At 43.9% G+C, this 56574-nt stretch carries 58 protein-coding genes, 2 tRNA genes and 1 pseudogene; 57 read left to right on the forward strand and 4 right to left on the reverse strand.

Features of this window, described 5'->3' with window-relative positions; translation table 11 throughout:
- Positions 1–167: 167 nt before the first annotated feature.
- The 11 genes from QNI08_RS20940 (at position 168) to rsmI (ending at position 7881) form a co-directional block, all read left to right on the forward strand.
- Positions 168–386: a sigma factor G inhibitor Gin gene (locus QNI08_RS20940; protein ID WP_285769294.1), complete on the forward strand. Its 219-nt coding sequence runs from the start codon at positions 168–170 to the stop codon at positions 384–386.
- A 168-nt stretch (positions 387–554) separates the two neighbouring features.
- Positions 555–2009 (forward strand): aminotransferase class I/II-fold pyridoxal phosphate-dependent enzyme, encoded by a 1455-nt coding sequence (locus tag QNI08_RS20945; protein ID WP_285769295.1) that lies wholly within the window; start codon positions 555–557, stop codon positions 2007–2009.
- A gap of 39 nt (positions 2010–2048) precedes the next feature.
- Positions 2049–2690: a dTMP kinase gene (gene tmk, locus QNI08_RS20950; protein ID WP_285769296.1), complete on the forward strand. Its 642-nt coding sequence runs from the start codon at positions 2049–2051 to the stop codon at positions 2688–2690.
- A 102-nt stretch (positions 2691–2792) separates the two neighbouring features.
- The gene (locus QNI08_RS20955) at positions 2793–3122 is read left to right on the forward strand and encodes a cyclic-di-AMP receptor (RefSeq protein ID WP_061144049.1); all 330 of its coding nucleotides are present in this window, start codon (positions 2793–2795) and stop codon (positions 3120–3122) included.
- Between the two features lie 24 nt (positions 3123–3146).
- The gene (locus QNI08_RS20960; protein ID WP_285769297.1) at positions 3147–3587 is read left to right on the forward strand and encodes a YaaR family protein; all 441 of its coding nucleotides are present in this window, start codon (positions 3147–3149) and stop codon (positions 3585–3587) included.
- 14 nt (positions 3588–3601) lie between these two features.
- Entirely contained in the window at positions 3602–4600 is a 999-nt protein-coding gene (holB, locus tag QNI08_RS20965; RefSeq protein WP_285769298.1) for a DNA polymerase III subunit delta', read from the forward strand.
- 1 nt (position 4601) lies between these two features.
- Positions 4602–5432, forward strand: a complete 831-nt coding sequence (gene ricT, locus QNI08_RS20970) for a competence/sporulation regulator complex protein RicT (RefSeq protein ID WP_285769299.1) — start codon at positions 4602–4604, stop codon at positions 5430–5432.
- A gap of 14 nt (positions 5433–5446) precedes the next feature.
- Positions 5447–5821, forward strand: a complete 375-nt coding sequence (yabA, locus tag QNI08_RS20975; RefSeq protein ID WP_285769300.1) for a DNA replication initiation control protein YabA — start codon at positions 5447–5449, stop codon at positions 5819–5821.
- Between the two features lie 180 nt (positions 5822–6001).
- The gene (locus tag QNI08_RS20980; protein WP_285769301.1) at positions 6002–6745 is read left to right on the forward strand and encodes a tRNA1(Val) (adenine(37)-N6)-methyltransferase; all 744 of its coding nucleotides are present in this window, start codon (positions 6002–6004) and stop codon (positions 6743–6745) included.
- Complete coding sequence (locus QNI08_RS20985; protein ID WP_285769302.1) at positions 6732–6992, forward strand: GIY-YIG nuclease family protein; 261 nt, start codon at positions 6732–6734, stop codon at positions 6990–6992. The genes QNI08_RS20980 and QNI08_RS20985 overlap by 14 nt, the downstream gene beginning before the upstream one ends.
- A 1-nt stretch (position 6993) precedes the next feature.
- A complete protein-coding gene (gene rsmI, locus QNI08_RS20990) occupies positions 6994–7881 on the forward strand; it encodes a 16S rRNA (cytidine(1402)-2'-O)-methyltransferase (protein WP_285769303.1) in 888 nt (295 codons plus the stop codon).
- A gap of 44 nt (positions 7882–7925) precedes the next feature.
- Here rsmI and QNI08_RS20995 read toward each other — a convergent pair whose 3' ends face one another.
- On the reverse strand, positions 7926–8210 hold the full coding sequence (locus QNI08_RS20995) for a transition state genes transcriptional regulator AbrB (RefSeq protein ID WP_057915383.1): 285 nt from the start codon (positions 8208–8210) through the stop codon (positions 7926–7928).
- A gap of 591 nt (positions 8211–8801) precedes the next feature.
- Here QNI08_RS20995 and metG point away from each other — a divergent pair.
- The 30 genes from metG to QNI08_RS21145 all read left to right on the forward strand — a co-directional run bounded on the left by metG (position 8802) and on the right by QNI08_RS21145 (position 38370).
- Entirely contained in the window at positions 8802–10763 is a 1962-nt protein-coding gene (metG, locus tag QNI08_RS21000) for a methionine--tRNA ligase (protein WP_285769304.1), read from the forward strand.
- A gap of 172 nt (positions 10764–10935) precedes the next feature.
- Complete coding sequence (locus tag QNI08_RS21005; RefSeq protein ID WP_285769305.1) at positions 10936–11703, forward strand: TatD family hydrolase; 768 nt, start codon at positions 10936–10938, stop codon at positions 11701–11703.
- Positions 11704–11942: 239 nt separating this feature from the next.
- Entirely contained in the window at positions 11943–13136 is a 1194-nt protein-coding gene (locus QNI08_RS21010) for a ubiquitin-like domain-containing protein (RefSeq protein WP_483313804.1), read from the forward strand.
- Between the two features lie 207 nt (positions 13137–13343).
- Positions 13344–13907: a ribonuclease M5 gene (gene rnmV / locus QNI08_RS21015; protein ID WP_285769307.1), complete on the forward strand. Its 564-nt coding sequence runs from the start codon at positions 13344–13346 to the stop codon at positions 13905–13907.
- Positions 13900–14778, forward strand: coding sequence for a 16S rRNA (adenine(1518)-N(6)/adenine(1519)-N(6))-dimethyltransferase RsmA (gene rsmA, locus QNI08_RS21020; RefSeq protein ID WP_285769308.1), 879 nt, complete (start codon positions 13900–13902; stop codon positions 14776–14778). Before rnmV ends, rsmA begins: the two co-directional genes overlap by 8 nt.
- A 192-nt stretch (positions 14779–14970) precedes the next feature.
- Entirely contained in the window at positions 14971–15849 is an 879-nt protein-coding gene (yabG, locus tag QNI08_RS21025; RefSeq protein WP_285769309.1) for a sporulation peptidase YabG, read from the forward strand.
- Positions 15850–16163: 314 nt separating this feature from the next.
- Positions 16164–16415 carry a biofilm formation stimulator Veg gene (gene veg / locus QNI08_RS21030; RefSeq protein WP_061144036.1) on the forward strand — a complete coding sequence of 84 codons (252 nt, stop codon included), beginning with the start codon at positions 16164–16166 and terminating at the stop codon, positions 16413–16415.
- A 130-nt stretch (positions 16416–16545) separates the two neighbouring features.
- The gene (locus QNI08_RS21035) at positions 16546–16722 is read left to right on the forward strand and encodes a protein sspF (protein ID WP_285769310.1); all 177 of its coding nucleotides are present in this window, start codon (positions 16546–16548) and stop codon (positions 16720–16722) included.
- 312 nt (positions 16723–17034) lie between these two features.
- The gene (gene ispE / locus QNI08_RS21040) at positions 17035–17904 is read left to right on the forward strand and encodes a 4-(cytidine 5'-diphospho)-2-C-methyl-D-erythritol kinase (protein ID WP_285769311.1); all 870 of its coding nucleotides are present in this window, start codon (positions 17035–17037) and stop codon (positions 17902–17904) included.
- Between the two features lie 61 nt (positions 17905–17965).
- The gene (gene purR / locus QNI08_RS21045; RefSeq protein ID WP_285769312.1) at positions 17966–18808 is read left to right on the forward strand and encodes a pur operon repressor; all 843 of its coding nucleotides are present in this window, start codon (positions 17966–17968) and stop codon (positions 18806–18808) included.
- Complete coding sequence (locus QNI08_RS21050; protein ID WP_285769313.1) at positions 18805–19179, forward strand: RidA family protein; 375 nt, start codon at positions 18805–18807, stop codon at positions 19177–19179. The genes purR and QNI08_RS21050 overlap by 4 nt, the downstream gene beginning before the upstream one ends.
- Positions 19180–19367: 188 nt before the next feature.
- A complete protein-coding gene (gene spoVG, locus QNI08_RS21055) occupies positions 19368–19664 on the forward strand; it encodes a septation regulator SpoVG (RefSeq protein WP_034316332.1) in 297 nt (98 codons plus the stop codon).
- Positions 19665–20168: 504 nt separating this feature from the next.
- Entirely contained in the window at positions 20169–21542 is a 1374-nt protein-coding gene (gene glmU, locus QNI08_RS21060) for a bifunctional UDP-N-acetylglucosamine diphosphorylase/glucosamine-1-phosphate N-acetyltransferase GlmU (protein WP_285769314.1), read from the forward strand.
- Between the two features lie 15 nt (positions 21543–21557).
- Complete coding sequence (locus QNI08_RS21065) at positions 21558–22511, forward strand: ribose-phosphate diphosphokinase (protein ID WP_285769315.1); 954 nt, start codon at positions 21558–21560, stop codon at positions 22509–22511.
- A 298-nt stretch (positions 22512–22809) separates the two neighbouring features.
- A complete protein-coding gene (locus QNI08_RS21070) occupies positions 22810–23799 on the forward strand; it encodes a sulfonate ABC transporter substrate-binding protein (protein WP_285769316.1) in 990 nt (329 codons plus the stop codon).
- Positions 23796–24968, forward strand: coding sequence for an FMNH2-dependent alkanesulfonate monooxygenase (gene ssuD, locus QNI08_RS21075; protein WP_285769317.1), 1173 nt, complete (start codon positions 23796–23798; stop codon positions 24966–24968). Before QNI08_RS21070 ends, ssuD begins: the two co-directional genes overlap by 4 nt.
- The gene (gene ssuC / locus QNI08_RS21080) at positions 24937–25716 is read left to right on the forward strand and encodes an aliphatic sulfonate ABC transporter permease SsuC (RefSeq protein ID WP_285769341.1); all 780 of its coding nucleotides are present in this window, start codon (positions 24937–24939) and stop codon (positions 25714–25716) included. The genes ssuD and ssuC overlap by 32 nt, the downstream gene beginning before the upstream one ends.
- 13 nt (positions 25717–25729) lie before the next feature.
- Entirely contained in the window at positions 25730–26482 is a 753-nt protein-coding gene (locus QNI08_RS21085) for an ATP-binding cassette domain-containing protein (RefSeq protein WP_285769342.1), read from the forward strand.
- A gap of 175 nt (positions 26483–26657) precedes the next feature.
- The gene (locus QNI08_RS21090; RefSeq protein ID WP_285769318.1) at positions 26658–27296 is read left to right on the forward strand and encodes a 50S ribosomal protein L25/general stress protein Ctc; all 639 of its coding nucleotides are present in this window, start codon (positions 26658–26660) and stop codon (positions 27294–27296) included.
- A gap of 249 nt (positions 27297–27545) precedes the next feature.
- Positions 27546–28106 carry an aminoacyl-tRNA hydrolase gene (gene pth / locus QNI08_RS21095; RefSeq protein ID WP_285769319.1) on the forward strand — a complete coding sequence of 187 codons (561 nt, stop codon included), beginning with the start codon at positions 27546–27548 and terminating at the stop codon, positions 28104–28106.
- A gap of 104 nt (positions 28107–28210) precedes the next feature.
- The gene (gene fin, locus QNI08_RS21100) at positions 28211–28441 is read left to right on the forward strand and encodes an anti-sigma-F factor Fin (RefSeq protein ID WP_285769320.1); all 231 of its coding nucleotides are present in this window, start codon (positions 28211–28213) and stop codon (positions 28439–28441) included.
- A gap of 132 nt (positions 28442–28573) precedes the next feature.
- A complete protein-coding gene (gene mfd, locus QNI08_RS21105; protein ID WP_285769321.1) occupies positions 28574–32110 on the forward strand; it encodes a transcription-repair coupling factor in 3537 nt (1178 codons plus the stop codon).
- Between the two features lie 191 nt (positions 32111–32301).
- A complete protein-coding gene (gene spoVT, locus QNI08_RS21110; protein WP_285769322.1) occupies positions 32302–32838 on the forward strand; it encodes a stage V sporulation protein T in 537 nt (178 codons plus the stop codon).
- A gap of 200 nt (positions 32839–33038) precedes the next feature.
- Entirely contained in the window at positions 33039–34646 is a 1608-nt protein-coding gene (locus QNI08_RS21115) for a putative polysaccharide biosynthesis protein (RefSeq protein ID WP_285769323.1), read from the forward strand.
- 6 nt (positions 34647–34652) lie between these two features.
- Positions 34653–36125, forward strand: coding sequence for a bifunctional methyltransferase/pyrophosphohydrolase YabN (gene yabN / locus QNI08_RS21120; RefSeq protein WP_285769324.1), 1473 nt, complete (start codon positions 34653–34655; stop codon positions 36123–36125).
- Between the two features lie 23 nt (positions 36126–36148).
- Complete coding sequence (locus QNI08_RS21125; RefSeq protein ID WP_285769343.1) at positions 36149–36412, forward strand: RNA-binding S4 domain-containing protein; 264 nt, start codon at positions 36149–36151, stop codon at positions 36410–36412.
- A 76-nt stretch (positions 36413–36488) separates the two neighbouring features.
- Positions 36489–36797 (forward strand): sporulation protein YabP, encoded by a 309-nt coding sequence (gene yabP / locus QNI08_RS21130; RefSeq protein WP_285769325.1) that lies wholly within the window; start codon positions 36489–36491, stop codon positions 36795–36797.
- On the forward strand, positions 36794–37426 hold the full coding sequence (gene yabQ / locus QNI08_RS21135; protein ID WP_285769326.1) for a spore cortex biosynthesis protein YabQ: 633 nt from the start codon (positions 36794–36796) through the stop codon (positions 37424–37426). Before yabP ends, yabQ begins: the two co-directional genes overlap by 4 nt.
- 18 nt (positions 37427–37444) lie before the next feature.
- Positions 37445–37831, forward strand: a complete 387-nt coding sequence (locus QNI08_RS21140; protein ID WP_285769327.1) for an FtsB family cell division protein — start codon at positions 37445–37447, stop codon at positions 37829–37831.
- 80 nt (positions 37832–37911) lie between these two features.
- Complete coding sequence (locus QNI08_RS21145) at positions 37912–38370, forward strand: S1 domain-containing RNA-binding protein (protein WP_061144015.1); 459 nt, start codon at positions 37912–37914, stop codon at positions 38368–38370.
- Between the two features lie 163 nt (positions 38371–38533).
- Here the strand turns inward: QNI08_RS21145 and QNI08_RS21150 are convergent.
- Both QNI08_RS21150 and QNI08_RS21155 read right to left on the reverse strand, forming a co-directional pair.
- A tRNA-Glu gene (locus QNI08_RS21150) sits at positions 38534–38605 on the reverse strand.
- Positions 38606–38622: 17 nt separating this feature from the next.
- Positions 38623–38696, reverse strand: a tRNA-Met gene (locus QNI08_RS21155).
- A 328-nt stretch (positions 38697–39024) separates the two neighbouring features.
- Between QNI08_RS21155 and spoIIE the strand changes: the two genes are divergently transcribed.
- The 16 genes and pseudogenes from spoIIE (at position 39025) to lysS (ending at position 56206) form a co-directional block, all read left to right on the forward strand.
- Positions 39025–41499, forward strand: a complete 2475-nt coding sequence (spoIIE, locus tag QNI08_RS21160; RefSeq protein WP_285769328.1) for a stage II sporulation protein E — start codon at positions 39025–39027, stop codon at positions 41497–41499.
- A 193-nt stretch (positions 41500–41692) separates the two neighbouring features.
- Positions 41693–42433 (forward strand): annotated as a pseudogene (locus tag QNI08_RS21165) (VWA domain-containing protein); the annotation flags it as partial.
- Complete coding sequence (locus tag QNI08_RS21170) at positions 42402–43382, forward strand: protein kinase domain-containing protein (RefSeq protein WP_285769344.1); 981 nt, start codon at positions 42402–42404, stop codon at positions 43380–43382. The pseudogene QNI08_RS21165 and the gene QNI08_RS21170, both read left to right, overlap by 32 nt.
- A 94-nt stretch (positions 43383–43476) precedes the next feature.
- Positions 43477–44871, forward strand: coding sequence for a tRNA lysidine(34) synthetase TilS (tilS, locus tag QNI08_RS21175; RefSeq protein WP_285769329.1), 1395 nt, complete (start codon positions 43477–43479; stop codon positions 44869–44871).
- A gap of 32 nt (positions 44872–44903) precedes the next feature.
- The gene (gene hpt, locus QNI08_RS21180) at positions 44904–45443 is read left to right on the forward strand and encodes a hypoxanthine phosphoribosyltransferase (RefSeq protein ID WP_285769345.1); all 540 of its coding nucleotides are present in this window, start codon (positions 44904–44906) and stop codon (positions 45441–45443) included.
- A 117-nt stretch (positions 45444–45560) separates the two neighbouring features.
- The gene (gene ftsH, locus QNI08_RS21185; RefSeq protein WP_285769330.1) at positions 45561–47621 is read left to right on the forward strand and encodes an ATP-dependent zinc metalloprotease FtsH; all 2061 of its coding nucleotides are present in this window, start codon (positions 45561–45563) and stop codon (positions 47619–47621) included.
- 159 nt (positions 47622–47780) lie between these two features.
- On the forward strand, positions 47781–48560 hold the full coding sequence (locus QNI08_RS21190; protein WP_285769331.1) for a type III pantothenate kinase: 780 nt from the start codon (positions 47781–47783) through the stop codon (positions 48558–48560).
- A gap of 36 nt (positions 48561–48596) precedes the next feature.
- Positions 48597–49478, forward strand: a complete 882-nt coding sequence (hslO, locus tag QNI08_RS21195) for an Hsp33 family molecular chaperone HslO (RefSeq protein WP_285769332.1) — start codon at positions 48597–48599, stop codon at positions 49476–49478.
- A gap of 18 nt (positions 49479–49496) precedes the next feature.
- On the forward strand, positions 49497–50393 hold the full coding sequence (locus QNI08_RS21200; protein ID WP_285769333.1) for a peptidyl-prolyl cis-trans isomerase: 897 nt from the start codon (positions 49497–49499) through the stop codon (positions 50391–50393).
- A gap of 128 nt (positions 50394–50521) precedes the next feature.
- The gene (gene cysK, locus QNI08_RS21205; protein ID WP_285769334.1) at positions 50522–51448 is read left to right on the forward strand and encodes a cysteine synthase A; all 927 of its coding nucleotides are present in this window, start codon (positions 50522–50524) and stop codon (positions 51446–51448) included.
- Positions 51449–51605: 157 nt separating this feature from the next.
- Entirely contained in the window at positions 51606–52442 is an 837-nt protein-coding gene (gene folP / locus QNI08_RS21210) for a dihydropteroate synthase (protein ID WP_285769335.1), read from the forward strand.
- A gap of 1 nt (position 52443) precedes the next feature.
- Positions 52444–52803 (forward strand): dihydroneopterin aldolase, encoded by a 360-nt coding sequence (gene folB, locus QNI08_RS21215; RefSeq protein WP_285769336.1) that lies wholly within the window; start codon positions 52444–52446, stop codon positions 52801–52803.
- Positions 52804–52805: 2 nt separating this feature from the next.
- Positions 52806–53333: a 2-amino-4-hydroxy-6-hydroxymethyldihydropteridine diphosphokinase gene (gene folK, locus QNI08_RS21220; RefSeq protein ID WP_285769337.1), complete on the forward strand. Its 528-nt coding sequence runs from the start codon at positions 52806–52808 to the stop codon at positions 53331–53333.
- Entirely contained in the window at positions 53285–53497 is a 213-nt protein-coding gene (locus QNI08_RS21225) for a helix-turn-helix domain-containing protein (RefSeq protein WP_285769338.1), read from the forward strand. Before folK ends, QNI08_RS21225 begins: the two co-directional genes overlap by 49 nt.
- 23 nt (positions 53498–53520) lie before the next feature.
- Entirely contained in the window at positions 53521–54519 is a 999-nt protein-coding gene (dusB, locus tag QNI08_RS21230; RefSeq protein ID WP_285769339.1) for a tRNA dihydrouridine synthase DusB, read from the forward strand.
- A 187-nt stretch (positions 54520–54706) separates the two neighbouring features.
- Positions 54707–56206 carry a lysine--tRNA ligase gene (lysS, locus tag QNI08_RS21235; protein ID WP_285769346.1) on the forward strand — a complete coding sequence of 500 codons (1500 nt, stop codon included), beginning with the start codon at positions 54707–54709 and terminating at the stop codon, positions 56204–56206.
- A 136-nt stretch (positions 56207–56342) separates the two neighbouring features.
- On the opposite strand, the gene QNI08_RS21240 is transcribed toward lysS, so the two are convergent.
- Positions 56343–56574 (reverse strand): hypothetical protein (locus QNI08_RS21240; RefSeq protein WP_285769340.1); only part of this gene is annotated, 232 nt, incomplete at its 5' end.

Consider the following 56574-nt stretch of genomic DNA (forward strand, 5'->3'; position numbering starts at 1 on the left):
TTCATGGAAAAACATCTGATCACAACGATTAAGCAATTATGGAAACTTTTATATAGAGACATACACGTATTGAAAATCTCCATCATACATTGTTAAAAGCAGCCCTGGTTCTCCTAAACTATTTAACTCGATGTATGTGAACGTTGGTTTTTGGGGAGAATGCAGGTATGGAGGTGGAGATGTTGGGGACAACAACAACCAAAACGACGGCAGGGGAAACGTGCGTGGTTTGTGAACAAGTAAAAGGAATGGGAATTCACGTATACACGACTTTCATTTGTGAGGAATGCGAAAGGGATATGATCGGCACCGATACAAATGATCCGAGGTATAAATATTACTTAAAGCAACTAAGGAAAATCACCAATCCTGAAATATTTTCATAAAAGGAAATGGAAAGATGAAGAGTCAGAGTATGAAGAAAAAGGGTGTTTCTTCATTCTCTGACTCTTTTTATAATACTTTAGCAGAAAAGGTGATTTGGTGCCAGAGGAGATAATTTTGAACTTATTTGATAAAATGAGAAAATAATATGATTTGAAGGAAGATATTAAATGAATCAATTACAGACACCATTGTTTGATGCAATGAGTACTTTTCATGAAAATAAACCAATTTCCCTCCATGTCCCCGGACATAAGGGTGGGCGAGTATTTAGTGAAAAAGGACAAGCATTATACAACCGCCTGCTCGGTATCGATGCTACGGAGCTAAATGGTTTAGATGACCTCCATGCTCCCGAGGGAGCAATTTTGGAGGCCGAACAGCTGCTTGCCGATTTATATGGAGCAAAGAAGAGTTATTTCCTGGTCAATGGCTCAACGGTTGGCAACATGGCTATGATCCTTGCATCATGCCGCGAAGGAGATAAGGTGCTGGTCCAAAGGAATTGCCATAAGTCGATTTTACACGGCTTGATGTTAGCCAATGTAAAGCCAATATTTCTGCAACCGGTTTTTTATGAGGAATGGGGAATTGCAGGCGGCATATCACCAAAACTGCTGGAAGAGGCCTTACGCGTCCATCGAGATGCAAAGGCTGTCGTTTTAACTTATCCGAATTATTATGGTCTGGGAGAGGATATGGGCAAAATGGTAAAGCTTGCCCACAAAAGGGGGATTCCGGTGCTTGTTGATGAGGCACATGGCGCTCACTTTCAGTTAGGAGATCCTTTTCCGGCTACGGCCATTTTGGCAGGAGCAGATGCAGTTGTCCATTCTGCTCATAAAACATTGCCGGCCATGACCATGGGGTCCTACCTGCACCTTCAATCAGCTCACATTGATGCCGAACGGGTATCCTTCTATTTACAAATGCTCCAGTCAAGCAGCCCCTCCTACCCCATCATGGGCTCGCTTGACTTAGCTAGGGCCTACCTGGCCTCTTTCACCCAAGATGATAAAAAAGAGCTGAAAAGAAATATTGACTTGTTCAGGGAAGGATTGGCCTCCTTAAAATCAATCCAAGTTTTGGAGGCGCCCAAGGGCATTTTTTACGATCCATTGAAGGTTGTCATCCAGTCGAAAAAGGGTTTAAGCGGGTTTGAGCTGCAGCAGTTATGTGAAGCAGAGGGGATATATACAGAATTGGCCGACCCTGATAATTTGCTGCTGATTTTACCTTTATTGAAGAAGCGGGCAGATTTTCCTTTTCATGAAATCATTCATAATATAAATAACGCGACCGCCGGCCGAACAGGCAACGGCAAATCCATTCAAGCGGACCGTCAGCTTGGAGGAAGGTCAATGGCAGGTCTCGAAATGTCATACTCGTTAATGAAGAAGAAAAAAAAGATTTTGGTTGCGTTAAGTAAATCAATAGGGAGGGTATCAGCCGAGATGGTCATTCCGTACCCGCCGGGAATCCCTTTGATTATGTCCGGGGAAATGATTACGGCTGAGCATGTATCAAGCTTGAAGGGGCTGCAGGCACTAGGAGCGAGGTTTCATGGCGGCTCCTCCCTTTCAAATGGAGAATTAATCGTTTATGAAAGCGGACAATCAGGTTAAAATGATATACTACAAACAAAGAACCTTGGAGGTACATCAATGAAGCGTGGCATTTTTATAACAATGGAAGGGCCCGAGGGTGCAGGGAAAACGACAATTACCCAAATGCTTGGCAAGGCTCTGCAAGAAGAAGGCTATCAAGTCCTGTTAACGCGTGAACCAGGCGGGGTTCCCATTTCAGAGCAAATCAGGGAAGTCATTCTTAATAAGAGCAATACAGCCATGGACCCGCGTACTGAGGCTTTATTATATGCAGCGGCAAGGCGTCAGCATTTAGTGGAAGTGGTCATGCCGGAGCTTGACCGTGGCGGCATTGTCCTATGTGACCGATTTATCGATAGCTCCTTGGCCTATCAGGGCCATGCAAGGGGCTTGGATATAGAAGAGGTTTACAGTATCAATAAATTCGCAATCGGAGGCGTGATGCCCGACGCCACGTTCTTTTTCGATATAGATCCGGAAGAGGGGCTGAGGCGCATCCAGTCCAACGGTGAACGCGAAGTGAATAGGCTCGACCTTGAAGCGCTCGATTTCCATAAAAAGGTATGCGAAGGCTATCAGCTCATCATTAATAGATGGAAAGAGCGATTCATCATCGTGGATGCAGGACAGTCAATCGAAGAAGTGTATGAAGAAACGAAAGCTGGTTTATTGAAACTCTTGGAAGAATCGGGAAGGTAACGATAAACGTTACCAGATTAATCAACGGAATACTATTCCAGTCACAGACTACTTGATATAATAGAGGTAGAAAATATTCAGGGTAACCGGAGGGTGATAAGGATGAAAATGATTATTGCTGTCGTTCAAGACAAAGATAGCCATCGGCTGCTTAATGAATTAGTGGAAAATAATTTCGGAACGACCAAGCTTGCCAGCACCGGCGGGTTTTTAAAGTCGGGTAATACGACTTTCATGATCGGTACGGAGGATGAGCGTGTCGATCAGGCCATTCAGATCATCAAGCAGAATTGCCAGTCACGCTCCCAACTAGTATCACCGGTTTCCCCGATGGGCGGCAATGCCGAGTCGTATGTGCCTTACCCAGTTGAGATACAAGTAGGCGGAGCGACCATATTTATTTTGCCTGTTGAAAACTTTTTACAGTTTTGATGGGCCAATGCATGGAGGTTCATAATGAAAATCAACCATGATATCCCAATTAAGCTGGATAAGGCACGCCAAGATGCCAAACAGTTTCAGACTGCAAATGGAAGATTTCAGCAAATGGTCCAGACACAGGACCAAAAAATGCAAATCCAAACCCTGAATCGCCTCATGGGCGATATTGAAGGGGCGGGCCAGCGTTTAGTTCGGTCACGTACTTTTAGGGAATTGGCAAAATATAAAGCTTTGGTTAAACGATTCGTCAAAGAAGCGGTTGAATATGGATTGGAGCTGAAGCAATCCACGAGCTGGAACCAATATGGTCAAAGCCGGCCATTGAAAACCGTGGAAACGATAGATGCAAGATTAGTTGAGTTAAGTGAGGAAATTCTCAATAAAGAGAAAAGCTCGCTGGAAATATTGGAAATGATAGGTGAGATTAAAGGCCTTTTGATTAATCTATATACTTAAGTGAGTTGATCATTTTGGATAAAACATGGCAGGATATGAGCCGAATCCAGCCGCAGGTAATGACCATGCTGCAGAATAGCATAATGAAGGACAGGGTGGCCCATGCGTATTTATTTGAAGGGGAAAAAGGCACAGGTAAACAGGATATCAGCAATGTCTTTGCCAAAAGCTTACTTTGTGAAGCCCCTAAGGCAGGTTACGAGCCATGCGAAACATGCCGGAATTGCAAACGGATATCAAGCGGGAACCATCCGGACGTCCATCTAATTGAAAAAGATGGACTTTCCATCAAGAAGGAACAAATCAAGGGGCTACAAGAAGAATTCTCGAAAAAGAGCGTAGAGGCAGATCGCAAGGTTTATATGATCGCCGATGCGGACAAAATGTCGGTGAGCGCCGCCAACAGTTTATTGAAATTCTTGGAGGAACCCTCGGCCGATACCGTGGCGATACTAATGACCGAACAGATTCAGAGAATCCTGCCGACAATATTATCGAGATGCCAAGTGATTTCGTTCAAGCCATTATCCCCGGAGAATGTAAAACGAAAGCTGATGGAGCAGGAGCTGGAGCCGCAGCTCGCCTCGGTCATTGCCCATATAACACAGAATGTGGAAGCGGGAATCGAGCTTAGCCGTGATGAATGGTTTGTACAAGCTCAAAAAATAGTGGTAAAATTGTATGAAGTGTTAAAACTTAATTCCTTGAAGGGATTATTGTACCTTCAAACGGATTGGTTCACACACTTCAAAGAAAGAGAACAGGTTGACAGAGGTCTTGATTTGTTACTTCTTATATATAAGGATTTATTATACATTCAGTTGGATAAAAAGCACCTTGTTGTCTTTCAAAATAAACTGAAGGAATTTGAAACTCACGCTCTTCATCTTTCCTCAAGACGTCTTGCCGAGCATATGGCGTATATTTTGGAAGCGAAAAGGAAGCTGATGTCCAACACGAATCCACAGCTGTTGATGGAACAGCTTGTGCTGAATTTGCAGGAGGGATCATGATTTGTATGATGTTGTAGGTGTCCGTTTCAAAAAAGCGGGCAAAATATACTACTTTGATCCGGGTGAATTCGCTATTCCTAAGGACGATTTTGTAATAGTGGAGACTGTCCGCGGCGTTGAATTCGGTAAAGTTGTTACAGCCCGTAAGCAAGTAGATGAAAACGATGTTGTCCTGCCGTTGAAAAAAGTACTTCGGGTAGCTGATGCGAAAGATAAGCTAATAGTCGATGAGAATAAGGCTGCTGCAGAAGAGGCCTACTCAATATGCTGTAAGAAGGTCATTGAGCATAAGCTGGATATGAAGCTAGTCGATGTTTCCTATACGTTCGACAGAAATAAAGTCGTGTTTTATTTTACAGCGGATGGCCGCGTCGATTTCCGTGATTTAGTCAAAGATTTGGCTGCTATATTCAGAACTAGGATAGAACTGCGCCAAATTGGGGTTAGGGATGAAGCCAAGATGCTTGGTGGCATCGGGCCTTGTGGCAGGATGCTTTGCTGCTCCACATTTCTTGGCGATTTTGAACCGGTTTCCATCAAAATGGCGAAGGATCAAAATTTATCATTGAACCCTACAAAAATCTCAGGATTATGCGGTCGATTGATGTGCTGTCTGAAATATGAAAATGACGAGTATGAAAGTGCGAAGGAAATGCTTCCTGATTTAGGTGAAATGATTAATACGCCTGGTGGCAAAGGCAAGGTAGTGGGGCTTAATATTCTAGAACGCGTACTTCAGATTGAACTAATCGAGCAGGAAAGAGTATTAGAGTATACTCTAGATGAGATTCTAAAAGAGGGAGCCGTTTCTATTCAAGCCACAGATTATTAAGGTGGTGGGAGAGCGTGGATAAGAAAGCTATTTTTGAGTCGGTGACCAATATGGAAACCCAGATAGGTCAATTATATAAACAGCTTGGGGAATTGAAGCAGAACCTGGCTGAAATCCTTGAGGAAAACCAGTCGCTCAAGCTGGAAAACGAGCACTTGCGTCATCGGTTAGGACTTGCGGAAACCGAAACTGCCCCTGCTGCGGTGAAGCTGAAGCAAAAAGTGAAAAATCGCACCGCTAGTGCGGACAAGGTTATGGATATCGGGGAAGGCTATGATAACTTAGCCCGTATCTATCAAGAGGGCTTCCATATTTGTAATCTGCATTTTGGCAGTTTACGAAAAGAAGGCGATTGCCTGTTCTGTTTATCGTTTTTAAACAAGAAGTGATAATGGAATAATATAAAAGAATGCTCCATCTCTTTTAAAGTGATAGATAGACCGTTTACAATATATAGTGATTCGGGGTCTGACGCATACTATGAGTCAGGCCCCTTTTTGTACGAGATGAATGACGAAGCATGGATCCTGGTCATGCTTTTTCCATACATAATTAGGAGGATGACAGCAATGGTGGAACTTAAAGGCGATGAACGCCTCGATTATCTTTTGGCTGAGAACTTAAGGATCATCCAAAGCCCATCGGTGTTCTCTTTTTCACTGGATGCCGTGCTATTATCTAGGTTCGTGAATGTCCCGATTCAAAAAGGGAAAATTGTCGACCTTTGCTCAGGGAATGGCGTCGTACCTTTACTGCTGAGCATAAGGACAAAAGCGGCAATTACGGGTGTCGAAATCCAAGAGCGGTTATTTGACATGGCCCTGAGAAGCATGGACCATAATGGCTTATCCTCCCGGATCGAGATGATCCATGGGGACATCAAAGACATGCCGGAACAGATCGGCTATAGCAAATATGACGTGGTTACTTGCAATCCCCCTTATTTCCCCACGCCGTCCATCGAGGAAATAAATAAAAATGAGCATTTTGCCATTGCCAGGCATGAGATCATGTGTAATCTTGAAGACGTCATGCGCGTATCCAGTCAACTGCTGCGTCAAGGAGGAAAGGCCGCTTTTGTTCATCGTCCGGGCCGCCTGATGGATATCCTGCATTACATGAGAATGTACAGGATCGAACCGAAACGTCTTCAGTTCGTATATCCAAAAAGCTCAAAGGAAGCCAATACGATTCTTATCGAGGGGATTAAGGATGGGAGCCCTGATTTGAAGATTTTGCCTCCGCTCGTTGTATATAATGACGAAAATGAGTATAATCCGGAGATCAGAAGGATTTTATATGGAGACGAATGATCATTATTTTTATGTTTTAAGGTGCAGCGACGGCAGCTATTATGCCGGATATACAAATGACCTGGAGCGAAGGGTTGCTGCCCATAATCACGGCAAGGGGGCAAAGTATACGCGTGGACGCACCCCGGTTGAACTGATTCATCATGAAATATTCGAAACACAGACATTGGCCATGCAGGCTGAATATAAATTCAAGCAATTAACAAGAAAGCAAAAACAAATGTGGATGGCAAAGGAGGATATTTGATATGTGGCAGCAGAAGAGTTTTGAAAAAGAAGGATTGGAGCCGGCCCTTTATCTGGTCCCTACACCGATAGGGAACCTTGAGGATATGAGCTTTCGTGCATTAAGGATCTTAAAGGAAGCGAATGTCATTGCTGCCGAGGACACCCGTAATACGAAGAAATTATGCAATTACTTTGAAATTTCGACACCTATCGTCAGCTACCATGAACACAATAAGGAATATAGCGGGAAGCAGATGTTGGAGAGGCTGAGGTCGGGAGAGGTCATCGCTTTGGTAAGCGATGCCGGTTTACCGACTATTTCTGACCCCGGATACGAACTGGTCAAGGATGCAATAGCTGAGCGGTTCAAGGTCATTCCGCTGCCAGGTGCAAATGCTGCATTAACGGCATTGATTGCATCAGGACTCACGCCGCAGCCCTTTTACTTTTACGGATTTTTACAGCGCGGAACTAAAGAAAAGAAGCGGGAACTGGAAAAGTTAAAAAAGCTGGAATCGACATGGATCATTTATGAATCTCCGCACCGCTTAAAGGAAACGTTGAAACATATGCAGGAAATCCTAGGTGAGCGGAACATTGTATTATGCCGTGAATTAACCAAGAAATTCGAAGAATTCATTCGGGGGACGATAAGTGAAGCGTTGACGTGGGCAACGGAGACCGAAATCCGCGGTGAGTTCTGTTTAATAATCGAAGGCGGGCAATCGCCGGAAGACGAGGCTTCAGAGGCCTGGTGGTCGGAACTTGATTTAATCGGGCATGTCAATCATTATATTGAAGCCGAGCAATACACTTCAAAGGACGCCATCAAGCAAGTCGCGAAGGATCGCGATATTCAAAAACGTGATGTATATCAAGCGTATCACATCGATGGTGAAGATAAATGAACATAAAAAAACTTCCGTATCCCGGAAGTTTTTTTAGTATAGCATTATTTAGAAGTCGTGAAATTTTGTTGAATTTCTTGGATAAGCAATTCAGCACCCTCACGGCTAAGAATCAATTTACCGTTTGCAAGTGTAAGGTTGTTATCGGAAACTTCACCTGTAACTTGGCAAGTCATGTTTGGTTTGTATTTTTTCAAGATGATGCGCTCGTCATCAACGTAGATTTCAAGAGCGTCTTTCTCAGCGATTCCCAATGTACGACGAAGCTCGATTGGAATAACGACCCGGCCTAATTCATCAACTTTACGAACAATACCTGTAGATTTCATTTTAGAATTTCTCCTCTCAGATTACAATCTAGTACCCTATTTCTATTTTTTTCGCCATTATTCGACAAATTTTTTTATAAATTTATAATACCAGCCATTCCCATATCCGTCAATGATTTATTTTCATTTTTTTGTAAGAAAAGAGCATGACTGCATTTCCGTGGTTCAAAAAGGCATTTCATTAGCGAAAAATGGATTTTCTTTTGGGCATTTATATATGACCTTGATTCATATAAATGCGCATGTCACCACAATTCGACAAAAGACTTATATATTATATGATTAAATGCAAAATAGTTTCAATGCATAAGTTCTCAATTGAGGATAATTTAATAATTTACAATATGTGATTTGTTGCACAAAATATGATTTTTAGGTATATTTTGGGGAGGTAAGAGGTAATGCTGACAAAAAGGAAGTTGCCTCCTGAATTGATTCGATTCCCATTCCAATGTCATGATGATTTGATTTGTGATTATTGTCGCGCAGAATCGCATATAGCGTTAAAATAGAAATAATAGCTTTTAATATAGTTTCATGGCTTTGACAAGTCGCATAGCCGTTTTTTTCAAAAGATGAGGAGGGAACGAAGTGCAAGATAAACTAAAAACATTTTATATCACGACACCCATTTATTATCCAAGCGGTAATTTACATATAGGGCATGCGTATACGACAGTGGCAGGTGATGCCATGGCCCGCTATAAAAGGATGCGGGGCTTCGATGTCATGTATTTGACTGGGACTGATGAACATGGTCAAAAAATCCAGCGTAAAGCCGCTGAAGAAGGAATCACACCACAGCAATACGTGGATAATATCGTAACAGGGATTAAAGAGCTATGGGAAAAGCTTGATATTTCTTATGATGATTTCATTCGGACGACGGAGGACCGTCATTCTGCGGTTGTAGCCAAAATATTCAAAAGGCTGCTTGATCAGGGTGATATTTACTTGGACCAATATGAAGGTTGGTATTGTACACCTTGTGAATCCTTCTTCACGGAACGTCAGGTAGAGGAAAGCAATGGAAACTGTCCGGACTGCGGCAGACCTGTTGAAAAAGTGAAAGAAGAATCATATTTCTTCAAGATGAGTAAATATGCCGATCGATTATTGAAGTTCTACGAGGAAAATCCGGATTTCATCCAACCAGAATCCCGTAAAAACGAAATGATTAATAACTTCATCAAACCTGGTCTAGAAGATCTGGCTGTTTCGCGCACTACGTTCGATTGGGGAATCAAGGTACCGGGCGATCCAAAGCACGTCATTTATGTATGGATTGACGCCTTGACCAATTATATAACGGCTTTAGGTTATGGAACGGATAATGATTCCAAGTATTTGAATTATTGGCCTGCAGATGTACATCTTGTCGGAAAGGAAATCGTTCGTTTCCATACCATATACTGGCCAATCATGCTGATGGCACTTGATGTCCCGCTGCCTAAGAAAGTCTTTGCCCATGGCTGGCTCCTCATGAAAGATGGCAAGATGTCTAAATCAAAAGGGAATGTGGTCGATCCCGTTACCTTGATTGATCGATACGGGTTGGATTCCCTGCGCTATTACCTATTGCGTGAGGTTCCATTTGGCTCTGACGGCGTATTCACTCCTGAGGGGTTTGTGGAACGGATCAATTTCGACCTGGCAAATGACTTAGGGAACTTATTAAATCGGACCGTGGCAATGGTCAATAAGTATTTTGATGGCGTGATTCCAAGCTATCAAGGATCTGATCGTGAATTTGAAAAAGCCTTGTTGGAAATGAATCAGGATACGGTGGCCAAGTATGAGGAAGCGATGGAGAACATGGAGTTTTCAGTTGCACTGACGTCCATTTGGCAGCTTGTAAGCAGAACGAACAAATTCATCGATGAGACACAGCCATGGATGCTCGCCAAAGACGAAGCAAGAAAAGAAGAACTTGCGAGTGTCATGGTCCATTTAGCGGAATCATTACGCAGGACAGCGATCCTTTTGAAGCCTTTCTTGACGCAGACGCCGGAAAAGATATTTGCCCAGCTTAGCATCAACGATGAAGTGCTGACTTCATGGGATAGCTTGGAGGAGTTCGGTCAAATCCCTGCTGGAACGAAAGTGTTGAAGGGCGAACCGATATTCCCTCGTTTGGACATGGAAGAGGAAGTTTCATATATTAAAGAGCAAATGCAGGGCGGTGCCTCAAAGGAGCCCGAAAAAACGGAAGAAGCCATTCCGGAGGTTGATGAAATCACGATAGATGATTTTACGAAAGTGGAGCTCCGTGTTGCCCAAGTCATTGAAGTGGAGCCCGTGAAAAAGGCGGATAAGCTTCTTAAGCTGCAGCTTGATTTAGGCTATGAAAAACGACAAGTCGTATCGGGTATTGCAAAGCACTATAAACCTGAAGATTTAGTAGGTAAAAAAGTAATTTGCGTGACGAATTTAAAGCCTGTTAAGCTTCGTGGCGAGCTTTCCCAAGGAATGATCTTGGCTGGCAGTCAGGAAGGCAAGCTTTCTGTCGCTACAATCGATTCGTCGATTCCAAATGGTTCAAAGGTGAAGTAAACCCTTGAAAAACATAAAGGTGTTTCATATGAAACATTTTTATGTTTTTTTCTTTATCGTTTTGGAAAAATTGATGAGGGATATATTCACCAGCTGTAATCTTTTTGTTATTTAATTGTGAAACATAATACATTCATTCATAAATAAAATAGTTTAGAAAGGAAGAAAAATAATGTTATTTGATACACATGTTCATGTAAATGCGGAACAATTCAACGAAGATCTTGAGGAAGTCATCGCAAGAGCCAAGGAAGCAGGAGTGATGAATATGGTGGTGGTTGGCTTTGACAGGCCGACTATTAAAAGGGCGATGGAATTGGTAGAAACGCATGATTTCATGTATGCAGCAGTCGGATGGCACCCTGTCGATGCAATAGATATGACCGAAGATGACTTACAATGGATCGAGGAGCTATCCAATCATCCCAAAGTAGTGGCAATTGGAGAAATGGGGCTAGATTATCATTGGGATAAATCACCCAAGGATGTCCAAAAGGAGGTATTCAGGAAGCAAATCCGCTTGGCGAAAAAGGTGAGGCTGCCCATCATCATCCATAATCGCGAGGCGACGGCGGATATCGTGAGTATCTTGAAGGAGGAAGAGGCTTCAAGTGTGGGCGGCATCATGCATTGCTTTAGTGGCAGTGCGGAAACGGCCTTGGAATGCGTTGATATGAATTTCCATATTTCATTGGGTGGTCCCGTGACCTTCAAGAATGCCAAAAAACCAAAAGAAGTAGCAGCTGCCGTTCCTTTAGACCGTTTATTGATTGAAACGGATTGTCCTTATCTGGCGCCTCATCCTTTTAGGGGGAAACGTAATGAACCCTCTTATGTGAAGCTGGTTGCGGAACAAATCGCGGAAATCAAACAGCTATCGATAGAGGAGATTTCCAAGGCGACGACGGAAAATGCCAAGAAATTATTCGGCATTAACTGACAGGTTTTTTGACAATTTCCAGCGGGTTTCGCTAGCGAAAATCGCAATTTTTAAATTTTCAACAAATCTCACTGCCCTTATAGGCTTATTATGTCGAGAAGTCGCCCTTTCCTTTTTATTCAGGACTATGCATAATAGGTAGTAATTTCCTGAATGAGAAGTGAATGGGTTGACAGCTTGATAACTAAGTCTATATAATCACCGGGAGGAAGGAGGAGTTTTTCATTCTATTAGAAACTATGAAAAACCTTATCCCCAAACCGCTTGGAAAGAAGAGAATGGCCATTGTCATTTGCAGTGCAATTCTTGTTTCCGCAGCATTGGGATTACTAATCCATCATGGAACGAAGCATACAGTCACGATCATGCTAGACGGAAAAAAAGAGGTAGTGCGGACACACGCAGCTACTGTAAATGATATGTTGAAAGATTTAGAGATTACCGTTCAAGCCGCAGACTATGTCCATCCATCAGGAGAGAGCAAAGTGGGCGATAATTTGGAGGTTGTCTACAAGCCGGCACAAAAAATCGTCATGAATCAGGATGGAAAAACAGAGGAAGTATGGTCGACCGCCGATACGGTGGGCGAATTCTTACAAGAACAAGATACGGCTGTGAAGGAACAGGATAAGATCACGCCCGCAAAGGATACGAAGCTAAAGAAGAATATGGAAGTTGCCATAGACAAGGCCTTTCCACTGAAATTAGTGGTGGGTGGTGACGAGAAACAGGTGTGGTCAACTTCGACTACTGTCGCTGACTTTTTAAAGCAACAAGGAGTAAAACTCAATGATTTGGATCGAGTTGAACCAGAACTGGCCGAGAAAGTCGAAGCCAAGAATACGGTAAACGTAATTCGAATTGAAAAAGTCACCGATGTAGTGGAAGAACCAGTTGACTTTGCTGTCATTACCAAAAAAGATGACTCCTTATCAAAAGGGAAAGAGAAGATTGTCAAAGAGGGAAAAGACGGACTCATTTCCAGGAAGTATGAAGTCGTGAAAGAAAATGGCAAAGAGGTCAAAAGGGATTTACTGTCAGAAAAAGTCGTCAATGAAAAGCAGGATAAAATCGTAACGGTAGGAACGAAAACGACGGTCGCCCAAGCATCACGGGGCGTAACTAACGTCAGTGCGCCAAACGGGAAAGAAATATACGTTTCATCAACAGCCTATACAGCGAGTTGCAAAGGCTGTTCAGGAGTCACGTCCACAGGCGTTAACCTCAAGAGCAATCCCGGTGCGAAAATCATTGCTGTAGACCCAAGCGTCATTCCCCTAGGCTCGAAGGTGTATGTAGAGGGCTATGGCTATGCAGTGGCAGCTGACAAAGGCGGCGCAATCAAGGGGAATAAGATCGATGTTTTCTTTTCCTCAAAAAATGATGCCTACCGCTGGGGCGTAAAAAGAGTCAAGATTCGCGTATTGGACTAATAAGGTTTCTCTCGCAGGAGATGAATTCGTCTCCTGTTTTTTGACGTTTTATTTTCCATTTGTTGAAAAACCTCATGTAAAACTGTTTTAATAAGAAAGACGAATCAAAAAATCGTAAGAGAGATAATGTCATGAACGGTGCCGTGAACCGGATGCATGTAGCGATAGCGATCCAAAGCGCTTGCGCTTTTCTGTATGGAGGATAACATGAAAAAAATTAAAGAAATCATCGTTGTAGAAGGCAAGGACGATACGGTGGCGATAAAAAGGGCTGTTAATGCCGATACAATAGAGACGAACGGATCGGCTGTGGATGAATCATGTATTGAGCAGGTCAGGCTTGCACAAAAGACCAGAGGTGCAATCATTTTTACTGATCCTGATTTTCCCGGTCAAAAGATCAGGAATATCATCTCAGAGCAGGTAAAGGGGTGTAAACACGCCTTTTTATCCAAGAAGGAAGCCCTCCCCAAGTCAGGCAGGGGAATCGGTGTGGAGCATGCATCCCCTGAAGCGATCCGCAATGCTTTGAAGGATGCGCAACTAATGGATGAAGAAGCTTCAGAAGAAATTTCACAGCAGGATCTAATAGATGCAGGTTTAATAGGAGGTCCCGGCGCCAAAGAACGAAGGGAAAGACTTGGAACCATTTTGAAAATAGGATTCACGAATGGAAAGCAGTTATATAAGCGGCTGAAAATGTTCCAAATATCAACCGAAGCTTTTACTGAAGCAATGGTACAGATCAATCAGGAGGAAAACCATGAATAAGGATATTGCAACCCCCGTCAGGACGAAGGAAATACTGAAAAAATACGGCTTCTCCTTCAAAAAGAGCTTAGGCCAAAACTTTTTAATCGATACGAATATCTTGAAGCGAATTGTCGATCATGCCAATTTGACAGAGGAAAGCGGAGCCATCGAAATCGGTCCGGGTATTGGCGCATTGACCGAACAACTTGCGAAAAGCAGTAAAAAGGTTGCGGCATTCGAAATTGATCAGCGTTTGCTGCCGATCCTATCGGATACACTTTCCCCTTATGACAATGTGAACATCATTCATGGGGATGTTTTAAAGGCAGACGTCAAGCGGGTCGTCGAGGAAGAATTCGCTGGCTTCCCAGATTTGATGGTTGTTGCAAACCTGCCGTACTATGTGACGACTCCAATTATTTTAAAGCTATTGTCCGAGAATCTTCCGATCAGGGGCATTGTGTGCATGCTGCAAAAGGAAGTAGCCGATCGAATTGCGGCCAAACCTGGTACAAAGGAATATGGTTCCTTATCGATAGCAATTCAATATTATACGGAAGCGGAGACCGTGATGATCGTTCCCAAGACGGTATTCATGCCTCAGCCTAATGTCGATTCAGCTGTAATCCGTCTTACTAAGCGGGTTAAGCCTATTGTTGAGGTCCTTGATGAAGATTTCTTCTTCGTTGTCACGAGGGCCAGCTTCGCACAGCGCCGGAAAACGATCTTGAACAACTTAACGAGCCAGTTGCAGGATGGAAAAACGAAAAAGGAACTCATACTGGCTGCTCTTGAAGCATCGGGAGTCGAACCGTCCAGGCGTGGTGAAACATTGAGCATTGAAGAATTTGGCCGTTTGAGCGATGCTCTGCTGCCAAACTTCAAATAAGGAAATCGGAAACCGGAACGGGATCACTCCCGGCTTCCGGTTTTTTTATTTAGGGCGGTGGCCCGTGTGATTGGAACGTGACGATGAAGATGGTCCATCCCCACCTTTCACCATTCAAGATTGGCTTGCATAACTTAAGAAAGAAAATAAACTAGGGCGGGCTGAAAATAAGTCTTCTCATGGGGTGGGGCCATGAATATTCAAATTAACGATATTGTCGGTCGGGTTTCCTATAAATGCGACGTGCTGTTCCGGGTAATCGATATCCGCGAGATTTCCGGAAGACGTGAAGCGGTCCTTTATGGGGAAGATATCCGGCTGATCGCAGATGCACCTTTTCAAGATTTAATGATCATTAATGATCATGAAAGAAATGATCGTCAAAGGTCGAATGAGGTACTTCAGGAGCAATCTTACCGCTTATTAACACAGGATCTTGAGCTGCAGCAGCAAAAGAACGGCTATCAATCCAGCAATGGCTATCGATATAGCGGTGAATACTTTCAAATACCAGGCAGGGTCCTCCATGTTGATGGAGATGCTTCTTACTTAAGGAAATGCCTCGATCTATACCAAAAATTCGGTATCCCGGTCAATGGTGTCTATTGCAATGAAAAGGAAATGCCTCAAAGGATCGGGGGGCTGCTGGACCATTACAGACCGGATATCCTTGTTGTCACCGGTCATGATGCGTATTCAAAATCAAAAGGGCCGATGTCCGATATTAATGCTTACCGACACTCAAGGGACTTTGTCCAGACAGTCAGGGAGGCAAGAAAGAAGGTTTCACATCTAGACCAGTTGATTATATTTGCGGGGGCATGTCAATCTCATTTTGAATCCCTTATCCAAGCTGGGGCGAATTTTGCAAGCTCTCCCTCGCGTGTCAACATTCATGCTCTTGATCCCGTGTATATTGTCGGGAAATTGAGTTTCTCTTCTTACACAGAGAATATTCATGTTTGGGATGTGCTAAGGAATACATTAACTGGCGAGAAGGGGCTAGGCGGGATAGAAACAAGAGGGGTATTACGGACCGGACTGCCATTCAAGCCATTTCAGGAAGAATGAATGAGCTGCATTTTTAAAAGAATGCAGCTTGCTTCCATCGTATCAGGATTCGGATATCCTCCTGAGAAACCTGTTATTTTGAGAAATGTCGACAAGAGGTACTGTTTTAATTACGAAAATTCGGCTGATTGAATAACGTAATAGTTCGTTTACATAATTTTTCATTTCCCAGGATATAATAAAATTGTTCTCGATTATGCCGGATTTCAGGTAAAAATATATTGACTACATTTTTAAGTGCTGATATAATTTATTATTTTGTTTGCGTATATTTGTAAATTGTGATATACTTAACTTAGTGAGGTGGACCGAAAATGCCAAAAACTCTAGCTGATATTAAAACTGCACTTGATTCAAACCTGGGTAAAAGATTGCTCTTAAAAGCAAATGGTGGAAGAAGAAAGACTGTAGAACGTTTTGGAATTTTGGCGGAAACTTATCCGGCTGTTTTTGTAATTGAGCTCGACCAAGATGAAAATGCGTTTGAAAGAGTATCTTACAGCTATGCGGATGTTTTAACGGAAACCGTAGAACTAACATTTTTAAACAAACAACAAGAGATGTAACTTAGAGGAGGCAGCGAACGCATGTTTGCTGCTTTTTGTTTTGGAGACAAAAGGGACAATTTTAAAGGTGTAAAATAGCGTATGATGCAAACACTAGGCATGTGACAGCATGTGAAAGGGGTCGTTTCGCATGAGCAAGAGAAAAGGGATTATGTCAGCTGGCCTTAAAGAAGAATTGGCAAAAGAACTTGGATTTTACGATGTGGTCCAGAAGGAAGGCTGGGGAGGAATCCGGGCCAAGGACGCAGGAAACATGGTGAAGCTTGCCATCGAAAAAGCACAACGTCAATTGGTGAACAAAGAATAAGCAGAACACTAAATTGCAGCATGCTGTCACCTTTTAATAAGCCGGGCTCTTGTTACAATGTATAGCACGATTCATTTTTGCTTACATTGTAGATAAGGAGTCTGGCTTTTTTATGTATCGTAAGTGCTATATAGACAATAGGGGGGCAGGAGATGCTGTCCATCCATATGCCTGCTTACACGTGTCCATTCGCTCCTGAGGGCCGCTCTTCGCTTCAATACATTGAAATTAGGATGAAAAAACCTTTAGAATATAAACAAATATGATAGAATAGGACAAGAACTTTTAAGAACGTTAAAGTAGGTGGACATATTGAAGCTTATGGAAAAAGCCCCGGCTAAGATTAACTTGGCTTTGGATGTGCTTTTCAAACGGCCTGACGGGTATCATGAGGTGGAAATGATCATGACGACAGTCGACCTTGCCGATAGAATTGAACTGAAGGAAATAAAGGGAAACCATATACAAATTCTATCCCATAATCGATTCGTTCCGGACGATCATCGGAATTTAGCTTATCAAGCCGCATTAATTCTAAAGGAACGTTTTGGGATCAATAAAGGTGTTTCTATAACTATAGAGAAAAATATACCTGTAGCAGCCGGACTTGCTGGTGGAAGCAGTGATGCCGCCGCAACCTTGAGAGGCTTGAATAGACTGTGGAAGCTTGGGCTTACGATGGATGAGCTTGCGGAAATCGGGGCTGAGATTGGCTCCGATGTGTCATTTTGTGTATATGGGGGGACGGCGCTGGCCAAAGGTCGCGGGGAAAAAATCACGCATCTGCCGGCACCGCCGAAATGCTGGGTCATTTTAGCCAAGCCGACAATCGGAGTATCTACGGCTGATATATACAAAAGGCTCCAAATAACCAAGATGGATCATCCGGATGTACCGGCGATGATCTCCGCTATCAAGGCAAACAGCTATCAGGATGTATGCGGTGGGTTGGGCAATGTTCTCGAGCAAGTGACATTGCAGTTATACCCGGAGGTTGCAAATATAAAAGATCAAATGAAAACATTTGGAGCAGATTCGGTCTTGATGAGCGGAAGCGGTCCGACTGTCTTTGGTTTGGTGGAGCATGACTCGCGGATGCAAAGAATCTATAACGGACTGCGGGGATTCTGTGATCAGGTCTATGCGGTACGTTTATTGGGCGATCGAAACAATCTTGAATAGAAACGTACAATAGTGGTATAGTTGCTATATAATATTCGGAATTCACAAAGGGGGTGTCTCAATGAAATTTCGTCGCAGCGAGAGGCTCGTCGATATGACCAATTATTTATTAGAACATCCAGGGGAACTAGTCTCGTTGACCTATTTTGCTGAAAGGTATAGTTCGGCAAAATCTTCGATCAGTGAAGATTTGACAATCATCAAGGATACCTTTGAACAGCGTGGGATCGGATCTTTAACGACCGTTCCTGGTGCGGCAGGCGGCGTGAAATATATCGTTTCCATTAAGGAAGGCGAAGCCAATGCCTTCATTGACGAATTATGCGAAACGATCGCCAGTCCCGAAAGGCTTCTTCCTGGCGGTTATCTGTATATGACAGATATATTAGGACATCCGCAAACCGTGAATAAGGTTGGAAGGATCATCGCTTCCATGTATGCCAGGAGTAACGTCTCGGTCATCATGACGATGGCAACCAAAGGGATATCATTGGCATATGCGGTGGCAAATTATTTGAACGTGCCAGTCGTCATTGTAAGAAGGAACAACAAAGTGACGGAAGGTTCTACAGTGAGCATCAATTATGTTTCAGGCTCTTCAAAGAGAATTCAGACGATGGTGCTATCGAAACGAAGTTTGGTTGAGGGTTCGAATGTATTGATAGTGGATGATTTCATGAAAGCTGGGGGCACCATTAATGGTATGGTCAGTTTATTGGATGAATTCAAGGCAACAGTTGCCGGAATTGCAGTACTGGTTGAATCGGAGCATACAGAAGAATGCCTTGTCGAGGATTATGTATCTTTAATCAAATTGACACAGGTAGTCGAAAGAGATAAAAAAATCAATGTCAGCCGTGGAAATTATTTTTCTAAAAAAGGGATTGGGGGAATCATTTCATGAAAACGATACATACGAATGAAGCGCCGGCAGCGATCGGTCCATATTCGCAAGGCGTGATCGTCGATAAGTTATTTTTTAGCTCAGGACAAATCCCGTTAACTGCCACTGGGGAAATGGTGACGGGCGATGTCAAGGAACAGACGCATCAGGTGTTCAAGAATCTTCAAGCTGTATTGAAAGAAGCGGGAGCATCCTTGGAAACGGTCATTAAAGCTACTGTTTTCATTAAAAGCATGGATGATTTCGTTTCGATCAATGAGGTATATGGAGAATATTTCTCAAGTCACAAACCTGCCCGTTCATGTGTAGAGGTTGCACGTCTCCCTAAAGATGCACTGGTCGAAATAGAAGTGGTCGCGCTCGTTAAATAACGGGCGTTTTTTTATTTCAGGGACATATGTAATGGACGATTTTGCCGTAATTTCAGGAGAATTTCTATAATTTTTGAAAACTAGGCTGAATTTTCTAAAAAACTTACAGATAATAGAAGGAGTTCGCGTTTTTTTGTTGAATAAGTACTTTAAGTTTTAACAACAACAAAAAGGGATGGTGAGCTTAAATGGAAGTAACTGACGTAAGATTACGCCGTGTGAATACGGATGGTCGTATGAGAGCTATCGCATCAATTACACTGGATAATGAATTTGTGGTTCATGATATTCGTGTAATCGACGGAAACAATGGTTTATTTGTAGCAATGCCAAGTAAACGTACTCCTGATGGAGAATTCCGGGATATCGCTCATCCGATCAATTCCTCGACACGCGGTAAAATTCAAGAAGCTGTCTTGACAGAATATCATCGATTGGGAGAACTTGAAACTGAACTAGAGGAAGCTGGAGCTGGGGCTTCTTAATCAACTTTACCTTTACCATTAATATGTAAACTCGTGCATCTAGAGCCTACTTCATAAGTAGTGCTCTTTTTTAGTTTATGCGAAGAGGTGAGGGTAAGAACCATCCATTTACCCGGTGAAACCGATTTGGTTGGAATTTGTGTGCTGATCCTGCAATATTTAAATACCCAACCGATTTATTTTTCAAACCTTTTATTGACTCGTCTTATTCTCGTGCAAGCTGATTTTGTTTCAGGCTGGCGGTGATGGCCGATGCGATGCGGCCTGCGTGAGTCTTGATTGCATATGGGCTGCGGAGGGCTTTCTGCGATGACCTCCAACCTTTTTCCAGATGTTTCAGGGTGCAGAAAGGACGATGGTTTGGCCGTATGGATACCCCCGATTCGGTTGTTTTAATGGTTAAAACGGTTGACAATAATATGTACTTTTAATTGTTGCCTTGAAATGAGTCACTATTTGAGATAATATTTTTAGTGGATAAAAAGGTGAAAATGGAGGCCTGTTATGAGTAATCGCTATGCAATTATATTGGCCGCTGGGCAAGGTACTAGGATGAAATCTAAGCTTTATAAGGTTTTGCACCCTGTTTGCGGGAAACCAATGGTACAACATGTTATCGATCATGTCAATCAACTTCAAATAGAAGATATTGTAACAGTCATCGGCCATGGAGCAGAAAAAGTTCAAGAGCAGCTTGGCGATTTATGCAAGTATGCCCTGCAAGATCAGCAATTAGGTACGGCACACGCTGTCATGCAAGCGGAGAGTGCATTATCCGGTAAAAGCGGTACGACCCTTGTCATTTGCGGCGATACGCCTTTGATCAAAGCGGAAACGATGGAAGAGCTCATTGCATTGCATGAGCGGAGTCAGGCGAAAGCAACCATTTTAACGGCATATGCAGATAACCCAACTGGCTACGGAAGGGTCCTTCGCGGTGAAGGCGGACTTGTGGAAAAAATCGTCGAGCATAAGGATGCCTCTGATGAAGAAAGATATGTTAAGGAAATAAATACCGGTACATATTGCTTCGATAACCAAGCATTGTTTAGCGCGCTGAAAAAGGTTTCCAATGAGAATGTCCAAGGGGAATATTACCTGCCGGATGTCATTGAAATTTTAAAGCAAGAAGGCGAAACAGTGACTGCATTCCAATCCAATGATTTCGAGGAGACATTAGGTGTAAATGATCGTGTGGCTTTATCACAGGCCGAGCAAATCTTACGGAAACGCATCAATGAATTACATATGCGTAATGGTGTTACGATCATCGATCCGCTGACGACTTTCATTGAAGCCGACGTTCAAATCGGTCAGGACACGATCATTAACCCCGGTTCATCCATCAAAGGTAATAGTGTGATCGGCCAGGATTGCCTAATAGGTCCGAATACGGAGATCAGTAATTGTGAAATTGGTGATGGAACGGAAATCTTCCAATCGGTCGTGCATGAAAGCATGATCGGAAGCGCCGTAAAAATCGGGCCTTTCGCTCATGTCAGACCTAATTCGGATATTCACGATTCCGTTAAAATCGGCAATTTTGTCGAAATTAAAAAGGCTGTTTTCGGCAAAGGAAGCAAAGCCTCCCATCTAAGCTATATCGGTGATGCAGAGGTTGGGGAGAATGTTAATATAGGCTGCGGATCTATTACCGTGAACTACGACGGCAAAAATAAATATTTGACGAAGATCGAGGATAATGTGTTCATCGGCTGCAACTCCAATCTCGTTGCACCTGTGACAATCGGAGAAGGGGCATATGTGGCTGCAGGGTCAACCATCACGCAAAATGTACCACAGGAAGCCTTATCCGTTGCCCGGGCTCGTCAAGTCAACAAAGAAGATTATGTTAAGAAATTGAAATTCAATAAATAACCGACGGAGGTCATCATGTCAAATCAGTATTTAGATCCTAATTTAAAAGTATTCTCGTTAAATTCAAACTTCGATTTAGCTCAAGAAATTGCAGCAGCAATCGGTGTTGAACTTGGAAAATGCAGCGTAACAAGTTTCAGTGACGGTGAAGTTCAAATTAACATTGAAGAAAGCATTCGTGGCTGTGACGTATATGTGATCCAATCTACAAGTCAACCAGTTAATGAAAATTTAATGGAACTTTTAATTATGATCGATGCTCTTAAACGTGCTTCAGCTAAGACGATCAATATTGTTATGCCTTACTACGGCTATGCTCGGCAGGACCGTAAAGCACGTGCGCGTGAACCGATCACGGCTAAGCTTGTGGCTAACCTTTTGGAAACGGCAGGTGCACATCGTGTCATCACCTTGGATCTTCACGCGCCGCAAATCCAAGGTTTCTTCGATATCCTTATTGATCACCTTGTTGCCGTTCCAATTTTAGCTGATCACTTCAAAGAAAAAGATCTAAGTGATATCGTCATCGTTTCTCCTGATCATGGCGGTGTTACGCGCGCCCGTAAAATGGCAGATCGCTTAAAAGCGCCAATCGCCATCATCGATAAGCGCCGTCCAAGACCTAACGTGGCAGAAGTCATGAACATCATTGGTAATATTGAAGGGAAGACGGCAATCCTGATTGATGACATCATCGACACTGCAGGTACTATTACTCTGGCTGCCAATGCACTTGTGGAAAATGGCGCTAAGGCTGTTTATGCTTGCTGTACTCACCCTGTCCTTTCAGGTCCTGCCATCGAAAGGATTCAAAATTCGACGATCAAGGAATTGGTCGTGACGAACTCGATCGCCCTTTCTGAAGACAAGAAAATTGATAAAATCACTGGACTTTCCGTAGCACCTCTGATTGCAGAAGCGATCATCCGTGTTCACGAGGAACAATCAGTCAGCACACTATTCGATTGATCAACATCGTAAATACGTATGCCAAAACATGGTGGGCCATCAGGCTCACCATGTTTTAGGTTAATTGAACCAACATGGGGAAAAGTTTAATTCTTAGTTGACAGGTTGGAATACTAATAATAGAATGATAATACAATTTCCATTCATTTAAAGAAATCAAATAACGAATGACGCTGATCGGGCTACCGAAGGCTCCTTTTACTTATCATTGGATATGAGGCATTTTTTGTGCTTTTTATCCGATGGTGAAGAAAAGGAGCTTTTTATTTTATAAATAGTTGGGAAGGGTGTGCACAGATTGATAAAAAAGCGAATATGGCTGCTGGCCATTCTTGGCGTCTTCATGCTGCTGGTAGGTGGATGCGGCCAGGAAAAAACAAGCTCCAAAACGACGGGTGCAAAAGAATCGGCTCAAACGATTCGAATCGGTTATCAGAAATTCGGGACATTAAATATTTTGAAATCGAAGGGAGAACTGGATACACGGTTGAAAGCTGCCGGATATACCGTCGATTGGACGGAATTCCCCGCAGGACCTCAATTGCTTGAAGCCTTGAATGTCGGCAGCATTGATTTTGGGCACACAGGGGAAGCGCCGCCTATTTTTGCCCAAGCAGCCAACGCACCGCTTGTCTATGTTGCCAATCAGCCGGCAAACCCTTCGGGGGAGGCGATAGTCGTGCAAAAGGATTCCTCCATAAAAAATGTGAAGGATCTAAAGGGCAAGAAGGTCGGCTTGAATAAAGGCTCCAATGTTCATTACCTATTGGTCAAGGCTTTGGAAGAGGCCGGCCTTACACTGGATGATATCAAACCTGTCTACTTACCCCCGGCCGATGCAAGGGCCGCGTTTGAAGGGAACCAAATTGATGCATGGGTAATATGGGATCCTTTTTTATCGGCAGCGGAATTGGAACTGGGAACGAAAACGATCCAGGATGGAGAAGGACTTGTCGCGAATCGTGAATTCTTTTTGGCTACCGAAACCTTTGCCGATAATGAAGAAGCTTTGAAGATCATTAAAGAAGAACTGGTAAAGGTAGATAAGTGGATCGAAGGAAACAGGAGCGATGTCGCTGAGTTTTTATCACCGGAAATAGGAATGAGTGTGGAGGCACTAGAAAATACATTAAAAAGAAAGAAATACGGACTTGAGGAGGTTTCGGATTCGGTGTTGGACGATCAACAGAAAATTGCCGATACATTTTTCAAGCTGAAATTAATCCCAAGCAAAATTGACGTGTTGGATGCATCCATTAAAAAGAATGAAGGGGGAAATGAAAAATGAAAGTTTTTTGGTTTTTGCCATCACATGGAGAAAGTCGCTATTTAGGAACGACAAAGGGCGGAAGGCCCATTACACTCAATTATTTGAAACAAATCGCACAGGCCGTCGATCAGTTAGGTTTTGAAGGAGCCTTGCTGCCGACTGGCCGGTCTTGTGAGGATGCCTGGGTAGTTGGTTCCTCATTGATTACCGCGACCGAACGGATGAAATTTTTAGTGGCGATACGTCCGGGGTTAATGTCGCCGACCTTGGCGGCACGGATGGCATCTAGCTTCGATAGGCTGTCTGACGGCCGGCTTTTGATCAATGTGGTAACAGGTGGAGATCCTGTAGAATTGGCGGGAGACGGTGTGTTTCTAGGTCATAAGGAACGCTATGAGCAAACCGATGAGTTTCTCGATATCTGGAGAAAGGAATTGTCTGGTGAAAGAGTGGACTTTGATGGGGAGCATTTAAAGGTCGAAGGGGGAAATATCCTGCTGCCTTCAGTGCAAAAGCCGTATCCTCCACTTTATTTCGGCGGATCATCGGAACCGGCCATCGATATTGCCGGAAAGCATATCGACGTGTACTTGACTTGGGGTGAGCCGCCAGAGCAAGTAGCCGAAAAAATTGAGAAGGTTCGTAAAAAGGCTGCCGAGTATGGCCGTGAAGTCAGGTTTGGCATAAGGATGCATATCATAGTACGGGAATCGGAGGCGGAAGCTTGGCAGGCGGCGGAGGAACTTATTAAATACGTGGATGATGAAATGATTGAAAATTCACAAAAAATATTCAAGCGTTTTGATTCAGTGGGTCAAAAGAGGATGTCACAACTTCATAACGGAAGCAGGGAGTCGCTTGAAATCAGCCCTAATTTATGGGCTGGTGTCGGTCTTGTGCGCGGAGGGGCCGGTACGGCACTTGTCGGAAGCGCCGAGAATGTTGCCGCCAGAATGAAGGAATATGAAGAAATCGGGATAGAATCATTTGTCTTGTCCGGTTACCCCCACCTAGAAGAAGCTTACCGGGTGTCGGAATTATTATTTCCTTTGCTTCCGATTGAACAGCGGCAGGAATCCATTTCAAAAGCGACGAGCCCATTCGGGGAGATACTGGCGAATGACCACTACCCTACAAAAGGAAGTGAAAGTGAAGATGCAGGAAAAGCTAAACAAAAAGCTCAATAGATCCCTTTTCGTTTCGTGGCTCGTTCCTCTTATCCTGTTGGTAATCTGGCAGTTGCTGTCCTTGTGGGGGGTTCTGTCGGAGCGGATATTGCCTGCCCCGACCGAGGTGCTTCAAGCAGGTGCTGCATTATTGAAAACGGGAGATCTGGCGGAATATATCGGCATCAGTGCAAAGCGGGCCTTCATCGGCTTTCTGATAGGAGGGATCATTGGTTTTGTGTTAGGGCTGTTAAATGGCATTTCGACCATTGCGGAAACATTATTCGACACCTCCTTGCAGATGCTGCGCAACATACCGCATTTAGCTTTAATACCGCTCGTGATTCTCTGGTTTGGGATAGAAGAAGAGGCGAAAATATTCCTTGTTGCCTTGGGTGTCCTCTTCCCTATTTACTTGAATACCTTCCATGGCGTGAAGTCGGTGGATAAAGGGTTGATAGAGGCGGCGAGGGTATATGGACTTCATGGTTTTTCCCTGTTCTGGAATGTGATTCTCCCCGCAGCCCTTCCCTCCATTTTGGTTGGTATCCGTTTCTCCCTTGGAATCATGTGGGTGACGTTGATTGTCGCAGAAACGATATCCGCCAATTCAGGGATTGGTTATATGGCAATGAATGCACGGGAATTCATGAGGATGGATATCGTTGTACTGAGCATTCTCTTATATGCCTTACTAGGGAAAATTTCGGATGTATTTGCCAAAATGGTTGAAAAAAGATGCTTGAAATGGCATCCATCATACCAATGAGGAGGCCTTTATGATGAAGAATGGAAATTCATTGGAGCTGCAGGGCATAACAAAGAGTTTTGTTGAACATGACGTATTGAAGGGTGTGGACCTTTCGTTTAAACAAGGGGAGTTTGTAGCGGTCGTCGGCAAGAGCGGATGCGGCAAGAGCACCTTGCTTCGTCTTGTCGCAGGTCTTGAAGATCCGACTGGCGGAAAGATTTTTGTAAATGGTAAGTCGTTGCATGGATTGAATAAGTCGTCACGTACGATGTTTCAGGATGGCAGGCTTTTCCCTTGGAAAAAAATCTTACAAAATGTCGGCGTCGGTTTAAAAGGGGATTGGAAGCGGGATGCGATGGAGTTATTGGAACAAGTGGGCCTTGCCAATCGAGCGCATGATTGGCCCTCCGTTTTATCAGGAGGACAAAAACAAAGGGTGGCCTTGGCAAGGGCATTGGTGAATCAACCTGATATACTGCTCCTTGATGAGCCGTTAGGGGCATTGGATGCCTTGACAAGGGTCGAAATGCAGCGTTTAATCGAAGAGCTTTGGAGGAAGAGGGGCTTAACTGCCTTGCTCGTTACACATGATGTCGAAGAAGCTGTTACCTTGGCAGACCGCGTCCTATTGATTGAGGAAGGCAAAGTTGTCATGAACAAGGAAATCAATCTGCCGAGACCGCGGCAAAAGGATAACATCCAATATGTGTCGATAGCGGCCCAAATCCTCAATAGAGTCATGCAAGTTGACGGTGCAATCGAGAATAAGGCGATACATGCTTAGAAGCGGAGAAAAAATGTACTGGTGACTTTTTAAGGGCGAGCCCTTTGTTAATCAGATGATTACATCCTGAACGGAAGCCTTCCGAATTTTACCTTTCATGTTTAATGCCCGGCCATTTAGGGAAATGTTAAGTATAGAGAAACTTGTAATTAAAAATTAGGAAGGCGGAGGATGTATGAGTAATTTATTAGCTGCAAAAGAACGTACGGATTTAAAACATTCCAATTTAAGGAACTTGCGTGAAAGCGGAGAAATTCCAGCTGTCGTATATGGCAACCAAAATGGCAGTACTGCGATATCGGTCAATAACATAGAGCTTCAAAAGACGCTTAAGGAAATAGGGCGCAACGGTATCATTTCCTTGGATCTGGAAGGAAAGAATTATAAGGTCATGCTCTCGGACTACCAAAAAGACCCGATCAAGAACTTCATCTATCATGCGGACTTTTTAATCGTTGATATGTCCGCCGAATTACAGGCCCAAGTCCGTATTAACCTTGTTGGTACTTCCAAAGGCGTGAAAGACGGCGGGGTCCTTCAGCAATCCCTTCATGAAGTTACGGTCACAGCCAAGCCGAATGACATTCCTGATGCCATTGACGTTGACGTTACGGAACTTCAGGTGGGCGATACCGTCTACATATCCGATATCCAATCTAATCAACAAGTTACAATCGATAACGATGGCGAAGAAGTGATTGCATCTGTTTTGGCTCCTCGTCAAGAAGAAGAAATCAATACAGGTGAACAGCAAGACGGCGGGATTCCCGAAAATGAAGAAGGAAGGGAAACCAAGCCCTCTTCAGAGTCATGATGCCGAGATTTAACAATTAAATCGTGATATAATAGGCGTAGCTCTTACAGGAGTTACGTCTTTTCAACCTTTGGACACACGAAATACATCGGGAATTAATTTCTTTAATTAGAAATATTTCCTAACTAGTTCTCCGGTCGCTTGCAAGTCCGCTTGAAATTGGGGTACTATTTTTTTAAGGTCCATGCATCTGGGAAGACTTCGTCCCAACGTAACTCCATAAATAACCGTAACGACGGAGTGTGAATCATGAAAATCATTGTAGGGTTAGGAAACCCAGGGAAACAATATGAAAAAACCCGGCATAACGTCGGTTTTGAACTGATAGATGAGTTATCCGGTAAATGGTCTATTCCCCTTGATCAGGCGAAGCATAAGGGAATCTATGGTGTAGGCATGGTTAAGGGAGAAAAAGTATTATTGCTGAAGCCCTTGACGTACATGAATTTATCAGGAGAATCCATTTCGGCGGTCATGCAATTTTTTAAGGTGGCCGTCGAAGATGTTGTCATCATCTATGATGACCTCGATTTACCTCCAGGTAAACTGCGGCTTCGCCAAAAGGGAAGCGCAGGCGGGCATAATGGAATCAAGTCGACGATTGCTCATTTGGGCACACAGGAATTCAATCGGATCAGAATCGGGATAGGTCGCCCGGTTGGCCGCATTCCAGTATCGGATTATGTGTTAGGACGGTTTACGCCTGAAGAATGGGATCATGTAGGGGCGACAATCGAAAAAAGTGCAGCTTCCTGTGAAGCCTGGTTGGAAAAACCATTTATACAAGTCATGAATGAATATAATCAATAAGCTATGAGTAATTATAAGTAAAGAATAATATCTTCCTGTTTCGCTGAATAAATTCCCGCTACTTTTGTACATACTAACACTATTACAAAATAGGGGGTTACGAAATGGCTCTCCATTATCGATGCCGACATTGCGGAACAAAGCTGGGCTCAATCGAGGCAAACTCACTGAGCACGGAGCAGTTAGGTTTTAATCAACTTACTGATGAAGAGCGGCAAGAGATGATCGTTTATGATTCCGAGGGAGATATGCACATTAAGGCAATATGTGAAGATTGTCATGAGTCGCTGCAAAGATACCCTGAATTATATGAAAACGATTATATTATTCATTAGCGGGAGAGGGCTTTGGACAAAATCCAAAGCATTTTTCCGTTTGTCCAATTTAAACCAACTTGGTCAAATGGGCCGAGTTTAAATACAAGCTTTCAATTGGTTTTCGCAAGTTATAGAGAGGGGGGAAAGAAAATGAATGGATTACAAAACTTGTTCTCCAAACAAGATGATGTTCATTCGTTAATAGCAGGTATCGATGAGGGGCTTAAAGAACAAATGGTCTCTGGTTTGACCGGTTCTTCGAGATCGCTATTGCTGGCTTCGGTATATGAAAAGACGAACAGGCCGATTTTATTGGTCACCCATAATTTATTGCAAGCACAAAAGTTCCAGGAGGACTTATCAAGTTTCATACCCGAGGAAGAATTATATATCTATCCTGCAAATGAATTGATTGCGGCTGATCTAAGTGTAGCCAGTCCTGAATTAAGGGCACAGCGTGTGGAGGCCTTGAATTTCTGGACTGAAGGAAGGAAAGGGATAGTCATCGCGCCGATTCCGGGGGTTCGCCGTGTGCTTCCTTCAAAGGATATTTGGAAGAGACATCAGCTTACGTTTAAGCTTGGTGAAGACATCGATCTCGAACCAACGCTGAACAAATTGATATCCATGGGATATAACCGGTCCGAAATGGTAGCGTCGCCCGGGGAATTCAGCATTCGGGGCGGTATCATCGATATATATCCGATCACCGAGCCTAACCCGATACGTATAGAATTATTCGATACGGAAATAGATTCAATCAGAACGTTCTCCAGTGAAGATCAGCGCTCGATAGAGAAACTCAACAAGGTGATGATCGGTCCGGTAAGCGAAGCATTGCTCGAGCCGGAGCATATCGATAGAATCATTACAAAGCTTGAAAGCGGTTTAAGTAAAAGCTTGAAGAAGCTTAAAGACGAGAAAGCGAAGGAGCAGCTGGTTCAAACGATTGGCTATGAGCTTGAGCAGCTGAAAATGGGGAATAAACCCGACCAAATCTTCAAATACTTAAGCTTGGCTTATGATAATCCAGCTAGTTTAATAGATTATTTACCTGTAAATGGGCTCGTGTTCCTGGATGAAATAAGTAGAATCCAAGAAATCAATGATTCCCTCGAAAAAGAAGAGGCTGATTGGTACACGGACCTTTTGAGCCAAGGGCAGATCATCCATGACGTGAAATTGGCGCATCCGATGCAGGAATTGATCATTAAATCCAGCAGGCCATTTGTGTACCTTTCCTTGTTTTTACGGCATGTACCGCACACGAATCCTCAGAATATCCTGAATTTTGCCAGTAAACAGATGCAGAATTTCCATGGGCAGATGAATGTGTTCAAATCTGAACTGGAACGGTGGAAAAAGGGGAAATATACAATCGTCATCCTAGGACAGGATGACGAACGGGTCAAAAAGCTGCATGCGGTTTTGGCCGATTATGATATAGAAGCTGCCGAGCTTTTCGATGCGAACAGCATCCTTCCGGGCAAAGTGCAGATTTTACAGGGCAGTCTGAATAGCGGATTTGAACTGCCTATGCAGAAATTCAGCATCATCACGGAAACGGAATTATTCAATAAGAAGTCCAAGAAATCGATACGGAGACAGAAACTATCGAATGCGGAGCGGATTAAGAGCTATTCCGAACTGAAAATCGGCGATTATGTGGTTCATGTCAACCACGGTATCGGCAAGTATTTAGGAATTGAAACGCTCACGATAAACGGTGTGCATAAAGATTACTTACATATTCGTTATCAAGCAGATGACAAATTGTATGTACCTGTTGACCAAATTGATCTTGTCCAAAAATATGTCGGTTCCGAAGGGAAAGAACCGAAGCTCTATAAGCTTGGCGGGACGGAGTGGAAGCGTGTCAAAAGCAAGGTTCAGTCATCCGTGGAGAACATCGCCGATGATTTGATCAAGCTGTACGCGGAACGGGAAGCGGCAAAAGGCTATGCCTTTTCCCCTGATGGTGATATGCAAAGGGAATTTGAAACTTCATTCGCCTATAACGAAACGGAAGACCAATTGCGTTCGATCGTTGAAATCAAAAAGGACATGGAGCGCGAAAGGCCGATGGACCGTCTATTATGCGGCGATGTTGGTTACGGCAAGACGGAGGTGGCGATCCGTGCCGCCTTTAAGGCCATTATGGACGGAAAGCAGGTTGCGTTTCTGGTGCCAACCACGATCCTCGCCCAGCAGCATTATGAAACACTAAGGGAACGTTTTCAAGATTACCCCATCTCGATAGGCCACATGAGCCGTTTCCGGACGAAAAAACAGCAAACGGAAACGATCAAAGGGCTGAAGGCCGGAACGGTGGATATAGTCGTCGGCACACACAGGATCTTATCCAAGGATATCGTCTATCGTGATTTGGGCCTGTTGATCATTGATGAAGAGCAGCGCTTTGGCGTCACCCATAAGGAAAAGATCAAGCGGCTAAAAACCAATGTCGATGTACTGACATTGACTGCGACCCCTATTCCAAGGACCCTTCACATGTCGATGCTCGGTGTGAGAGATTTATCCGTAATAGAAACACCGCCCGAGAACCGTTTTCCGATCCAAACGTATGTCATGGAATATAACGGCTCGTTGGTGACGGAAGCGATAGAAAGGGAGTTGGCGAGGGGCGGACAGGTTTATTTCCTTTACAATAGGGTAGAAGATATAGCAAGAAAAGCAGAAGAAATTTCCATGTTGGTGCCAGACGCCAGAGTCACTTATGCGCATGGGCAAATGACAGAGCAAGAACTGGAGGCTGTCATATTCGGCTTTTTAGAAGGTGAGTATGATGTGCTGGTAAGTACGACCATCATCGAGACGGGTGTCGATATCCCGAACGTTAACACTTTGATCGTGAATGAAGCTGATCGCATGGGCCTTTCACAGCTCTATCAGCTCCGCGGCCGTGTCGGTCGATCCAATCGGGTGGCTTATGCATTCTTCACTTACAGGAAAGATAAGGTCTTGACGGAAGTGGCAGAAAAACGGCTTCAATCCATTAAGGAATTCACCGAACTGGGTTCGGGATTCAAGATTGCGATGCGAGATTTATCGATCAGGGGAGCAGGAAACATCCTTGGAGCCCAACAGCATGGGTTCATCGATTCCGTCGGTTTTGATCTGTACTCGCAAATGCTTAAGGAGGCGGTCGATGCGAAACGCAATGATAAGCCTGCCGAAGAAAAGAATACCTTGGAGATCGACATTGAATTAGATGCGTATATCCCTGATGCCTATATAAAGGATGGACATCAGAAAATTGAAATGTATAAAAGGTTCAGAGGGATTGCTTCTCTTGAAGAAGTCGAAGAACTGCAAGATGAAATGCTCGATCGGTTCGGGGAGTATCCAGAGGAAGTCGCCTATCTATTCCAGATTGCCGAAATGAAGGTCTACGCTTTCAATGCCGGCATCGATAGCATTAAGCAATTGAAGCAGGAAATTAGCATCCTTATTAAGGAAAAGGTAAGCAGCGACGTGGATGGGCAAAAGGTGTTTGAGCTCGGCTCGAAATATGGACGGATGGTCGGCTTCGGCATGGATGGCAACCGGATGAAGCTGGTCTTGCATGTAAAAGGCGTCGAGCAAAGCAAATGGCTCAATATCCTATTTGATATCACCAAGGGCTTACAATATGTAAAAAAAGAGACACAAGCAACCAAAAACTAATCATGATTTGATGAACCTCTTTCAGAGAATCCTTTTAAGATACCATGGTAATTACATGCAATAAAAAGAAAAATTTTTTCAAAGTGCATAGAACTTACCATTAGAAAAATACTATGTACAATAGCTGGTGATGATTATGCTACACAAAGAGGATTTATCAAATCAATTAGATGAAAGTGAGGCAACATTTGATGAAAGCAACTGGTATCGTTCGCCGAATTGATGATTTAGGAAGAGTCGTCATCCCGAAGGAAATTCGAAGGACCCTCCGTATTCGTGAAGGGGATCCATTGGAAATCTTTGTCGACAGAGATGGTGAAGTAATCTTAAAGAAATATTCTCCCATTAGTGAGCTAGGCGATTTTGCAAGGGAGTATGCAGAAGCACTTTATGATAGCCTTGGAAACCCAGTTATGATATGTGATCGGGATACTTACATTGCAGTCGCAGGCGGCTCCAAAAAAGAATACTTAAATAAAAGCGTTAGTGAACTCGTCGAAAAAATCATGGAAGAAAGAAATCCAGTCTTGGAATCACCGAATGGACAAATTTCCTTCGTCGATTCAAATGATGAAGAGGTACAATCCTATACAGCAGCTCCAATCATTGCGAGCGGCGATCCGATCGGTGCTGTCGTGATTTTCTCGAAAGAAAGCACGATCGGTGAAGTGGAACAGAAATCCGTCGAAACAGCAGCAAGTTTCCTAGCCAGACAAATGGAACAGTAAGCTTGGACATGCCATTATATTTTTCAGAAGCAAAAAGGGCAGCAAACGCTGCCCTTTTTGCTTTCCGTGCAGGTGGAATGTAATCCTTCGCAAAGGGCCATGGGGAATGGAAAAACGTTTACAGTATGGACGCTAATGAAAAAAAACCTCCAAAATTATGCTATAATAACTACCACATATGAGTGAAAAGGGGAAAAAGAATGGCTGAAAAGCCTTATAGTACTTCAAACGAACTTTTTCGGGGTGCGTTGATTCTTAGCGCAGCGGCCATCATCGTAAAAGTTTTGAGTGCGGCCTACCGCATACCTTATCAAAATATTGCCGGTGACATCGGGTTTTATATCTATCAACAGGTATATCCCTTCTACGGTGTTGCTTTAACGTTATCGACAATTGGCTTCCCCGTCGTCATTTCCAAGCTGATTGCAGAACGGGAGTCTGCGAAGAATAACTTTGCGGTCAAGGATATACTCGTTTCTTCCTTCCTCGTCTTGAGCTCGATAGGAATCATCATGTTTGCTGCATTATTCCTTGGGGCCGATTGGATTGCCGGCATGATGGACGATCCAAAATTAAGCAGCCTGCTGAAAATCATTGCCTTCTCTTATTTATTGATGCCGGTTTCTTCCGTTTTGAGGGGCTATTTCCAAGGAATGAACGACATGTTCCCCACGGCAAGCTCTCAAGTTGCCGAACAATTCATCCGGGTGTTGACGATATTGGTGCTATCCACATTATTCGTGCATCAGGGCTACTCTCATTATGTGGTCGGCAAGGGAGCTGTTTTCGGTTCTGTTGCAGGTGGCATAACGGGGCTTGGCCTGCTCCTTGTTTTCATGATCCTGAAGGAAGAATGGCAGCTTTTTTTACGGATGGATTGGAAACCAGCCAATTTCATCAAAATAGCCAAATCCTTGTTATTTCAAGGGTTGGCATTTTGCATAACCGGCTTGATCCTCATCCTGTTTCAGTTTGTCGACTCACTGCACCTCTATTCTTTATTGAGGGAAACGGGAATGGGGGAAAATGAAGCCAAAGGATGGAAAGGGGTATATGACCGTGGGCAGCCCTTGCTTCAGCTAGGAACGGTTGCAGCCAATTCCTTTGCGTTGGCGCTTGTACCTGTCATATCCGCATTTCTCCAAAAGCGTGATGAGCATGAGTTACTCAATAAAATCAAATTGGCGCTGCGTGTAAGTGCGTCGCTTGGACTCGCGGCAGCCGTTGGCCTGGCAGTGATGATGGGTCCAGTCAACCATATGCTGTTCACGGATGCCAAAGGGACAATCGCTTTAGCCATTTTTTCGATATCAATTTTATTCACCTCCCTCATCATGACAACGGCAGCTGTGATTCAAAGCCTAGGCTATTCGGCTGCGCCAGTCATCATCACGATCATAGGAGTATGCTGTAAGTGGGCATTGAACCTCGTTTTGGTGCCCCGTTATGAAATTGCCGGGGCAGCCTCGGCGACGGTTTTGGCCTTTATGGTCATGTCTGCATCATTTTATGCGGTATTGAGAGCGCATATCAAAAAGCCATTGATGGAGAAGAGATACATATTCATTATCATGAAGAGTGCGGTCTACATGAGTACGGTGGTTCTGTTATTTAATGCTTCGTTTCACTTGTTGTCCTTAGGGGAGGGCCGGCTGCTTGCTACGGCCCAGGCGCTGATCGGTGTGGCGATAGGGGCAGCCGTTTTTGTCGGGACCGCTATACGTGCAGGGTTGTTTGAGGAAGAAGAGCTTTCGCTTATACCGTTAGTATCGAAGCTTAAACGATTCATTAAAACGAACAGGGGGTAAATATACATGAATGAGATAACGATAATCGGCCTTGGCGCAGGGGACTTGGACCAGCTACCGCTAGGGATCTATAAAAAATTGACACAAGCCGGACAATGCTTCTTAAGGACGATCGACCATCCGGTGATTGAGGACTTGAGTGCGGAGGGCATCCTGTTCACGGCTTTTGATTCAATATATGAGAAGCACGACCAATTCGAAGAGGTATATGAGGAAATTGCCGAAACATTATTACAAGAAGCGTTAAACCGTTCCATTTTATATGCGGTTCCTGGCCATCCGATGGTTGCGGAAAAAACGGTCCAGCTCCTGCTTGAAAAGGGACCTGCCCGTGGAGTGGCCATTAAGCTCGAGGGCGGACAAAGCTTCCTCGATCCCTTGTTCCAGGCTGTCCGGATCGATCCGATAGAAGGGTTTCAGCTTTTGGATGGCACCGCTCTTTCACCCAATGACCTGCATATCACCCAGCATATGATAATCGGGCAGGTATATGATGCATTCAGTGCTTCAAACGTGAAGCTTACCTTAATGGAGAAGCTTCCGGATGACTACGAGGTATTCATCGTCACAGCGGCAGGCAGCAGCCAGGAAAAAGTGACGAAATGTGCTCTTTTTGAACTCGACCGTCAACTGGAGTTAAGTAACTTGACGAGTGTATATGTTCCTCCTGTCAAAGAAGATGCGTTGCAATATCGGGAGTTTTTCAAGTTGCGGCAGGTGATTGCCCAACTTAGGGGACCTGATGGTTGTCCTTGGGATAAAAAACAAACGCATGAAAGCCTGAAGAAATACTTGATAGAAGAAGCTTACGAGCTTATCGATTCCATTGATGAGCAAGACGATGAGGGCATGATCGGCGAGCTAGGGGATGTCCTTCTGCAAGTGATGCTCCATTCGCAAATCGGTGAAGATGAGGGCATGTTCACGATAGAAGATGTGATTGAGGAAATTACGGCCAAAATGATCCGGCGCCATCCCCATGTATTTGGGGATGTGGAAGTGAATGGCGAGGAAGACGTATTGGTGAACTGGCAAAAAATCAAGGATAAAGAGAAAGGCAGCGAAAGGACGCTTCAGCCATCGATATTGGATGGAATCGAGAAATCTTTGCCAAACCTGCTTCGTGCCGAAGAGTACCAAAAAAGGGCTGCAAAGGTCGGCTTTGATTGGGACGAGGTTTCCGAGGCGTGGAAAAAGGTTATAGAGGAAGTGCAGGAATTAGAAGACGAGCTGGTATCACCGAATTGCGATGTTGAAAGGATTACATCAGAGCTGGGCGACCTCTTTTTTGCGCTTGTCAACATTTCACGTTATTATGACATACAAGCGGAAGAAGCAGTCTACAAAGCGAATCGGAAATTTCACCAGCGTTTTACATATATCGAACAATCGATCCTGAAGGCTGGCAAAAAGTTTGAGGAACATACTTTGGAAGAGCTTGATTCATACTGGGATGAGGCAAAGGCCAAAGGACTTTAATCAAGGGGGAAATAGGGATGTCAATGAGATTGGATAAATTCCTGAAAGTATCAAGACTGATCAAGCGCCGTACACTTGCGAAGGAAGTTGCGGACAAAGGAAGGATCACGATTAACGGGCAACAGGCAAAAGCGAGCTCGAATGTGAAGGATGGCGACGAATTGACTGTTCGTTTCGGTCAAAAGCTGGTGACGGTACGAGTCGAAAAAATCCAGGAAACGACGAAAAAAGAAGCGGCAGCGGACATGTATACGATCGTTAAGGAAGAAAAGCTGGCAGAGGAGTAAGGACAAGCTGTGTTCTATTTTCCTTCTTACACACATACACTTGTACAAAATCAGTGGTACTGTGAGGGATGAAAAAATGAGCCAATATATTGATCCGAATGCTGGTTACACAAAGGGAACGATCCAAGAGCATGATGTAACGATGAAAGGTCGCCGTTTACTGGAGATTACCGGTGTCAAGCAAGTGGAAAGCTTTGATAATGAAGAATTCCTGCTCGAAACATCAATGGGGTTCCTCTCGATACGGGGGCAAAACCTGCAAATGAAAAATTTGGATGTTGATAAAGGTATCGTCTCCATCAAAGGGAAGATTTTCGACCTTGTTTATCTGGATGAGCAATCAGGGGAGAAGGCTAAAGGCTTCTTTGGCAAATTATTCAAATGACCTTAACGACCCAATTTTATACGTTGCTAGCGATGATTGGCATGGGCAGTGGTTTTGGAGCTGCCCTGGATACGTATAGCCGGTTTCTCAAACGTTCAGAAAGGAAACGATGGATCGTGTTCATCCATGATTTCCTTTTCTGGATCATTCAAGGACTGCTTATCTTTTATGTTTTATTTTTAGTGAATGAAGGAGAGTTTCGCTTCTATTTATTTTTGGCCTTATTTTGCGGTTTCGCTGCGTATCAAGCGTTGTTCAAAGGGTTCTATCAGCGGTTGTTGGAGTTTTTGATACACCTGGTGATAAGGCTGGCAAGTTTTATCACCAATTCTGTTCACATGCTGATATTTCTTCCGATAAAATGGGTAATAGTATCCATACTGGCCATTATCGTGGGACTAGGCAAATTCGCCTTGGCATTATTGAGATGGGCAGGGAAAATCGTTCTCTTCATTTTAAATGTTTTTTGGAAGCCGATAAAATGGATTTTGACCTATATATGGAATTTATTGCCGGTTTTTGTTACGAAAAACGTCGGGAAGTTTTATAATAAAGGAAAAGGGATTTTATTGAAAATAAAGAACTCTATAGGTAGAACGCTAAGCCGATGGAGAAATAAAAAGAAATGATGAGAGGAGTGATAAAATATGAGTAGCCTTCGTAAAAGGAAAGTGGCAAAAATCGAAAATGCCTACGTCGCCCAACAAGAGAAAAAAGTACAAACCGTTGTGAAAAAGAGGCGCGGTCTGATGCGTAGACTGACTCTTTATTCAGTCTTTGCGGCTCTCTTTTTAATTTTGGCTGTTACTACCCTCATTACGCAAAATGCTGCACTTGATGAGAAAGTTCAACAGAAGAAGGAAATGCAAGTAAAGCTGGCAAAATTGGAAAAGGATGAAACCGTTCTTAAGGAAGAAATCGTAAAGCTTAATGACGATGATTATATTGCGAAAATAGCCAGACGCGATTATTTCTTATCGGACAAAGGTGAGATCATTTTTAACCTTCCAAAAGGAAAGGAAGATAGTGACTAATATTGACACTGTTTTTTTACTTTCGTTATAATATAGAAAGAAGAGATTTTTTAACATTTCTAAGGAGGAACATTTTTTTTATGTCAATCGAAGTAGGCAGCAAGTTACAAGGTAAAGTAACAGGCATAACTAATTTTGGTGCATTTGTAGAGCTCCCTCAAGGTTCGACTGGTCTCGTCCATATCAGTGAAGTGGCTGATAATTATGTCAAGGATATCAATGACCATTTAAAAGTGGGCGACACAGTTGAGGTGAAAGTCATCAATGTAGAAAAAGATGGCAAGATTGGCTTGTCCATAAAAAAAGCGATAGACCGTCCTGAAGGTGAGCAAAAACCTGCTTACACGCCACGTCCGCGCCAAGGAAGAGGGAATGACAGCCGTTCCAAAGACTTCCGCTCAAAAGGTAATAGTTTTCAGCCCAAGGAAAACTTTGAGCAAAAGATGGCAAAATTCTTAAAAGATAGCGAAGACCGCTTAACGACCCTCAAACGTAGCACCGAAACGAAACGGGGAGGTCGAGGAGGAAGACGCGGATAAAACTGCTGCTGAAAATAATAGTTTAGCAACTTTTCCTGTGAATACTTTCATAGTGTAGATAAAGGCAGGCAGTTTGCTTGTCTTCTTTTAATATAGAAGCACAAATGCCAAGAAAAGCGCCCCTGTACAATTGTGTGCAGGGGCGCTTTTCTTGGTTTTAGGATGACCCGTACGGGATTCGAACCCGTGTTACCGCCGTGAAAGGGCGGTGTCTTAACCGCTTGACCAACGGGCCACGAAAAAAAATAAGGATAGCGGCAGAGGGGATCGAACCCCCGACCTCACGGGTATGAACCGTACGCTCTAGCCAGCTGAGCTACGCCGCCATAATGGTAAGTGCTACTGAAGCACAAGATATATCTTACATTCGTGAAGAAAGAATGTCAACAAAAAAAATAAAGTTTGTGCCTATCCTGTTCTTGAAGTTTTATTCCCGTTATTTTCCGCAAAAATAACCTAAAAACTTTGCTTTTCTTCAATAAAAAAAGGAACGCGCGTTTCTGTATGGGTAAAAACGGGCCAAAAACCTGTATACAAATGCTTGTTCAAGAAGAATTTCGTCGAACGTTTTTCTTATCCGCTTTTAAAATTCTGACAAAAAAATGACAATGCCCTCTTTATAATAAAAATCACTAATACGAATGGGGTGTTGAAATGGAAAAAGTAGAAAGACCAATGATGGAACCACTTGGAGATGTTCAATTGAAAGAAGCGAAGGCAGGGGCCATCAATTGGATCCAGCAGCTGCAAATGAAATCGGAGGATCTATTCATAAAGAAAGGCATATCTTTAGCTATTATCGGTTTTTTATTAGGACGAGCATTGATCCTTTCGCAGCTGGCACCATTTGGACTCCCATTTTTCGCAGCGGTATTCCTTATGAGACGTGACAGGGCTCCGCTGGCTCTGCTCGGATTGATTGCAGGGGGGCTTACCGTACACTATTCCAACAGTTTAGTCATATTCGCATCGGCGTTCCTGCTCCTGCTTTTTCATAAGATCAAGAAGCCCGCCGTCGAAGGTCAATTCAAGACGATGTCGATGTACGTATTCGCTTCACTATTCCTGGTCAACCTGGCCGAGCAATATCTGGTATTCCGAACGATTCAGCTGTACGACCTGATGATGATCGGGGTGGAGGCGGGACTGGCCATGATATTGACCTTGATCTTCATACAGTCCATCCCGCTGCTGACGATCCGGACAAAATCCCAATCATTGAAAACGGAGGAAATCGTCAGTATCATCATCTTGCTTGCTTCGGTGATGACCGGAACGATCGGCTGGATGATATACGATCTCTCACTCGACCATATATTCTCGCGATACTTGGTTCTCCTATTCGGGCTGGCGGGAGGGGCCGCCATAGGCTCCACTGTTGGTGTAGTAACCGGATTGATCTTTTCCCTTGCAAGTGTAGCCAGTCTTTATCAAATGAGCCTGCTTGCCTTTTCGGGCCTGCTCGGGGGACTTCTTAAGGAGGGAAGGAAAATAGGGGTCGCTTGCGGCCTCTTGATCGCTACATTACTGATAGGTCTTTATGGCGAGGGCACCAACAATATAATGGTTACACTCTATGAATCACTTATTGCCGTGGCGTTATTTATATTGACGCCATCTTCGATCATCAACAAAATAGCGAAACATATACCGGGAACTGTTGAAAATTCAGATGAACAGCAGCAGTATGCCCGCAAGGTGAGGGATGTTACCGCTCAAAGGGTGGAACAATTCTCTCATGTATTCGAGGCGCTCTCGAATAGCTTTTCCCAGGTGGATGAGAGAGGGAGAATGGAGGAGGATGAAAAAGAATTCGATTACTTTTTAAGCAATGTAACGGAAAAGACATGCCAGCTCTGCTTTAAGAAGGAACAATGCTGGGCCAAAAACTTTAATACAACCTATGACGGGATGCAGGAAATCATGCTTCAATTAAGTGAAAATAATGGACAGCTCCCCCAAAAAACTGCGAAGGAATGGGGGAAATATTGTACTCGCGGGCCTCAAGTCATTGGTGCGATAGCCCAGGAGCTCACCTACTTCGAGGCAAACCAAAAGCTGAAAAGGCAGGTGAAGGAAAGCAGGAAACTAGTGGCGGATCAGCTGCGCGGCGTTTCTGCCGTGATGGATGATTTCGCCAAAGAAATTCAAAGGGAAAGGAAAAACCATCATTTACATGAGGAATCGATTATGGAGGCCATCCAGGAATTTGGCCTGCATATCGGTTACGTTGAAATATACAGTCTGGAGCAAGGGAATGTGGACATAGAGATGAGTGTCCCATACTGCCAGGGCAGGGGGGAATGTGAAAAACTCATAGCGCCCATGCTTTCCGACATTCTCGGCGAAACGATAGTCGTTCATTCAGAAGAATGCGCAACATATCCAAACGGGCAATGTGAGGTGATATTTAGGTCAGCAAAAAAATTCACGGTCGAAACGGGTGTGGCTCATGCTGCCAAGGGGGGAGGGCTTGTTTCGGGAGATAGTTATACGACCATGGAAATTGGCTGCGGTAAATTTGCCATAGCCATCAGTGATGGCATGGGAAATGGGGAAAGGGCCCATTTTGAAAGCACGGAAACGCTGAAGCTGCTGCAAAAATTCTTACAATCGGGAATAGAAGAAAAAATAGCCATTAAATCCGTAAACTCCGTTTTATCACTACGCACTACCGATGAAATTTTTTCAACGCTTGATTTAGCAATGATCGACCTTCAGGACGCAAAGGCTAAGTTTTTGAAAATCTGTTCGATACCGAGCTTCATAAAAAGGGGGGATAGAATCATAAAAATTGAATCGAGTAACCTTCCGATGGGAATCATCCAGGATTTTGATGTTGATGTTGTATCGGAGGAGCTGAAGGCGGGAGATATACTGATCATGATGAGCGATGGAGTGTTCGATGGGCCATCACATGTTGAAAATATCGAGTTCTGGCTTAAAAGAAAAATCAAAGAAATGGAGACGGACGATCCGCAGGAAATTTCTGATTTAATATTGGAAGAAGTCATACGGACGAAAGGGGTCATAGATGATGACATGACGGTGGTAACATCGAGAATAAAACACAATACGCCGAAATGGGCTTCAATCCCCGTTTCCCCAAAAAACAAAAAGGCTCAGTAGGGCATTTATATAAATCCAATTCGAATTAGGGAATGTGGTGATCGAACGGTGGACGGATAATAGGTAAGAAGATCGAATGCTAAAGGAAATTACCGTGACTCTAATTACTGTGACCTGCGTGCGTGTGTTCCTTGCGTATAAATTCCCCCTTTTTAGTCAATTATGGTAACAAGTTAAAAAGAAGGGAGAGCAAAACATGAAAGCAGGAACATTAAGACAGATTTTGCTTATTACCGACGGATGTTCGAATCATGGTGAGGAGCCATCTGCCATGGCTGAACTGGCAAGGGAGCAAGGCATAACCATCAATGTCATAGGGGTCATGGAAAATGATGTGATAGATGAAAAGGGACTGAAGGAAATAGAGAAGATTGCCGGATCGGGAGGCGGTGTAAGCCAAATCGTCTATGCCCAGCAGTTGTCCCAAACCGTGCAAATGGTGACCCAAAAGGCAATGACCCAAACCATACAGGGAGTTATCAATCGTGAACTTCAACAAATATTGGGAGATTCAAGCACGATAGAGGATCTCCCCCCGGAAAAACGAGGCGAAGTGATGGAGGTGGTCGACGAGCTTGGTGAAACAAGCAAGCTTGAGGTATTGATTCTTGTAGATACAAGTGCAAGCATGAAGCATAAGCTTCCAACAGTAAAAGATTCCTTATTAGACCTTTCCCTTAGCATGAACGCTAGAATGGGTGACAGCCGTTTTTCCGTATTCGTATTTCCTGGGAAAAGAAAGGATGTGGAAAAGCTACTGGATTGGACCCCAAACCTTGAAGCCCTGACGGCAACTTTTCCTAAGCTAAGCACAGGTGGACTCACTCCGACAGGTCCGGCCATTCGCGAAGCATTGACTTATTTCAATAAAAAACGTTCATTGAGGGGATTGTTATCACATGATGATGAACAATACTTTGAGGAATCAATGTAAACTCCAGCCTGGCAGCTCGATCATTGGAAAATGGAATAAAAACCAGTACAAAATCATCAAGGAATTAGGGTTTGGCGCCAACGGCATTGTTTATTTGGCAGAAAACAGGAATCGTCAGTATGCTCTTAAACTCAGTGATAATGGGACGTCCATTATATCCGAGATGAATATCCTAAAATCCTTTTCAAAGGTCCAGGGGTCTACCCTTGGACCTTCCTTTTTGGAGGCGGATGATTTCATCAAATCTGGAAAGCAGTTCCCCTTTTATGTCATGGAATATATCCATGGGCACGATTTTTTGCGTTTCATCGAAAAGAAGGGAGCGTCGTGGATCGGCGTGCTGATGCTCCAGCTTTTAACGAGTTTATCGGCCTTGCATGCCAATGGCTGGGTGTTTGGCGATTTAAAGCCCGAAAATTTGATCGTGACTTCCCCCGCCTATAAGGTGCGCTGCGTTGATGTAGGGGGAACGACCCTGATAGGGCGATCGGTCAAGGAATTCACCGAGTTCTTTGATAGAGGGTACTGGGGGCTTGGGTCGAGAAAGGCAGATCCGCAATATGACCTGTTCGCTGTGGCGATGATCATCATCAATTCAGCCTACCCTGGACGTTTCCATAAGAAAGGTGAGGGGTATAGTCAGCTAAAGGACTTGATAAAGCAGAAGAAGGAACTGCTCCCCTATAAAATGATGCTGGAAAAAGCGCTTCACGGAAAATACGGATCAGCGCTTCAGATGAGGGAGGATTTAGTTGCTGTGCTAAGTAAGCAAGGCCAACAGAAGAAAACGGGGACGGTCCAGGCAGCTGCAAAGCAGCCTGCGACAAGGCAGGCAAGAAGGTCCCAAAACCATTCCAATAAGAAACGGGGAGGACTTTTCGAAACTTGTTTGCTCGTTGCGATCATATCGATGCTCTATGTTCTTTACATATACGAACAGTTGTTATGATATAGTTATTACACGAATAACATGAAATAGTTGACACCATTTCCTGTTTTGAACCGTAGTAACTATTACCTGTCCATAAAAGAAGGAAGATTGTATGTTAAAAGAAAAAGTTCTCAGCACCATTCATAGACATGAATTGATCCATGAAAAAACGAAATTGCTCATAGGCGTATCCGGGGGTCCGGACTCAATGGTGCTCCTTCATATCCTGAAGGAAATTCAACCGCTTTTTCACTATGAGATGCTCGTTGCAAGTGTCGACCATATGTTCCGTGGTGAAGAATCTTATGAAGATTATCGATATGTCGAGAGAATTTGTGCTCGATGGGGCATCGCCTTTGAAGGTAAAAGGATTGATGTTCCTGCCAGGATGAAGGATACAGGGGAAAGCTCCCAAATTACGTCAAGAAAGCTGCGCTTTGCTTTCTATGAGGAAGTGATGGAAAAGCACCAGGCCGACACGCTTGTCCTGGGGCATCATGGAGATGATCAAATCGAAACGATGCTTATGCGGTTAACGAGGGGAGCTACGGGTAAGGCGCGGGCTGGCATCCCGATAAAGAGGCGCTTTCATACCGGGCTGCTGATCAGGCCATTACTCGAGGTCACGAAGTCGGAAATCGTGGAATATGCCGACCACCATCGAATCGAACCGAGATTCGACCCGAGCAACGACCAGGATGCTTATGTAAGGAATCGCTTCAGGCACGAAGTCCTTCCATTTTTAAAGCAGGAAAACAAAAAGGTCCATGAGCACTTTCAGCGCTTCAGTGAAGAGCTTTATGAAGATGAGGCATTTTTGCAGGACCTGGTTTCAAGTAAAATGTCCGGGGTTTGGATCGAGCAGGAAGAAGATCAAGCGGTTATTAAGATTGATGAGGTCCTCGCGATGCCTAAACCTTTACAAAGAAGGGCGATTCAACTAATATTAAATTATCTTTATTTGGAGAGACCTTCATCGCTTTCGGCATTACATATTGACCAACTTTTAGTTTTGTTTTTTAATCCTCAACCATCTGCAGAATTGCATCTTCCGGAGGGCTTGATTGCGGAAAAATCATATCAAACTTGCACCTTTCGATTTTTTCGTCCAAAAAGCCAAAAATATTCCCTTAAATTACAAATTCCCGGTGAGACTATTCTTCCGAATGGATATAAGATTAAAGCGCACTATATAAAAGAGGAAATTCCGGCAAATAGGGGTAACCATTCTTTTATAATTCCCGAAGCCGCTGTACAGCTTCCGCTTACCGTCCGAACAAGGAAGGAAGGCGAACGGATGGCAGTCAAGGGATTGGGCGGCACTAAAAAGTTGAAGGATATTTTCATTAATGAAAAAATCCCGATGCAGGAAAGAAATGTGTGGCCGGTCATCATCGATCAGGCGGGGATGGCCATTTGGCTTCCCGGTTTAAAGAAATCGGATGTTGAGCCGGATATGTTTTCTGATGAAACATCTTTAATCTACTTAGAATATAAAAAAGCTTAATTCTTCATGGGGGGCAATCAATTACAATGACCATGCAAAACGACATTGAAAAAGTGTTAATCACAGAGGAAGAACTTCAATCGAAAATCAAGGAACTGGGTGCACAGCTAGAAGCTGATTATCAAGGCAAGTTCCCGTTGGCCATCGGAGTGCTGAAAGGCGCGATGCCGTTTATGTCAGACCTGCTGAAGCGTGTGGATACACATCTTGAAATGGACTTCATGGATGTTTCGAGCTATGGCAACTCAACGGTATCTTCAGGAGAAGTGAAGATCATCAAGGACCTTGATACATCAGTGGAGGGCCGTGACATTTTAATCATCGAAGATATCATCGACAGCGGTTTAACACTTAGCTATCTTGCGGAATTGTTCCGTTACAGAAAAGCGAAATCAATAAAAATCGTCACCTTGTTGGATAAACCGTCAGGCCGGAAAGCGGATATCACTCCTGATTATGCCGGATTTATCGTTCCTGATGCATTCGTTGTCGGATACGGTCTGGATTTTGCCGAAAAATATCGCAATCTCCCGTATATTGGCATATTGAAGCCTGAAATTTACTCAAATTGATCGTACCCGTTTGAAAGAGAAGACCAGATTAAAACAGCGGTGTTAAATTATTGTAATTCTTTAATTTTGTATGATAGTATTTACTATAGTTTGTTTACCCGTGGGAGGAGGTAAGGGATGAATCGGATCTTCCGTAATACGATATTTTATTTACTGATCTTTTTGGTCATCATTGGGATTGTAAGCATCTTTAATAATAACAATGAACCAAACGTAAAAATGACCCAAGATGAATTCTATAAGCATTTGGAGAGTGGTGACGTTACATCACTTACGATGCAGCCAGAAAGCAGTGTCTTTGAAATCACCGGGAAGCTCAAAGGTTATGAAGATAACAAGAACTTCGTGACGTACGTGCCATTCAGTGAATATGCGCAAAGCAGGATCAATGATGCTGTAAACAAGCTGGGTAAAGACATCATCACTGTCGAGCCTCCAGAAAAGACAAGTGGCTGGGTGACATTTTTCACCTCCATCATTCCATTTGTAATCATTTTTATCCTCTTCTTCTTTTTACTTAACCAAGCTCAAGGGGGCGGCGGCGGCCGCGTCATGAATTTCGGGAAAAGTAAGGCGAAATTGTATAATGATGATAAGAAAAAAGTTCGCTTCAATGATGTTGCCGGAGCGGATGAAGAAAAGCAGGAACTTGTCGAGGTCGTCGAATTCTTGAAAGACCCTCGCAAATTCGCGGAGCTTGGAGCGCGGATTCCTAAAGGGGTGCTCTTGGTCGGGCCTCCTGGTACAGGTAAAACTTTACTTGCACGGGCTGTGGCCGGTGAAGCAGGAACTCCTTTCTTCTCGATCAGCGGTTCCGATTTCGTTGAGATGTTCGTCGGTGTCGGTGCATCCCGTGTTCGGGATTTATTCGAGAATGCCAAGAAAAATGCACCATGCATCATCTTCATCGATGAAATTGATGCAGTCGGACGTCAGCGTGGGGCCGGCCTTGGCGGCGGTCATGACGAACGTGAACAAACATTGAATCAATTGCTCGTTGAAATGGATGGATTCGGCGGCAATGAAGGCATCATCATCATAGCTGCGACTAACCGTGCCGATGTATTGGATCCGGCATTGTTGCGTCCAGGTCGTTTTGACCGTCAAATTACGGTTGGCCGCCCGGATGTCAAGGGCCGTGAAGAAGTGCTGAAAGTGCATGCCCGCAATAAACCGTTGGCTGAAACCGTCGATTTGAAGGCGATCGCCCAGCGCACACCAGGATTTTCCGGGGCCGATCTTGAAAACTTGCTTAATGAAGCGGCACTTGTGGCTGCCCGTCAGGACAAGAAGAAGATTGACATGTCCGACCTGGATGAAGCTTCGGATCGCGTCATTGCCGGACCTGCCAAGAAAAACCGTGTCATTTCCAAGAAGGAACGCAATATTGTTGCATGGCATGAAGCCGGCCATACAATCATCGGTCTGGTCCTTGATGATGCCGAAGTCGTCCATAAGGTTACGATTGTTCCGCGTGGTCAAGCTGGAGGATATGCAGTGATGCTTCCGAAAGAAGATCGTTTCTTCATGACTGAGCCAGAATTGAAAGATAAAATCGTCGGACTATTGGGTGGACGTGTTTCCGAGGAAGTTACATTCGGAGAAGTGAGCACCGGGGCGCATAATGATTTCCAGCGTGCAACGGGCATAGCTCGCAGCATGGTCATGGAATATGGCATGAGCAAACTTGGACCGCTTCAGTTCGGCAATTCCCAAGGTCAGGTCTTCCTAGGCCGCGATTTCAATAATGATCAGAATTATTCAGATGCGATTGCCTATGAAATCGATCTTGAAATCCAACGCATCATCAAGGAAGCATACGAAAGATGTAAGAAGATCCTTACTGAAAATCGTGAGAAACTTGATTTGATTGCCAGAACCTTGCTTGAAGTGGAAACACTTGATGCAGAGCAAATCAGAAGTCTATTCCACAACGGTAAATTGCCAGATCGCGATTATACCGCTCTGAATGGCAATTTATCTAATGATGAGAATGTTAAAGTGAACATCAATACGAAAAAGGAAGAAAAAGAGGCCCTTTTGGATCCATTGGATAAAAGGGGACCCGAAGACCTTGAAATAACGGAGGAAGGGCTTAATACACCTCCAATCAATGAAGGGGCTCCTCAAGATAAGCCGCTTTCCTTCCCTAACGAAGATGACAATAAAAAGTCTTAATCCGACTAATAGAAAAGGGTATTTCCGCCTCGGAAATACCCTTTTCTTAACCCTTTAACGGGACTGGGCTTTTATTGGCTTTGGAAAAGTGTGACTATTAGCGATTGAAAAAACAGTGTGGTATGATGTTGGAGAATAATTTACCGGAGTGATGAAACGATGATTTTTGTATTGGATGTTGGAAATACGAATATAGTATTAGGCGTATACGATGAAGATATTTTAAAATATCATTGGCGAATCGAGACTAGCCGCCATAAGACGGAAGATGAATATGGAATGGTCATAAAGTCTTTGCTGCAACATGAAGGTCTTTCGTTTGATCAATTCGATGGAATCATAATCTCTTCGGTAGTTCCGCCAATCATGTTTGCGCTGGAACGTATGTGCAAGAAGTACTTTGACATTAAACCGCTGATAGTGGGACCAGGAATTAAAACTGGATTGAATATTAAATATGAAAATCCCCGTGAAGTGGGTGCGGACCGAATCGTTAATGCCGTTGCAGGCATTCAGGAGTATGGAAGCCCTCTCATTATCGTGGATTTTGGCACGGCAACGACCTATTGCTATATAAACGAAGATAAACAATACATGGGCGGCGCCATTGCCCCTGGTATCAACATATCTACAGAAGCGCTTTATTCTAAAGCTGCCAAACTTCCTAGGATAGAAATCAGCCGGCCGGAAGGCATCATTGGGAAGAATACGGTATCGGCCATGCAGGCTGGGATATTATATGGATACGTTGGACAGGTGGAAGGAATCGTCAACCGGATAAAGGAGCAAAGTAATCTGGAGCCAACCGTTATCGCAACAGGTGGATTGGCGGCTTTGATTGCCAATGAGTCCACTGTGATTGATGTCGTTGAACCATTTTTGACCTTGAAGGGCTTGCAGCTGATCTATAAACGTAATCGTGAACAGGTGAAGAAATAAAGAGTATGTACAGACAACATGGAAGGAGCAATAAATATGAAGGATTATCTAGTCAAGGCGTTAGGCTATGAGGGACAAGTTCGGGCGTATGCCGTTTCAACAACTGATACCGTAGGAGAGGCGCAAAGACGTCATTATACATGGCCTACTGCCTCGGCAGCACTCGGCCGTGCAATGACGGCGGGCGTGATGATGGGCGGCATGTTGAAAGGTGAGGAAAAGCTGACGATCAAAATTGAAGGTGGCGGTCCGATTGGATCGATCCTGGTCGATAGCAATGCAAAGGGAGAAGTTCGTGGATATGTCACGCATCCGCAAACTCATTTTGATTTGAATGAACACGGAAAGCTTGATGTCAGGAAAGCGGTGGGAACCGAGGGTCTGCTGACCGTCGTCAAGGATATAGGCCTGCGTGATCACTTCTCAGGGCAAGTACCGCTTGTTTCAGGAGAATTAGGCGAGGATTTCACGTATTACTTCGCCACTTCCGAACAGGTGCCGTCGTCTGTTGGCGTTGGCGTTCTGGTAAATCCGGATAATTCGATTCTTGCCGCGGGTGGATTCATCATTCAATTGCTGCCTGGCACATCCGATGAAACGATCTCCAAAATCGAGAGTCGCTTAAGCACAATCGACCCTGTTTCCAAAATGATACAAAGAGGCTTGACGCCAGAAGAAATCTTAACGGAAATCTTAGGTGAGGGCAATGTGAACATATTAGAAAAGATGGATGTCCAATTTTCCTGTCAATGCTCAAGGGAGAGAATTGCGAATGCATTGATCAGTCTTGGGAAAGATGAAATTCGGGATATCATCGAGACAGAAGGAAAAGCTGAGGCGCAGTGCCATTTTTGTAATGAAACCTACCAATTCTCGAAAGAAGATCTCGAGGAACTGGAAGCAGAAACAGAAAAATAATTGACGGAGGAAAAGGTCTTGCCTAAACAAAAGCTTCGGGCGATTATTGCCGGTCTTGCCGTGTTAAACCTTTTGACTATCATTTTCTTTGTCATAAAACCAATGATCATCTCTAAATCCGTCATAGGAGGGGAGACGGCCGCCAAGGTTGGATCCAAGAATATTTCCCGGGAAGCATGGATTAATGAACTTGAAACGAGATATGGAGAAGATGTATTGGAGGAAATGGTGGATAAAGAGGTAGTGAAGCAGGCAGCAGAAAAATACAAAGTGAAAATTTCGGATAAAGAGGTTGACCGGGAACTTAAAATGATGAAGACGATGTATGGAGCTGCGGGTCAGACCCTTAATAAAAGCACCGATCAATTGAGGCAGGAGGTTCAGTCAAGCCTTCTGCTCGAGAAGCTCCTCACCAAGGATGTCTCTGTCTCGGGAACTGTCATGGAGAAATACTATGATGATAACAAGGATATCTATCGCATCCCCACTACCTATCATATATCCCATATTACCACGTCCACGAAAAAACAGGCGGACAGGATCAGGCGTGAGTTGGCGAAAGGCGTCTCGTTTGAGGTATTGGCGATGGAAAAATCCCTTGATGAATTCACGGCCAATCAGGGAGGGGACATGGGGTATATATCACAGGATAACGAGCAGGTTCCCAAGGAATATATTGAAGCTGCAAAAAAATTAAAGGTGAATGAGTGGAGTGAGGCGGTCAAGACGGAAGATGGCTGGGCAGTCCTCTATCTGCATGAAAAAATTAAGGGCAAACAATATGATTACGAAGAAGTCAAAGACAAGATACATCGCCAAATAGCTCTTGAACAGATTCAGGCACCGGTATCCGGGAAGACTTTCTGGGATGAATTCGATGTGGAATGGTTTTACGGATTAAAGGAACAAAAGTAGTTCGGTCGATATGTAAGAAAATTTAGAATATAATAGATAATCATTGACAATGAACTAATGAAACTGGTAACTTTAAATAATAAAACCAACAAAAATACTCGGTATTGAAATGATGAGGAGTGGAGAAAATGGCACGTATAGCTAATTCTGTAATCGATTTGATTGGGCAAACACCTATCGTGAAGCTGAACAAGCTTCAACCTGAAAACAGTGCAGATATTTATCTGAAACTTGAGTACTTTAACCCAGGCAGCAGTGTAAAAGACCGCATCGCCCTTGCGATGATCGAAGCGGCGGAGAAAAACGGTACCCTTAAGCCGGGTGATACGATCATTGAACCTACTAGCGGAAACACGGGGATCGGCCTTGCGATGGTAGCCGCAGCCAAGGGGTATAAATCAATTCTCGTTATGCCGGAAACCATGAGCCTCGAACGCCGTAATTTACTTCGTGCTTATGGAGCGGAGTTAGTTCTGACTCCTGGACCTGAAGGAATGAAGGGTGCCATTGCCAAGGCAACGGAGCTGTCTAAGGAAAAAGGCTATTTCATTCCGCAGCAATTCGAGAATGTGGCCAATCCTGAGGTTCATCGTAACACTACAGGTCCTGAAATCGTCGAAGCCTTTGGTGATGAAGGCCTGGATGCTTTTGTGGCCGGTATCGGTACGGGAGGGACGATCACTGGTGCAGGGGAAGTGCTTCGCGAGAAATATCCTGAGATCAAGATTTATGCAGTCGAGCCAGCAGATTCCCCAGTATTATCCGGAGGAAACCCGGGGCCGCATAAAATTCAAGGAATTGGCGCCGGTTTTGTCCCGAGTATTCTCAATACAGACCTTTATGATGAAATCATTCAGGTCAATACCGAGGAATCATTCGATTACGCCCGCCGTGCAGCTAAAGAGGAGGGAATCCTTGGTGGGATTTCTTCCGGAGGGGCCATTGCGGCAGCGATTAAAGTGGCTGAAAGATTGGGGAAAGGCAAAAAGGTCCTGGCTATCATTCCAAGTAATGGTGAAAGGTACTTAAGCACACCGCTATATAACTTTGAGTAATACGTACGTTAGCTGAGAAGCAAAGTCCCCGGGGGCTTTGCTCTTCTTTTTGTAGAAAAGCCTTACGCACCGCCAATCTACTTTGATGGCTTGCGCTATGCGTGTGTAAATGGGTAAACTCTTAATATAGATTTCTTTAGGCGAAGGAGAACATTGGATGTCAATAGCAGGAGCGTCAAAACTTATATGCGGTTCATTTGAATTGGATTACAGCAAGAAAACCTTAATTATGGGGATTTTGAATGTAACGCCTGACTCGTTCTCGGATGGCGGGAAATATAATCGGGTGGATGCCGCTTTGAAGCATGCGGAACGGATGGTGAACGATGGTGCGGATATTCTTGACATAGGTGGAGAGTCCACCCGTCCAAACTATGAGAGGATAACGGATGAGGAGGAGATAGAAAGGGTAGCACCAATCATTGAGGCGATTTCCCGGAATATCGAAATTCCGATATCGATCGATACGTATAAATCAAAGGTAGCCAAGGAAGCCGTTAAGGCAGGAGCTCATATATTGAATGACATTTGGGGGGGCAAAGCCGATTCCTCGATGGCTAAGGTTGCGGCGGAGTTTGGTGTGCCGATTATTTTGATGCATAATAGGGATAATATGGAGTATGGTCATTTCATCCGGGATGTTTTCCAGGACCTATACGAAAGCGTCCTGCTCGTTAAGCGTGCTGGCGTCAAGGAAGAGAATATCATCCTTGATCCGGGCATTGGCTTTGCAAAAGATTTGAAGTTTAATTTGGAAATGATGAGGAATCTTGATAAGCTTGTGGCACTAGGCTACCCTGTACTGCTTGCAACATCGAGAAAGTCCATGATCGGGCATGTTCTCGATTTACCTCCAGGTGAGCGGTTGGAGGGTACCGCCGCTACAATCTGCCATGGAATTCAACAGGGCTGCCATATGGTTCGGGTGCATGACGTAAAGGAAATGGCGCGAACTGCAAAAATGATGGATGCACTTTTAGGAAAAGGTGAATGAGATGGATAAGATTTTCGTGAATAAAATGGAGTTTTATGGATATCATGGTGTATTTTCCGAAGAAACGAAGCTTGGTCAGCGGTTTAAAGTCGACCTTATCGTCGAGACCGATTTAGCCAAGGCTGGGAAAAGTGACGATTTAAAAGACTCGATTAACTACGGCGAGTTATATGAATTGTGTAAAGGTATAGTTGAGGGGAAGCCTTTTAAATTGGTGGAGGCGGTTGCTGAGAAGATCGCTTCTGAACTGCTTGGTGTATATCCTTCTATTGAGAGCTGCACGGTCAAAGTATATAAACCCGATCCCCCTATAGCGGGACACTATGACTCGGTAGCCATAGAGATTGTGAGAGGACGCTGATTGTGGTGAATATTGCTTACCTTTCAATAGGTTCGAACTTGGGTGATCGTCTCAATACTTTCCGGAGGGCTTTCCAATTATTGACTGAAAATCCTCGTGTCACGTTGGCTGCATGCTCTTCCTTTTATGAAACCGATCCGGTAGGTTATGCTGAACAGGACTGTTTTTTAAATGCTGTGCTTAAGGTGGAAACCGACTTGCGACCACACGAATTGCTTCGTGCTTGTATGCAGATCGAGCAAGAATTAGGAAGGAAAAGGGAGATCAGGTGGGGTCCCCGCACTTTGGACCTTGACATTTTGTTATATAATCACGAAAATATTGAGACAGAGATGCTTTCGGTCCCGCACCCTCGTATGCACGAGAGGGCGTTTGTTATCGTGCCTTTAATGGAAGTGGACCCCGATATTAGGCTTCCGCACATGCATACACCTTTGAGTGACTTGCTTGAACAGATTCCGGATAAAGAAGGAGTTCGATTATGGAAGGTGAAAAATGGGGAAGGCGCATTCGCGCTTTTCGAAAGTTAAAGGGTTATACACAGGAAGGTTTTGCGAAAGAAATAGGCGTTTCCGTATCCTTGCTTGGTGAAGTCGAAAGGGGGAATCGCAACCCTTCAGAGGCATTTTTAATGGAAGTGGCGGACATTCTTCATGTTTCCATCGAAGAGCTTCAACCACCTGAGGATAAATGAGCGATTGTTATAGGAGGTCACACGTGTTAAAAATAGGTGATATAGAAATGAAGAATCCGGTAGTGCTGGCACCGATGGCAGGAGTCTGTAACTCGGCATTCCGCTTGACAGTCAAGGAGTTCGGCGCTGGCCTGGTTTGTGCGGAGATGGTCAGTGACAAGGGAATCGTTCTTCAAAATGCCAAAACGATGAATATGCTTTATATAGATGAAAGGGAGAAGCCGTTAAGCTTGCAAATCTTTGGCGGTGAAAAGAAATCCTTGGTCGAAGCTGCTCAATTCGTGGATAAGAATACAAATGCCGACATCATTGATATCAATATGGGCTGCCCTGTCCCGAAAATCACGAAGTGTGACGCTGGGGCGAAATGGCTCCTCGACCCGAATAAAATTTATGAGATGGTTTCTGCTGTTGTTGATGCTGTCGACAAGCCAGTAACCGTGAAAATGCGTATTGGCTGGGATGAAGAACATGTATTTGCGATTGAAAATGCTCAAGCAGTTGAACGCGCTGGTGGTAAGGCGGTCTCCATGCATGGGAGAACCAGGGTCCAAATGTATGAAGGAAAAGCTAACTGGGACATCATTCGTGAAGTGAAGAAATCAATTAATATTCCCCTTATCGGGAATGGAGATGTGGAAACGCCGCAGGATGCTGAACGCATGCTGCAGGAAACCGGAGTAGACGGTGTCATGATCGGCCGTGCAGCCTTAGGAAACCCATGGATGATTTACCGGACAGTGAAGTATTTGGAAACAGGTCAATTGATGGATGAACCTACAGTCCGGGAAAAGATGGATGTATGTGTCCTTCACATGGATCGTCTGATTGCATTGAAAAATGAGTACGTCGCCGTTCGTGAAATGCGCAAGCATGCTTCATGGTACCTAAAAGGTGTTAAAGGGAATGCCAAGGCTCGCAAAGGGATTAACGATTGTGAAACAAGGGAAGATGTCGTGAGCCTCCTTTATGGGATGGTCGATGAAATTGAAGCGAAGGAAATGAACATCCAAATGGTATGATATTGACTTCGCCCTCTTGTTTTCCTATAATACGCATAGCTTAAACTGCCAGTGAACCTGGCAGTTTTTATATATACATAAAGAAGTTTTTAAGATAAAAAGCTGTTGAATTCGTCTACTTTATGTAAGAATAAATACGTATGCAAAAGAAATGTTGATTAATTATATAAAGCACTTATCAATAAAGATGGAGATGATTTTCGTGAGTCATGAAGAATTGAATGATCAATTGCAAGTAAGACGCGATAAAATGCAGGCAATGATTGATAATGGACAAGATCCTTTCGGAAGCAGATTCGAGCGCACACATAGCGCCCAGGAGCTAGTTCGCACCTATGGTGAATTGGAAAAAGAAGAGCTCGAGGAAAAAGAAATCGAGGTTACCATCGCAGGGCGTGTCATGACCAAGCGTGGAAAGGGGAAAGCGGGATTTGCCCACATCCAGGATATTAGCGGCCAAATTCAAATCTACGTTCGTTTAGACAATATAGGTGAAGACTCTTACCAGATCTTCAACCAAACCGATCTTGGCGATATCGTTGGGGTCACTGGCGTGATTTTCAAAACGAAGGTTGGAGAGCTTTCCATTAAAGCGATTGATTATGTGTTCCTTTCTAAAGCCCTTCGACCGTTGCCTGACAAATTCCATGGCCTCAAGGATGTGGAAGAGCGCTATCGGAAACGCTATGTTGATTTAATTACGAATGAGGAAAGCAAGAACACGTTGATCATGCGCAGCCGCATCGTACAAGCCATGAGACGATATTTGGATGATCATGGATACCTGGAAGTGGAAACGCCGCTTTTGCATTCCGTTGCTGGCGGAGCTGCTGCACGTCCTTTCCTTACTCACCATAACGCTTTGGATATGCCTTTGAATTTAAGGATTGCCATCGAGCTTCATCTGAAACGCCTGATTGTTGGAGGATTAGAAAAGGTTTATGAAATTGGCCGGGTTTTCCGTAATGAAGGAGTTTCGACAAGGCATAATCCGGAATTCACTCTGATTGAATTGTACGAAGCCTATGCCGATTACAAGGACATCATGAGCTTAACGGAAAATTTGATTGCCCATATAGCTCAAGAGGTTTTGGGTACGACAACCATCCAATATGGCGAATATGAAATCGAATTGAAACCGGAATGGAAACGACTTCACATGGTCGACGCCGTAAAGGAATATACGGGTGTGGACTTCTGGGCTGACATGAGTAAAGAAGAAGCGCAGCAACTTGCCAAAGATCATGGAATCGAAATAAAAGACTCCATGGAGTTCGGCCATATCGTGAACGAGTTCTTTGAACAGAAAGTGGAGGATAAATTAATTCAGCCTACTTTCATTTACGGACATCCGGTGGAAATTTCCCCGTTGGCAAAGAAAAATCCGGAGGATGCTCGTTTTACCGATCGATTTGAGTTATTCATAGTGGGCAGGGAGCATGCAAATGCATTCACGGAACTTAATGATCCTATTGATCAGCGTCAACGCTTTGAAGCTCAATTGAAAGAACGCGAGCAAGGAAATGATGAAGCCCATGAAATGGACGAGGATTTCTTGGAAGCACTAGAATACGGAATGCCGCCAACCGGCGGATTGGGAATTGGTGTTGACCGTCTCGTCATGTTATTGACCAATTCACCTTCCATACGTGACGTTCTGTTATTCCCATTAATGAGACATCGCTAATTAACTAGATGAAGCAATGATTACAGACCGAATTCGGGATGTTGGGATCCACAAGGTGTAGCCTGTGGATTGCGGCAAACCTAATTCGGTTTTTGTTTTTCAATTATAGTTTCGTGTCATTTGAATGGTTGTGTTTTCAGGGTAAAAAGAAAATCAATATTATTTCGAAAAAACTTAACAAAAGGTATTGCGCAGTTAACGTAATGGTGTTATATTTATATCTGTCGTTACGAACGAGTTGCAAACGAATTACAAACTTTAAAAAGTTTTTAAAAAGTTGTTGACTTGAAGTGATGAAAATGATATTATAAATAAGCTGTTTCGAAAGACATTGCTCTTTGAAAACTGAACAAAACAAAGCGCCAACG

The sequence above is a fragment of the Peribacillus folii genome, from assembly GCF_030271255.1.
Taxonomy (GTDB): domain Bacteria; phylum Bacillota; class Bacilli; order Bacillales; family DSM-1321; genus Peribacillus.

What these genes read in the sequence shown, in the direction of transcription:
- QNI08_RS20940 (WP_285769294.1), top strand. Translation starts at nt 168, where the DNA reads ATGGAGGTGGAGATGTTGGGGACAACAACAACCAAAACGACGGCAGGG.
- QNI08_RS20945 (WP_285769295.1), top strand. Translation starts at nt 555, where the DNA reads ATGAATCAATTACAGACACCATTGTTTGATGCAATGAGTACTTTTCAT.
- tmk (WP_285769296.1), top strand. Translation starts at nt 2,049, where the DNA reads ATGAAGCGTGGCATTTTTATAACAATGGAAGGGCCCGAGGGTGCAGGG.
- QNI08_RS20955 (WP_061144049.1), top strand. Translation starts at nt 2,793, where the DNA reads ATGAAAATGATTATTGCTGTCGTTCAAGACAAAGATAGCCATCGGCTG.
- QNI08_RS20960 (WP_285769297.1), top strand. Translation starts at nt 3,147, where the DNA reads ATGAAAATCAACCATGATATCCCAATTAAGCTGGATAAGGCACGCCAA.
- QNI08_RS20980 (WP_285769301.1), top strand. Translation starts at nt 6,002, where the DNA reads ATGGTGGAACTTAAAGGCGATGAACGCCTCGATTATCTTTTGGCTGAG.
- QNI08_RS20985 (WP_285769302.1), top strand. Translation starts at nt 6,732, where the DNA reads ATGGAGACGAATGATCATTATTTTTATGTTTTAAGGTGCAGCGACGGC.
- rsmI (WP_285769303.1), top strand. Translation starts at nt 6,994, where the DNA reads ATGTGGCAGCAGAAGAGTTTTGAAAAAGAAGGATTGGAGCCGGCCCTT.
- QNI08_RS20995 (WP_057915383.1), bottom strand. Translation starts at nt 8,210, where the DNA reads ATGAAATCTACAGGTATTGTTCGTAAAGTTGATGAATTAGGCCGGGTC.
- QNI08_RS21005 (WP_285769305.1), top strand. Translation starts at nt 10,936, where the DNA reads ATGTTATTTGATACACATGTTCATGTAAATGCGGAACAATTCAACGAA.
- QNI08_RS21010 (WP_483313804.1), top strand. Translation starts at nt 11,943, where the DNA reads ATGAAAAACCTTATCCCCAAACCGCTTGGAAAGAAGAGAATGGCCATT.
- rnmV (WP_285769307.1), top strand. Translation starts at nt 13,344, where the DNA reads ATGAAAAAAATTAAAGAAATCATCGTTGTAGAAGGCAAGGACGATACG.
- rsmA (WP_285769308.1), top strand. Translation starts at nt 13,900, where the DNA reads ATGAATAAGGATATTGCAACCCCCGTCAGGACGAAGGAAATACTGAAA.
- yabG (WP_285769309.1), top strand. Translation starts at nt 14,971, where the DNA reads ATGAATATTCAAATTAACGATATTGTCGGTCGGGTTTCCTATAAATGC.
- veg (WP_061144036.1), top strand. Translation starts at nt 16,164, where the DNA reads ATGCCAAAAACTCTAGCTGATATTAAAACTGCACTTGATTCAAACCTG.
- QNI08_RS21035 (WP_285769310.1), top strand. Translation starts at nt 16,546, where the DNA reads ATGAGCAAGAGAAAAGGGATTATGTCAGCTGGCCTTAAAGAAGAATTG.
- purR (WP_285769312.1), top strand. Translation starts at nt 17,966, where the DNA reads ATGAAATTTCGTCGCAGCGAGAGGCTCGTCGATATGACCAATTATTTA.
- QNI08_RS21050 (WP_285769313.1), top strand. Translation starts at nt 18,805, where the DNA reads ATGAAAACGATACATACGAATGAAGCGCCGGCAGCGATCGGTCCATAT.
- spoVG (WP_034316332.1), top strand. Translation starts at nt 19,368, where the DNA reads ATGGAAGTAACTGACGTAAGATTACGCCGTGTGAATACGGATGGTCGT.
- glmU (WP_285769314.1), top strand. Translation starts at nt 20,169, where the DNA reads ATGAGTAATCGCTATGCAATTATATTGGCCGCTGGGCAAGGTACTAGG.
- QNI08_RS21065 (WP_285769315.1), top strand. Translation starts at nt 21,558, where the DNA reads ATGTCAAATCAGTATTTAGATCCTAATTTAAAAGTATTCTCGTTAAAT.
- ssuD (WP_285769317.1), top strand. Translation starts at nt 23,796, where the DNA reads ATGAAAGTTTTTTGGTTTTTGCCATCACATGGAGAAAGTCGCTATTTA.
- ssuC (WP_285769341.1), top strand. Translation starts at nt 24,937, where the DNA reads ATGCAGGAAAAGCTAAACAAAAAGCTCAATAGATCCCTTTTCGTTTCG.
- QNI08_RS21085 (WP_285769342.1), top strand. Translation starts at nt 25,730, where the DNA reads ATGAAGAATGGAAATTCATTGGAGCTGCAGGGCATAACAAAGAGTTTT.
- QNI08_RS21090 (WP_285769318.1), top strand. Translation starts at nt 26,658, where the DNA reads ATGAGTAATTTATTAGCTGCAAAAGAACGTACGGATTTAAAACATTCC.
- pth (WP_285769319.1), top strand. Translation starts at nt 27,546, where the DNA reads ATGAAAATCATTGTAGGGTTAGGAAACCCAGGGAAACAATATGAAAAA.
- fin (WP_285769320.1), top strand. Translation starts at nt 28,211, where the DNA reads ATGGCTCTCCATTATCGATGCCGACATTGCGGAACAAAGCTGGGCTCA.
- mfd (WP_285769321.1), top strand. Translation starts at nt 28,574, where the DNA reads ATGAATGGATTACAAAACTTGTTCTCCAAACAAGATGATGTTCATTCG.
- spoVT (WP_285769322.1), top strand. Translation starts at nt 32,302, where the DNA reads ATGAAAGCAACTGGTATCGTTCGCCGAATTGATGATTTAGGAAGAGTC.
- QNI08_RS21115 (WP_285769323.1), top strand. Translation starts at nt 33,039, where the DNA reads ATGGCTGAAAAGCCTTATAGTACTTCAAACGAACTTTTTCGGGGTGCG.
- yabN (WP_285769324.1), top strand. Translation starts at nt 34,653, where the DNA reads ATGAATGAGATAACGATAATCGGCCTTGGCGCAGGGGACTTGGACCAG.
- QNI08_RS21125 (WP_285769343.1), top strand. Translation starts at nt 36,149, where the DNA reads ATGAGATTGGATAAATTCCTGAAAGTATCAAGACTGATCAAGCGCCGT.
- yabP (WP_285769325.1), top strand. Translation starts at nt 36,489, where the DNA reads ATGAGCCAATATATTGATCCGAATGCTGGTTACACAAAGGGAACGATC.
- yabQ (WP_285769326.1), top strand. Translation starts at nt 36,794, where the DNA reads ATGACCTTAACGACCCAATTTTATACGTTGCTAGCGATGATTGGCATG.
- QNI08_RS21140 (WP_285769327.1), top strand. Translation starts at nt 37,445, where the DNA reads ATGAGTAGCCTTCGTAAAAGGAAAGTGGCAAAAATCGAAAATGCCTAC.
- QNI08_RS21145 (WP_061144015.1), top strand. Translation starts at nt 37,912, where the DNA reads ATGTCAATCGAAGTAGGCAGCAAGTTACAAGGTAAAGTAACAGGCATA.
- spoIIE (WP_285769328.1), top strand. Translation starts at nt 39,025, where the DNA reads ATGGAAAAAGTAGAAAGACCAATGATGGAACCACTTGGAGATGTTCAA.
- QNI08_RS21170 (WP_285769344.1), top strand. Translation starts at nt 42,402, where the DNA reads ATGATGAACAATACTTTGAGGAATCAATGTAAACTCCAGCCTGGCAGC.
- tilS (WP_285769329.1), top strand. Translation starts at nt 43,477, where the DNA reads ATGTTAAAAGAAAAAGTTCTCAGCACCATTCATAGACATGAATTGATC.
- hpt (WP_285769345.1), top strand. Translation starts at nt 44,904, where the DNA reads ATGCAAAACGACATTGAAAAAGTGTTAATCACAGAGGAAGAACTTCAA.
- ftsH (WP_285769330.1), top strand. Translation starts at nt 45,561, where the DNA reads ATGAATCGGATCTTCCGTAATACGATATTTTATTTACTGATCTTTTTG.
- QNI08_RS21190 (WP_285769331.1), top strand. Translation starts at nt 47,781, where the DNA reads ATGATTTTTGTATTGGATGTTGGAAATACGAATATAGTATTAGGCGTA.
- hslO (WP_285769332.1), top strand. Translation starts at nt 48,597, where the DNA reads ATGAAGGATTATCTAGTCAAGGCGTTAGGCTATGAGGGACAAGTTCGG.
- cysK (WP_285769334.1), top strand. Translation starts at nt 50,522, where the DNA reads ATGGCACGTATAGCTAATTCTGTAATCGATTTGATTGGGCAAACACCT.
- folP (WP_285769335.1), top strand. Translation starts at nt 51,606, where the DNA reads ATGTCAATAGCAGGAGCGTCAAAACTTATATGCGGTTCATTTGAATTG.
- folB (WP_285769336.1), top strand. Translation starts at nt 52,444, where the DNA reads ATGGATAAGATTTTCGTGAATAAAATGGAGTTTTATGGATATCATGGT.
- QNI08_RS21225 (WP_285769338.1), top strand. Translation starts at nt 53,285, where the DNA reads ATGGAAGGTGAAAAATGGGGAAGGCGCATTCGCGCTTTTCGAAAGTTA.
- lysS (WP_285769346.1), top strand. Translation starts at nt 54,707, where the DNA reads ATGGAGATGATTTTCGTGAGTCATGAAGAATTGAATGATCAATTGCAA.